This is a genomic window from Nakamurella sp., assembly GCF_044224575.1.
Taxonomy (GTDB): domain Bacteria; phylum Actinomycetota; class Actinomycetes; order Mycobacteriales; family Nakamurellaceae; genus Nakamurella.
Genome location: NZ_JBGAKE010000029.1, coordinates 1 through 56,566, shown reverse-complemented (window position 1 = coordinate 56,566; position 56,566 = coordinate 1). Strand labels below are relative to the sequence as shown.

Below are 56,566 nucleotides of genomic sequence, written 5' to 3'. Positions count from 1 at the left end.
CGGGCCAGCGCGCCGGTGGCATCGGTGTCGGTCCGCTCGCTCGCGTCAATGTCGGGCGGGAGGTCGGGTGGGACGTCCGGCGCCGGGTCCTCGTTGCCGAGAGTGCGAATGGTGGATCCCCCCTTTGGGACTCATCAGCCCTCCGGGGGTCACCCGGACCGCCGGCTCGCCACAGCCGGTGAGCATTCGGGAGGCAAAGGCTCGAAAGCTCACCATCGATGGACACGTCAATCACGCATTGTTGATTCCACCTCGAAACTGGCTTTGAGTATAGTCTGATCGGGTGTAATGGGCGCTGATCGGTCCGCGTTGCGCGGGCTTGCCGTGGATGACGGGCTCGAACTGATCGAAGGAGACGCGCGTGCGAGTGCTCACCGTGGTGGACGCCCTGAAGCTCGGCGGGGCCGAAACCCTGATCGCGCAACTCGGCCGGGTCAGCGCCGATGCCGGTATCGAGCTGTCGGTGCTCAGCCTGCACGGCCGGTCCCCGGAGCGGTCCAAACTGGAGCCGCTGCTGCGGGAATCCGGGGTCGAGCCCGAGTACCTGGACGTCCGCCGGACCCTCGATGTGTCCGGATTCCGCCGGCTGGTCGGCTATCTCAAACAGACGAAGCCCGATATCGTGCACGCCCATCTGGAGATGGCGATGACGATGGCCATTCCGGCGGCCCGGCGGGCCGGCATCCCGGCCGTCGGCACCTTCCATCACGTGCACCGCCCCCTGTCCGGCCGGGCATCCGGCCGGGAGCGGCTCGCCGTGGAGATCGCCACCCGCAGCGCAGCGGCGATCTTCGTCTCGCAGGCGTCGCTGGTCTCGTTCGCCGATCGCTACCGGCGCTCGAAGCCCGTGCCGGCGTCCTGGACGGTGGTGCACAACGGGATCGACCTGGACTACTTCACCCCCGCCCCGGACGGTGGCGTCACGGCGTTGCCGGCCGGTCTCGGCGCCGGCCTCGATCCCACCGGAAACGGTCCGGTGGTCACCATTCTCGCCGCCCTGCGGGACTTCAAGGGGATCACCCATGCGATCGACGCCTGGCCCGCGGTGCTGGCCGAGCAGCCCACCGCGCGGTTGCTGCTGGTCGGTTCGGGCGAGCAGGAGCCGGCGCTGCGCGCGCAGGTGGCCCGGCTGGGGCTGACCGGGTCGGTGGTGTTCGCCGGGATGCGGTCGGACGTTCCCGAGGTGCTGCGCGGATCGGATCTGGTGGTGCTGCCGTCGATCTACGGGGAGAACCTGCCGACCGTGCTGATGGAGGCGGGGGGCTGCGGGCGGCCCGTGGTCGCCAGTGACGTCGGCGGCATCAGCGACATCGTCGCCGACGGCGAGACCGGCCTGCTGGTCCCGCCCGGCGACTCCCCCGGGATCGCGGCCGCGATCCTGCGGCTGCTGGCCGACCCCGACCTGCGGGAGCGGATGGGCCAGGCGGGTCGCCGCCGGATGGAGCGCCTGTTCGACGCGCGGCTGTGGGCCCGCTCGCTGCACGTGGTCTACCAGAAGGCCATCGACACCAGCGGCCGCGTCGCGGTGACGGCATGACCGCGGCCGGCCATCGGCCCACGGTCGTGGTGGTCGCCGAGGCGCGCCCGATGCGCGGCGGCATCGCCACCTTCGCCGAGACCATCACGGCCGACCCCATTCTGGCCAAGGACTTCGACGTCCAGCTGCTGAACACGGCGCGAGTGGCCACCCGGGAGGGCGGCCGGTTCAACCTGGCCAACGTGCGATACGCGCTGGCCGACGCCTGGCGGGTGTTCGTCGCGTCCCGCACGGCCGACATCGTGCACCTGCAACTGGTGGCCGACCCGGGCCTGCCGGCCCTGCGCGCGGCCGCGCTGAATCTGGCCGCCGCCGCCGGCCGGGCCAAGCTCATCGCCCACGTGCACTCGGCGGTCGGCAATGCCGGCCGTCCCGAGTTCGCCGCCTACGGCCGGACCGACCGCTGGGCCCTGCGCACCCTCGGCCTGGCCGACCTGGTGTGCACCGTGTCCACCGTCGGGACCGCGACGATGCGATCCCTGGCCCCCGGCACCTGGGTCGAGACCGTCGACAACGCGGTCAATCTCGACGACTTCCCGGCCGGCGACGCCGGCGGCGAACCGCCCACCGTGCTGTTCGTCGGGGTGATCTGCCGGCGCAAAGGGCTGCTCGAACTGGCCCGGGCCGCCCGCGCGCTGCGCGAACGCGGCACCCGCGACTGGCAGCTCGTCGTGGTCGGCGGGCAGGGGCCGACGCCGCAGACCGAGTACGACGAGATCGTCGCGGAGTTCGACGCAGCCGGGCTGCGGGCGTCCATGGTCGGCCCGGAGTACGGCGACCAGATCAAGTCCCGCCTGGCCCAGGCCGACATCTTCGTGCTGCCATCGTTCCTCGAGGGTCAGCCGATCGCCATCATCGAGGCCATGGCGTCCGGCCTGCCGGTCGTCGGCACCTCGATCGGCGCGGTGCCCGACCTGATCCGGGACGGCATCGAGGGGCGGATCGTCGAGCCGGGCGACGACGCGGCCCTGGCCGACGCGCTGGGCGAGGTGATCGCCGACGGCGCGACCCGCCGGCGGATGTCCCGGGCGTCCCGGCAGCGGGCCGAGCAGGGGCACGGGCTGGACCGGCTGTCCGCGCGGCTCGGTGCCCTGTACCGCGCGGTGCTGGCCGGGGAGCGAACCACCACCGACGAGTCCGTGCCGATCGGCCGACCATGACCGGCCGCGGCCGGTTCGCCCGGCGCGAAGTGCGGATCAGCGTGCTGGCCGGGGTGGTCGCCGCCCTGCTCGTCGTGGTCGCCGGCGCCGGACTGGCCGTGCTGTCGAAGCCGAAATGGACCGCCGAATCCGTCCTGGTGGTGCTGCCCAGCGCCGCCCTGGACACCTCCGACTCGGCGGCCTACTACGAAACGCTCAGCCGGGGACAGATTGTCGCCACCTTCGCCGAGGTGGCCGACAACCTGCGCTTCCAGGACCAGGCCGAGCAGAACCTGCAACTGTCCGACGCCCAGCGGGCCGGAGTGACCACCACGGTGAGCGTGGTGCCGGACACCTCGGTGATCCTGGTCCGGACGACCGCAGGGTCGGCCGCCGTCGCCGAGCAGGTGGCCGACGCCACCACCACGCTGGCCACCACGTATCTGGCCGGGCTGTCCGAGCCCTACCGGACGGACCTGGTGCACGGTGCCGAAGGCACCGCAACCGCGACGGGAACGTCACCGCTCGTGCTGCTGGCGTTGTCCGTCGTCGTCGCCCTGATCGTCGGGGTGGGCGTCCAGCAGGCGGTCTACCACCTGATGGTGACCATGCGATCGTCGAAGGAGCGTAAGGCCCGGCAATCCGATCCGGCCGACGCAACCGACCGCGCCGACCCGGTCGACGCCGTCGACCCGGCCCTCCCAGCCTTACCGACCGACCCGACCGACCCGGCCGGCGCGGCCGACCCGACCGACTCGGCCGGCGCGGCCGCCGCGGCCGGCGCGGAGCACCCGGTTGACGCGGACGTGCCCGCCGGCAACGGATCCCCCGGAGATGACCGGAATGATGCCCGGCCGGGCGGCCGGGCCCAGGAAAGCATGGTGGGCCCGCATGGCCGTTGATTCGGCACCACTGACCCCGCTGGTTCCGCCGGCCCCGGCGGAGTTCGCCCGCCCGCTCGGCGACTCCCCCGCCGGTGACCCGCCCCTGACGATCGTGCTGGTCGAATTCCTCCCCACCGGCGGGATGTTCCAGTTCACCTTTCAGTTCGGTGAGGCCCTGGCCCGGCAGGGGCACCGGGTGCTCCTGTTCACCGGGCCCGACCCGGAACTGCGCTCGGCCACCCCGGGATTCGAGGTCGTGGAGATCTTCCCGACCTGGGATCCGAACGTGGAGCTGGGCGGCTCCGGGCTCCGGCGCAAGGCCAGGCGGGTGGGCCGGGCGTTGCGGCTGGTCGAGTCCTGGCGCCAGGCGATCGCGACGATCCGGCGGATGCGGCCCGACGTCGCCCAGTTCGGCGAGTTGCGCTACCCGCTGGACAGCGCGCTGTTCCTGCTCCTCGCGCGGCGCTGCCCGGGGACCGCGCTCGTCGACGTGGCGCACAACCCGCTGCCCTACGACGTCAACGGCGCGTCGGGGTCGGTCGAGAAGGGCGGCCGGCTGACCCGGTGGCTGCTGGATCGGGCCTACCGGGCCTGCGATCTCGTCCTCGTCTTGGGTGACGGGCCCCGGGCGACCCTGGAGTCGGCCTTCCCGGGACTGCGCCGGGTCGCCGTCTGCGGGCATGGGGACTACTCCTCGGTGCTGGCCGCCGACCGGACGCCGGCCCCGTCGGCCGCGCCGCCGCACGCGCTGTTCTTCGGGGCGTGGACCAAGTACAAGAACCTGCCGTTGCTGCTCGACGCCTTCGCCCTGGTTCGCCGGGAGCTGCCAGCGGCGCGGCTGACGATCGCCGGACCGGTGATGCCGGATGTGGATCTGCCCGCGATCACCCGGCGGGCCACCGACATCGGCCATGTCGATCTGCATCCCGGCTACGTGCCGATGGACGAGGTGGCCGACCTGTTCGCCGCGCACCGCGTCGTCGTGTTCACCTATGCGACGGTGAACATCAGCGGCAGCGTGCATATGGCCTACACCTTCGGGCGGCCGGTGGTGGCCACCGATGTGGGCTCGATGAGCGACGCGGTGCAGGACGGGGTGACCGGTCTGCTCACCGCTCCCGAGCCGGCGGCGGTCGCCGGCGCTTTGGTCCAGGTCCTGGGTGACCCGGACGCCGCCGACCGGATGGGCGCGCAGGCGGCGCGGCGGGTCGACGACGCGGCGTCCTGGACGACGGTCGTCGACAGGGCCGTCCCGGCCTACCGGGACGCGGTGATCGGCCACCGCGGCTGAGCCCTCCCCGGGCCGTCAGCCGTCAGCCGTCCCAGGTCTGCAGCACCCGCAGCCGGTCCCATGGGATGTGCGGCATGCCGTAGTAGTCCCAGGCGAGTCCGGCCTGCGTGTACACCGCGCCCGGGTTGGCCGGTGTCGCGTCGGGGGCCACCTCGAAGCCGACGGCCAGCGAGGTGTCGGCCCGATCGATCAGGTACCCGCCGTAGACCTGCAACGCCTGCGCCACTGCCACCTCGCCCGGCGTGATGTCCGGGATGGCGGTGACGTCGATCGTCGGGTCGAGTTGCAGCCGGGCGCCCTCGGGAATGCAGTCGGGCCGGGTGGATTCGCCGTCGGTCTTCACCGCGGGCGGCCGGGACGACCCGGCGCATGCGGTGTCACTCTCCAGCACCAGGGCGTGCGGGATGGCGCCGGCCTGGATCTCGGCGACCCGGATGATGCCGCCCAGCCGCGAGGCACCGGCCCCGGTGGTGCCGCCCTCCCATCCGGACCCGGACAGCGAGGTGATCGTCCCCCACCCGGTGGTCCAGCCGGTGCCATCCGGGGCGGCCTGGAAGTACTCGTCGGCCGTGTCCGCCGCGCGTTCGACGACGACCATCGCGCCGTCGCGGCCGACGCCGGGCTCGGCGTTCGCGGGGATCGGCCGGGGGCTCTCGTCGGCCAGCGGGCACGGGCCCCACTGGGTGATCGTGCACTGGACGGACTTTCGCGGGGTGTCCGGCGTCGCGTCGTAGATCGGGATGCCGAACTCGACCAGGTTGGCGTGGCCGAGCCCGGCGCGGCTGACCCGGGCGATCATGGCCGCGCTGTCGGGGTCAACGGCCGGCGCGGCGACCACCGGCACGTTGAACGGGCTGGTGGACGCGAACGGGCGATCGGCCAGGACGGTGGCGGGGTCCGTCCCGGCGGCCGACCCCACCGGCGACGAGACCGCCGTCGACCCCGCAGCGTCGGCCGATGTGGACGCCGGCGACTCGACCGGGGCGGATCCGGCCGTGCCGCCCAGCGCGGAGGCGAGCGTCCCGCTCGGCGCGGACCCGGCCGACTCGGGCACCTGCTCCGGTGTCGCCGAGCACGCGACCGTGGCCGACGCGGCCACCGCCACCGCCAGCATCCGAACGGACCACCGTCGCATCAGACACCCCCCGGTGGGCGGCGTCCCGGAGACGCCACCCGATCACACACAGTACCGTACGACTACTCAATGTAGTGGGGTTTTCCACCGGGTCGTACCGGTTGGTCAGCGGTCCCAGGCCTGCAGCACCCGCAGCCGGTTCCACGGGATGTGCGGCATGCCGTCGTAGTCCCAGCCGAACCCGGCACTGGTGTACACGGAGCCCGGACCGGTTGCGCTCGCGTCGGGCGCCACTTCGAAACTGACGGCCAGCGACGTGCCCGCGCGATCGATCAGGTAGGCGCCGTAGACCTGCAACGCCCGGGCCACGGCCCGCTCACCGGGGGTGATCCCGGGGATGGCGGCGACGTCGATGGCCGGGTCGAGTTGCAGCCGGGCGCCCTCCGGAATGCAGTCGGACCGGGTGGAGTCGCCGTCGGTTTTCAGCGCCGGCGGCCGGAACGTGGTCGCGCACACGGTGTCGGTCTGCACCACCAAGGCGTGCGGGATGACGCCGGCCTGGATCTCGGCGACCCGGACGACCCCGGCCAGCCGGGAGGCACCGGCCCCGGTGCTGCCACCGCCCCAGCCCGAGCCGGACATCGAGTTGATCGCGCCCCAGCTGGTGGTCCACCCCGTGCTTGCCGGAGCGGCTTGCCAGTACTCGTCGATCGTGCCGGTCGTCCGGTCGACGACCACCATCGCGCCGTCGCTACCGGCGCTGGGCTTGGCGTCGACGGGGATCGGACGCGGTCCCCCGCCGAACGGGCACGGGCCCCAGTCCGTGATCGTGCACCGGACCGATTGCCGAGGGGTGGATGGGGTCGCCTCGTACACCGGGATGCCGAACTCGACGAGGTTGGCGTAGCCGAGCCCGGCCCGGGCGGCCCGGGCGACCATCGCGGGGCTGTTCGGGTCGATCATCGGTGCGCCGACGACGGGCACGTTCAACGGGCTCGTGTCGGCGAACGGGCGGGACACCGTCGCGGCGACGGTGGCCGGCGTCGTCGACGCCTGGGCCGTGGTCGGGCCGGGTCCGGCCACCGCCAGCACGACGGTCACCGCAATGCCGACCAGCCTCACCATGAGCCGCCCCTGTTCCCCCGGGCTGCAGCCACGTTCGGCCCAGCCATGTGACCCAGAGTATCTGATCGGTGACAATTCAGGCAGTGTTCTGGGTGACGGACGTTGCTCGGTCGGCCGCCCCGCTCGGTCAACCGAGCCGTCCCGATCGGTCAGCCGTCCCGATCGGTCAGCCGTCCCGATCGGTCAGCCGTCCCGATCGGTCAGCCGTCCCGATCGGTCAGGAACGCCGCGGCCATCCGCTTCGGCGCCTTCACCAGCCAGGCCTCGGTGATCAGTTCCTCCAGTTCGTCCCCGCGGATCGCGTCGAGCCGCACCAGCACCGCCGCGTAGCCGTCGAAATGCGGTGTCGTGAAGTACACGTCGGGTCGGTCGGCGATCAGCGCGTGCTTGACGCCCTCATCGCCGACCGCCGCGCCGAGGATCTCGCCGTCCGGCGCCGCGTCGCCCAGGGCCGCGTGATCGGCCGCGCGCAGGGGTCGCTCCCAGACCATCAGCTTGCCCTTGACCTTCCACGCCATCGTGCCGTGGCTGGTGCCCTCCGCCGTCTCCGGCAGCTCGGCCACCAGCCGCCGCACGTCGTCCCAGGTCGCCATGCGGCCGACGCTAGACCCCGGGTCCGGCGCACACCGGATTCCCCGCGGAACTTCAGCCGGGCCCAGGCCGGTCACGCTTCCGCAGCCCCGGCAGGGCGTCGCGGCCTGGGCGCGCCCGGCGCGCACCGGATTCCCCGCGGAACTTCAGCCGGGCCCAGGCCGGTCACGCTTCCGCAGCCCCGGCAGGGCGTCGCGGCCTGGGCGGGCCCGGCGCGCACCGGATTCCCCGCGGAACTTCAGCCGGGCCCAGGCCGGTCACGCTTCCGCAGCCCGGCAGGTCGCCGCGGCCTGGGCGCGCCCGGCGCGCACCGGATTCCCCGCGGAACTTCAGCCGGGCCCAGGCCGGTCACGCTTCCGCAGCCCGGGCGGCACGGCGCAGCCGGGCGGCCCGACGCGGCCGTCACTACATCCGACCGCCGGCCAGCACCTTGCGCTGCACCTGCTTCTCGGCAACGAACGAGACGAACGGGATCGTCCCGGCGACCAGCACCCACAGCGTGCCCAGCGGCGACCAGCGGTCCTTGTAGGCCAGGTCGAAGGCGATGATGACGTACCCGACGAACAGCGCGCCGTGGATCGGCCCCCAGATCGCGACGAACTGCGGCAGGTCGAAGAAGTACTTCAGTACCATCGTGGCGCACAGGAGCAACAGACCCCAGCCGACGACGAACGCGGCGATCTTGTACCGCTTGAACGCGGCCATGACCTTGGCCGACTTCGGCTTCGCGGGCTTCGGCCCGGCCGCCGGGGCGGTCACCGGGGTCGGGGTGTCGGTGATGTCACCGGCGGGGTCGACGGGCACGGCGGCGGTCCTCCTCGGCCAGGGCGGCCAGCGCCTGGTTGTAAGCAGTCAGTTCGGGATCGTCGGGATCTTCCTCGTCCACGGTAGCGACGCTGAGCACGATGCCCTCGCTCGGCCGTTGCCGATCGCGGCGTTCGGCCGCCCCGGACTCGTCACCCGACGACGCGGGCCCGTCGGCGGCGGGGTCGCCGGCCGGGCCGGCGACCGGGTCGGGGTCGATCTCGCCGAGCAGTTCGGCCAGGTCACGACCGGCCTGTTCCTCGTCCTCGGCCTGCTTGATCGTCTCCAGCTTCAGGAACCGGATCCACATGTAGATGAACGCGGCCGCGAACGCGGGCCACAGCAGGGAATACCCGAGGTTCTGGGCCGTGCCGTCGGATTCGTGCGCCCTCCCCCACTGCCACCAGCCCAGGCGCAGGCAGGTCAAGGCGGCCGCGAGCACCAACACATGCCCGGCGATCCAGCCGGGCCGCAGGTAACGACGGTCCACCCCCTGACGGTACCGCTCGCGCCGCCCTGCCCGGCGCGACCGCCGGGCTCAGCCGCCGGCGAATTCCGGGCCCACGGGCGGTGGCCAGGCCAGCAGCTGCAGGATCGCGCGGGTCCGCGGACCGGTCACCGACCGCAGATTGTCGACCCGGTCGACGTCGCGACGCAGGCCGCTTCGGCCCGGCAGGTCCAGGGGCACCGCACCCCCCGCGACGTGCGCGAGGAACGAATCGGCGCCGTACCGCGGGTCCAGCAGCTCGGACGACTGCGCGGCCAGCATGGTCGTGCCGGTGCCCGCCCGGTCGGCGACCACACTGCGCGGATGGGCCGCGGCCCGGGTGAGCGCGTCGGCCAATTCGACGGAGGTCAGCGACGGCAGGTCCGCCGGCACCACCGCGACCGGTCCGACCCCGTCCCGATCGAGCGCGGCGAGTCCGTCCCGGATGGCGGCGTTGAGTTCGTTCGTCCGGGTGACGAACAGGTCGACCCCGGGCACCCGGGCCAACGTCGTGCCGTCACGCGGATCCTCGAGCACCACGAGTGTCCGGCCGACCGGGGCGGCCCCGACGATCGCCGACACCGTGTCCTCGGCCATGATCAACGCCAACGTGCGCCGCACTGCCGGATCGAGCCGGATCCGGCTCTTGGCCCGCACCGACGCCTTCACCGGCACGATGACCGTCCACGGGCGGGACGAGGGCAGACTCACCGAGCCATTGTCACCGGCGCCGAGGCCGAGGGGCGCCCGGGTCAGCTGTCCCGGACCCGTCGCCGTTCCACCTCGACGTCGAAGTCGGCGTCCGGGTACGTCAGGTTCAGCGACTCGAACGCCTCCAGCAGCAACGCGGCGACCGCCCAGTTCCGGTACCACTTGGCGTCCGACGGGATGACGTACCAGGGCGCCGCGTCGGTGTTGCAGCGGCCGATCGCGGCCGAGTACGCCTGCTGGTAGGCGTCCCAGTAACCGCGCTCGTCGACGTCACCGGGGTTGTACTTCCAGTACTTGGTCGGGTCGTCCAACCGGGCCAGCAGCCGCTCGGTCTGCTCGGACTTGGACACGTGCAGAAAGCATTTGACGACCGCCGTGTGGCCGTCGACCAGCCGCCTCTCGAAGTCGTTGATCTGCGCATACCGGGTCGACCACACGCTCTCGGGCACCAGGTCGTGCACCCGGACGACCAGGACGTCCTCGTACTGCGAACGGTTGAACACGCCGAGCCGGCCCGGCTGGGGCGTCGCCCGTTCGATCCGCCAGAGGAAGTCGTGCGCCAACTCCTCCGCGGTCGGCTTCTTGAACGAGACCAGGCTGACGCCGCCCGGGTCGACCAGGCCCACCACGTGGTTGATCACCCCGTCCTTGCCGGCGGTGTCCATGCCCTGCAGCACCAGCAGCACGCTGCGCGGGTCGCCGGCGGTGCCCTGCGCGAAGAGCATCTCCTGCTGGACGGCGAGCCGTTCCCCGATCTCGACCAGCGCCTTCTCGGCATCGTCCCGGGACTGTGGACCGATCGGCATGCCGTCGGTGCTGATCGTCGCGACGTCCACGTCGACGCCGGGCCCGGTCGGGGCGCGGAACGCCTGGCCGGGCGATGCGCCGGCGGACTTCTTGTTCTTGGCCACGCCCCACCGTCCCACGGACGCGCCGGGCCAACCATCCACATGTCCGAATTCCATCCACAATCGGCGGATCGGCGTCGACGGACCGGTCGCCGCGAATCCAGGCTGTCGGCATGGCCACCACCGAACCCGACGACGGCGTCGCCCCACCCGAGCTCTTCCTGATCGAAGGCGGTCGCGACCGGGCCGAGGAGGTGGCCCCCACCGGCGAACTGGACGCGCACCGGTCGCGTGCGCTGGCGGCGGTCGCCGACCTGCCCGACGACGGGGTGCTGAGCCACGTCTCGGCGGCCTGCCTGTTGGCCCTGCCCATCTGGGACGTGCCCCTGCTGACCGGGCCGGTGCAGGCGACCAGACCCGGGCCGGGCACCCGGATCGACCGGGTGACGCTGACGGTGCGACCCGCCCGGCTGACCCCGGACGAGACCATGCTGCTCGACGGGGTCCCGGTCACCACGGTCGCCCGGACCCTGGTGGACCTGGGTCGTTGGGCCGGCCGATCGACCACGGTGGTCTGCGCGGACGCGGCCCTGCGGGACGGTCTGGTGTCCCGGGCCGAGCTGCAGGCGGCGCTCGATCGGGCCTTCGGCACGGCCGGCATCGGGCAGGCCCGGACCGCGATCGGTTTCGCCGACGGCCGGTCGCCCGACGTCGCCGCGTCGCGGGCCCGAGTCGCCGCCCGGTGGCCCGAGCCGGTCGCGCCGCCCCGGGGATCGGACCGGCGGCATCCCCAGGACGGGCCCGACGAACCGTACTGGCCGTCCCGCGCAGCTGAGCGATACCGCGAGACCGGGCGGTACGGCGAGGGGCCGGACGGGCCCGGTCGAGGGTGGGCCGGGCCGTGGGGCGACCCCGACGAGTGGCCGATTCCCCCCGAGGACGAATGGCCCGGTCCGTCGTCGCCCGGTCCGGGCGACCAGGACCGCGGACCGTACGGGATCCCGCGGTGACCCGCCCGGTTCGCGCGAACCGGCGCGGGCCCGACCGGCCGTCGATACGCTGACCTCGGGCGCCGACGGCGCCGGTCATCGAAGGGCCCAGGGAAAGAGCACAGCGCAATGACGGACGTCGACGGCACCGATCCGCAGACCTTCCTGGACCTGGACGAGCGGTGGTGCGCGCACAACTACCACCCGCTGCCGGTGGTGATCGCCTCCGCCGAGGGCGCCTGGGTCACCGACGTCGCCGGCCGCCGCTACCTGGACATGCTGGCCGGGTACTCGGCGCTGAACTTCGGGCACCGGCACCCGGACCTGATCGCCGCCGCCGTCGAGCAGATGGGCCGGGTCACGCTGACCTCCCGGGCGTTCCACCACGACCAGCTCGGCCCGTTCTGCGCCGAGCTGGCCGCGCTGACCGGCACCGAGATGGTGCTGCCGATGAACTCCGGCGCCGAGGCGGTGGAGTCGGCGATCAAGGTCGCCCGCAAGTGGGCGTACGAGGTCAAGGGCGTCCCGGAGAACCGCGCGCAGATCGTCACCGCCGGCGGCAACTTCCACGGCCGGACGTTGACCATCGTCTCCTTCTCCGACGACCCGGATGCGCGTGACCACTACGGCCCCTACACGCCGGGTTTCCTGACGGTGAAGTATGGCGACCTGTCGGCGATCGCCGAGGCGATCACCCCCGACACCGCCGCGGTGCTGCTGGAGCCGATCCAGGGTGAGGCCGGCGTGGTCGTGCCGCCGGAGGGCTACCTGGCCGGGGTCCGCGCCCTGTGCGACGAGCACAACGTGCTGCTGATCGCCGACGAGATCCAGTCCGGGCTGGGCCGCACCGGGTCGACCCTGGCGCTCGACCAGGAGGGCGTGCGGGCCGACCTGTACACGCTCGGCAAGGCGCTGGGCGGCGGGATCATGCCGGTGTCCGCGGTGGTCGGCCGGCGCGACGTGCTCGGCGTGCTGCGGCCCGGCCAGCACGGCTCGACGTTCGGCGGGAATCCGCTCGCCTGCGCGATCGGCCGGGCCGTCGTCGCGCTGCTCCGGACCGGCGAGATGCAGGCCCGTTCCGCCGATCTCGGCGCTCACCTGCACGCCCGGCTCGGCGAGTTGGTCGGTCGCGGGCTGGCCGAGGTCCGCGGCCGGGGCCTGTGGGCCGGGGCGGAACTCGCCCCGCACATCGGCCTGGGCCGGCCGGTCAGCGAGGAGCTCGCCCGCCGCGGAATCCTGGTCAAGGAGACCCACGACACCACCCTGCGCTTCGCCCCGCCGATCGTGATCACCCGCGACGAGATCGACCACGCCGTCGACACCCTCGCCGCCGTGCTCCCCTGAACCCGGCGCCTGACCCCGGCGCCCGGCGCCCGGCGAGTGTGCAGAAGGTGCCCCATCAACCCGGCGGAAGGGGCACCTTCCGCACACTCGACGGCTTGGCGGGGGCACGACGCCAGCCGCCCGCGGTGAGCGCCTGTTCGATCCGGGCCAGACACGCCCCGCGGTCCGCGGAGAACGCGCGTCCGGTCAACCGGACCACCCGCCACCCGTGCGCTGCGAACAGGTCGAGCCGGCCGACGTCCCGGTCGTACTGCCGGGTATCGGTCCGGTGGTGGTCGCCGTCGTACTCGACGATCACCCGGTACCGCCGGTACACCATGTCCCCGCGCCCGATGAATGTGCCATCCGCCGCGCGCACGTCGATGTTGATCTCCGGTTCGGGCAGCCCGGCCTCGACGATCGCCAGCCGCACCAGCGTTTCCGGGCGGGATTCGGCGCCCTGACGAACCAGGCCGACCGCCCGCCGGGCCTTGACCGTGCCGCGGCCGCACGCCCGATCGACCCGATCCACCAGGTCGGCCAGGGCAAGGTAGGGCCGTTCGTCCACGGGATCGGGGAATCGCGGGCCCAGGATCAGCGCATCGCCGACCGCCACCAGGTCCGGCAGGGCCAGGACCGCCGCGAGTTGGCAGAACAGGGTGGCCGGGTCGACCAGCCGAAACCCGTTCCGCTGCACGGTGCTGATCAGGTGGTGGCTCAGCCGATGGCCGACCACGTCGGGCAGGCGCGGCGACATCGCCGGCTCCATCACCGCCACGTGCACCGGGCCCGCCCCGGCCGACCATCCCGGCAGCGGCAGCGGCCAGAGCCGAGCCGCCGTCAGGTGGGAGAAGAACGCGCCGTCCGGCACCGCCAGTTCCACCGCCGAACAGCGCTCGCGAAGGGCCGCGTCGGCGTTGGCCCAGACCGATTCGGCAGTCCGGTCCTCCGGCCTGACCGCTCTCCGCACGCCGCGCGCCGGTCGGTCCAGATCCTGCCGGCGCATGCGCTTCTTGCTCAGGCCCAGGGCCCGGCCCTGGGCGAGGGTGAACGGGATCGCCTTCAGGTCGGGCGGAAGGTCGTCCGGTGGGCGCGGCACCCGATCAGCGTGACCGACTCCGGTCCGCGTGCCCGGACTTATCCACATCCGCCCCCGCCGCCGGCGCCGAGTGCGCAGAAAGTGCCCCTTGAACGCGGCGGAAGGGGCACTTTCTGCACACTCGCGGGGTCAGGCGGGGGCGGGGTCAGGCGGGGTCAGGCGGACGCGGCGTCGGGCGGGGCTCGGGGGCGGGGTCAGGCGGGCGCGGGGTCAGGCGGGGGGCGGGGTCAGGCGGGCGCGGCGTCGCGGGCCAGGGCGAGGATGCGGGAGGTGGCGCGCTTGTACTTCTTGCGGTACCCGCCGGCGAGCATGTCCGGGGTGAAGATCTCGTCCAGCGGGGTGCCGGATGCGCGGACCGGGATGGAGCGGTCGTAGAGCCGGTCGATCAGCACCACCCAGCGCAGCGCGGCCGACTGGTGCTCCAGCGGCGCCACCCCGGACAGCTGCACCGACGTCACGCCGTCCAGCAACCGGCCGTACCGGGACGGGTGCAGCGCGCCGAGCCGGGTGGTCAGCGCGGCGAACGAGTCGAGGCTGGCCCCCGGCGCCTGCGCGGCGTCGACCAGGTCGGCCTCGGGCAGCGGCGGCGGCGCCGGGGCCAGCCCGGAGTGCCGGTAGTCGGGCCCGTCCACCCGCAGGGTCTGGAACCGGGACGACAGCGCGTGGATCTCCCGGCGGAAGTCCTCGGCGGCGAATCGCCCCTCCCCCAGCTTGTCCGGCAGCGTGTTCGACGTCGCGACCAGCGACACCCCGGCGTCGCACAGCTGCCCGAGCAACCGGGTCATCAGCATGGTGTCGCCCGGGTCGTCCAGCTCGAACTCGTCGACCGCGACGAGCTTGTGCCCGGACAGCCGGCGCACCGTCTCGGCGTACCCAAGCGCCCCGACCAGGTGCGTGTACTCCACGAAGGTGCCGTACGCCTTCGGCCCGGGGACGGCGTGCCACAGCGAGGCGAGCAGGTGCGTCTTGCCGACCCCGAACCCACCGTCCAGGTAGTAGCCGCCGGCGGCGGCCGGGGCGGACCGGCGGAACAACCCGCGCTTGGGCGGGGTGCCGACCTGCTCGGCGAAGGCGGACAGCGCGACCACCGCGGCCTGCTGGCTGGGTTCGTCGGGCGCGGGCCGGTAGGTGGCGAACCGCACGTCGCGAAACCTCGGTGGCGGCACCAGCCCGTCGATCAGTTCGTCCGCGTCCACCACGGGGTCACGGTCGAGAAGTTGGATGGGCATGACGGAGCAGCGTATCGGGACCGCACGCGCCGTCTGGTACGGATGGGTTGTGCGCGCAGACACACCCGGGGTCGAGCGATTGCCCGACGGACCCGGTCGGGACGACGAACTCGCCGCCCTTTACGCCTGGCCGGACGCCCCGGGTCCGACCGTCCGCGCCAACATGATCACCAGCCTGGACGGCGGCGCCGCGCTGGACGGCCGTTCGGGCGGCCTGGGCAACGAGGCGGACCAGCACCTGTTCGCCGTGTTGCGCGACCTGGCCGACGTCATCCTGGTCGGCTCCGGCACCGTTCGCGCCGAGCAGTACGCCGGCGTCGAGCTCGACGGCGACCGCCGGGCCCGCCGCCGGCGGTGGGGCCGGCCGGCGTCCCCGCCGCCCATCGCGGTGGTCACCGGGCGCGGCCTGGACGCCGACCTGCCGCTGTTCACCGACTTCGAGACGAAGCCGATCGTCATCACCCCGCGGGCGGCGGCGGGCCGTGTCCCGCCGGCCGCGGAACCGCTGATCGCCGGCGAGGAGCGGGTCGACCTGGCCGCCGCCGTCCGGACGCTGGCCGACCGGGGATTCCGGCGGATCCACTGCGAGGGCGGCCCGGCCCTGCTCGGACAGCTGGTCACCGACGACCTGCTCGACGAATGCTGCCTGACCATCGCCCCCCTGCTGCTCGGGTCGGACTCGACCCGGCTGCTGCCGACCGTCCTGGCCGAACCGGCCGGCTGGGTGCCGGACGGTGTCCGTATCGGCGGCGCGCACCTGTTCACCCGCTACCACCGGTCCGGCCGATGAGCGGCACGACGACCCGGCGCGCGGTCGCCGGCGGGCTGGCGGCGCTGACCCTGCTCGCCGGCTGCACCCTGGGTCCTTCCCAGCGGCCGGACCTCGCGGTCTACGGAAGCGGGCCGGCCACCCCGGCCACCACCGCACCGCCCGGGAGCAGCGCGGTCGGGCCGGGTGGCCCGGGCCAGCGGGCTCAACCGATCCGGTGGGAACGCTGCTCGGACGTGGCCGACACCGATCCGGCGACCGGGCAGCAGTTCGACGTCGACTGCGCGACGGTGCTCACCGACGGGCGGGCGGTCGGCGGGTCCGGGCGGCGCAGCATCGAGGTCGCCCGGGCCCGCGCGGCCGGGGTCGCCGACGACGCCCCGGTCCTGCTGGTCCTGCAGGACTCACCCGGGGCGCACGGCCGCAGCGACGTCGCCGCCGTTGCCGCCGGTCTCTCCGCGGCCGTTCGCCAACACTTCGCCGTGGTCACCGTCGACCTGGTCGGCAGTGGGGACTCCGACCCGATCGATTGCGTCTCCGGAAGCGACCTGAGCACCGTGACCAACCTGGGCGCCGACCCGGCCGAGCCGAAGGCGGCCGCGGCGCTGTCCGACGTCACCCGCTCGATCACCTTCGCCTGCACCGACGCCGGCGGCCCGGACCTGCCGCTGGTCAACAGCACCGAGGCGGCGGACGACCTGGACCACCTGCGGGCCGCTCTGGGCACCGACCGGATGGCCCTGCTGGGCCGCGGATTCGGCGCGACGCTGGGCGCGGTGTACGCCGACCGGTACCCGGGGCGGGTGCAGTCGGCCGTGCTCGATGCGCCGTCGAACCCGCTCGACTCCGCCGATTCCCGGGCCACCGCGGTGGCCGTGGCCGCCGAGAAGTCGTTGGACGGTTTCGCCGCCGCCTGCCCGACGTTCACCGGCGGGTGCCCCCTCGGTGACAACCCTCGGGCCGCGGTCGAGCAGCTCGTCGAGCGCCTCGACGCGAGCACCAATCCGGGCACCCGGCGGACCACCGGGGGCACGGTCCTGCTCGCCCTGCTGCTGCGGTTGGGCGACCCGGACAGTTGGCCGCAACTGGCCACGGCGCTGGCGAGTGCCGGCCAGGGCACCACCGGACCGCTGACCGACCTGGTCGAAAGTTCGTTGGCGCAGGACCCCGCCGCCCGCGACTCGACCGGCTGGTTCGAGCCGACCCTCATCTACGCGTGCAACGACGACGCGGTCCGGCTGACCGGCGACTCGCTGACGACCGCCGTCGAGGGCGCCCGCACGCAGGCCCCGCTGTTCGGCCCCTACACCGTCGGCCTGGCCGGACTCTGCGGGTCCTGGCCGGCCCCGGAGAGCGCGCTCGGCGGGGTGAAGGCCAACGGCGCCGCACCGATCCTGGTCGTCGGCGCCGTCGCCGACCCGGTCGCGCCCTACCCGGCCGTGCGGGCCCTGGCCGGCCAGCTCTCGTCGTCGACGCTGCTGAGCTGGCAGTCGGGCCGGCACGGCAGCTATCCGGCGAGCGCCTGCGTCGGCGCAGCGGTCGACGACTACCTGATCAGGCAACAACTCCCGCCGGTCGGCACCCTCTGCCCGCCCTGAGGCAGCCCGCCGCAGACCGCCCGCCCGGCGTGGTGGCGGTGCACTGTCGGTGCCCGGTCGTAGGGTCGCGGGCATGACGGGGTCCATGACGACGGCCGGGCCGGCCGCCTTCCGCCGGGCGGTGTCCCGGCTGGCTCTCGCCCGGCTGCGCAGGGAGATCGAAGTCGGCCCACTCCCCGCGCCGGCCCGGCTCGCGCCGTACAGCCACGCGGTGTCGGCGGCGGTCTATCCAGCCGGGTCGGAGGAGGAGACGGCCTCCGGGCGGTTGGTCCTGCTGTTCGATCCGGACGGGGTGCCGGCCTGGGGCGGGGAACTGAGAATCGTGGCGTTCGCCACATGTGAGCTGGACGCCGAGATCGCCCAGGATCCGCTGCTTCCCGAGGTCGCCTGGAGCTGGCTGACCGAGTCGTTGGAGGCCAGCGGCGCCGGCTACAGCGCGCTCGGCGGCACGGTGACGGCGACCTGTTCCACGCGGTTCGGCGACATCGCCGGTCCCCAGCGCGCGGATGACCTGGAGATGCGGGCATCCTGGACGGCAGATGAGCACACCGACCTGCATCTGCAGGCGTTCGCCGGTTTCTTGGCGGCGGCCGCGGGTCTTCCGCCCGAAGGCGTGACGCTCCTTCAAAGGGCGGATGCTTTCGCAGCGCGAACGGACAGATACGATTCGTAACCATTACTCGTAATGGGTGCTTGACCACGGACGGCGGAAGGGTCGACACTATGTGTGACAACGGAACGACAGGGCCTCCCGGAGTCGGGTCGATCCTTTGACTCGACGGTTGCCGGCGGAACCCGGACAATTGGCACGTCGCGCGTTGGCGCGGCCGGGTGGGGAGGATGTCCGGTGAGTGACTTTTCGGTGGCCTACGGGCCGGTATCGACCGTGGTGGGGGCAGTGGACCGAAGTACCCAGGTGGAGCAGGGCATCCTGCTGCCGACCCAACGCACCCCGGGCGCCCAGGTGCCGCGGTCCGCGCTGCGGACCTCGACCGTCTTGCTGGTCGACCCCGATCGGGCCACCCGCGAGCCGCTGAAGGCGAGCCTGGTGGAGATCGGTATCGGCCGGGTCGTCGAAGCGCCGTCGATCGCCGCGGCCGAGGAGGTCGTCCAGCGGCAGATCGTCGGCGAACTCGCCCTCGTGAGCCTGCAGCTCGGCGCGGAGGCCATCCGGCTGGTGCAGCTCCTGCGGGAGGCCGGGTGGTCACGCACCATCGCACTCGCCCCGACGGCCGACATCGGCCCGGTCATCGACGCGGTCGGATCCGGCGTCAGCGGGGTGCTGATCGGGCGGCGGGCCAACCCCGCCGCGGCCTCGATCCCGGCGACCATCCACGACCTGTCCAGCCGCGAGATCGAGGTCATCCGGCTGGTGGCCGACGGCCGCTCCAACAAGTGGATCGGGGAGCAACTGTCGCTGTCCGCGCTCACCGTGAAGAGCCACCTCGCTCGCATCGGCCGCAAGCTCGGCACGGGTGATCGAGCACACATGGTTGCCCTGGCCATGCGGGCCGGGGTCATCGCCTGACCCCGTCCGGACTGTTGATCCCGTTCCTGCCGCACCGGCGCGGTAAATTCCGCTGATGGCCCCCACCACGGACGTTGACGGCGACGGCGTCGTCGCCGCGTCCTCGGTACCCGGGGCGCAGCCACCGAGCCCGACCGGATCGACCGGCCGGCCCGACGCGGCCGCCCAGCCGGACACGACCGCCCAGCCGGACACGACCGCCCAGCCGGACGCGATCGCCGAACCGGAATCGACCGCCGTCCCGCTGCTCGTGCCCAGCGACCCCGTCGTCGCCCCGGTGACCGGTCTCGGCGACCTGTTGGCGTGGGCGCGGCAGCTCGCCGCGGGACCGGCCGAACCGGTGGCGATCGACGCGGAGCGCGCCTCGGGCTTCCGGTACGGCGGCCGCGCCTATCTGGTCCAGCTGCGCCGGCGCGACACCGGCACGGCCCTGCTCGACCCGATCGCGCTGGGCGACCTGCAGGTGCTCGACCAGCCACTGGCCCGGTCCGAATGGGTCCTGCACGCGGCGACCCAGGACCTGCCCTGCCTGGCCGAAGCGGGCATCCGCCCGCGCCGGCTGTTCGACACCGAACTCGCCGGCCGGCTGGCCGGGTTCCCCCGGGTCGGCCTGGCCCCCCTGGTGGAACGCATGCTCGGCCTGCAGCTGCGCAAGGGGCACGGCGCCGCCGACTGGTCCACCCGGCCACTGCCGCACGACTGGCTGGTCTACGCCGCGCTGGACGTCGAGGTGCTGGTCGAGCTGCGGGACGCGATGGAGGCCGAGCTGACCCGGCAGGGCAAGCTCGAGTGGGCCCAGCAGGAGTTCGCCGCGCTCGTCGCCGCGCCGGCGCCCACCCCGCGGCCCGACCCCTGGCGCCGCACCTCCGGCGTGCACAAGATCACCGATCGGCGCGCGCTGGCCATCGTGCGCGAACTGTGGCTCGCCCGGGATTCGCTCGCCCGGCGCCGAGACGTGGCGCCGCACCGGGTGCTTCCCGATTCCGCGATCATCGCCGCCGCGGCCGCCCGGCCGACCACGATCACCACCCTGGTCGCGTTGCCCGTGTTCTCCGGACGGATGCAGCGACGCAACGCCGACGCGTGGCTGACCGCGGTGACCCGAGCACTCGCGCTGCCCGCCGAGGAGCTGCCGCCGTCCCGCTTCTTGGGCGACGGACCGCCCGCGCCGGCCAAATGGGCCTCGCGGGATGCGGTGGCCGCCGCTCGGCTGCAATCGGCCAAGGCCGGCCTGGTCGAGCTGTCGGAGCGGGTGCACACCCCGGTGGAGAACCTGATGTCCCCGGACCTGGTCCGTCGGGTGCTGTGGACCCCGCCCGACAGCGACGGCGCCGGGTTGGACGCCGCGCTGTCCCAGGTCCTGGCCGACCGCGGCGCCCGGCCGTGGCAGATCGAGCTGACCGAGCCGGTGCTGCGCAAGGCCATCGTGGACGCCTCACGAGCGTAAGTTACCCACGGGTAACTTTATGGGTAGGATGGGTGTGACGGGCCGGCAGGGGATGCCGCCGATGGTGGCCGCCGGTTCGTGAATCCATCAGTTCCGACCCGGGAAGAGTGATCCATGGCCGTGTCATCTCCGGAATCGACAACGCAGGTTCGCCCGGTGCCGCCGGGCCCGCGCACCCTGCGCGACGTGGTGTTCGTCGAGGGCGTGCGCACCCCGTTCGGCAAGGCCGGTGACAAGGGCCAGTACGCGCAGACCCGGGCCGACGACATGGTCGTCAAGGTGATCCGGGAACTGCTGCGCCGCCAGCCCGGCCTGCCGCCGGAGCGGATCGACGAGGTAGCCGTCGCGGCGGCCACCCAGACCGGTGACCAGGGCCTGACGATCGGCCGGACCAGCGCCATCCTGGCCGGCCTGCCCACGAGCGTGCCCGGCTTCGCGATCGACCGGATGTGCGCCGGCGCGATGACTGCAGTCACCACCGTCGCGTCCGGCATCGCCGTCGGCGCCTATGACGTCGCCATCGCCGGCGGCGTCGAGCACATGGGTCATCACCCGATGGCCCAGGGCGCCGACCCGAACCCGCGGTTCCTGGCCGACAAGCTGGTCGACCCGTCCGCGTTGAACATGGGCTCCACCGCCGAGAACCTGCACGACCGTTTCCCGGAGCTGACCAAGCAGCGCGCCGACGCGTTCGCGGTGGCCAGCCAGGAGAAGTACGCCAAGGCCCTGGCCAACGGTCAGATCACCGGCGACCTGGTGCCCGTCGCGACCCGCTCCGAACAGGGCTGGGGGCTGGCCACGGCCGACGAGTTGCCGCGCCCGGGAACGACTCTCGAGGCCCTGGATCACCTGCGCACGCCGTTCCGGCCGCACGGCCGGGTCAGCGCCGGGAACTCCTCCGGCTTGACCGACGGCGCGACCGGCTGCCTGCTGGTCGCTGCCGATGTCGCCGACGAGCTGGGCCTGCCGGTGCGGATGCGCATGGTGTCCTACGCGTTTGCCGGCGTCGAGCCCGAGACCATGGGCGTCGGGCCCATCCCGGCGACCAAGAAGGCCCTGGCCAAGGCCGGTCTGACGATCGACGACATCGGCCTGGTCGAGATCAACGAGGCGTTCGCCGTGCAGGTGCTCGCGTTCACCGATCACTTCGGACTCGCCGACGACGACCCGCGGATCAATCAGTACGGCGGCGCGATCGCCATGGGCCACCCGCTGGCCTCGTCCGGCGTGCGGCTGATGACCCAGCTCGCCCGGCAATTCGCCGAGCACCCCGAGGTCCGCTACGGCCTGACCACCATGTGCGTCGGCCTGGGTATGGGTGGCACGGTCATCTGGGAGAACCCGCACCACGACCACACGAACGGCAGCCAGACCACCGGGAGCGACCAGTGAGCACCGCCGAGAACACCATCGATCTCACCGCTTTCGCCGCCGACGAGGTCGTCACGCACGCCTTCGTGAAGGTGGTCGAGGTGCCGACCCCGGGCGCGCCGGGCCGCACCCGGATCGCGTTGATCACCATCGACAACGGCCGCGACCACACCCGGCCCAGCACGCTCGGCCCGGCCGGGCTGGCCGAACTGGACGCCGCGATCACCGTGGCCGTCGACGCCGCGCCGGACGCGATCGCGGTCACCGGCAAGCCGTTCATCTTCGCCGCCGGCGCCGACCTGTCGCAGATCGGCCGGGCGACCGACCGGTCCATCGCGCTGGCCGTCGCCGAGCTCGGCCAGCGGGTCTACCGGCGCCTGGGCACCTCCGGGATCCCGTCGTTCGCCTTCGTCAACGGGCTGGCCCTGGGCGGCGGCACCGAACTCGCCCTGCACTGCGACTACCGCACCATGGCGTCCAACGCCGGCTTCATCGCCCTGCCCGAGGTCTTCCTGGGCCTGCTGCCCGGCTGGGGCGGCACCCAGCTGCTCCCCCGGCTGGTCGGCCCGGAGAACGCGGTCACGGTGATCATCGAGAACCCGCTCAACCAGAACCGGATGCTCAAGCCGCGGCCGGCCGCCGACCTCGGCCTGGTCGACGTCGTGCTGGACGCCGCCGATTACCTGGAGCAGTCACTGGTCTGGGCGGCCGGCGTCGTCGCCGGCTCGATCACCGTGCCCCGCACCGAGTTCGCCGGCGCCTCCGACGCGGAATGGGCGGCCGCACTGGAGCGCGGCAAGATCATCGCCGACATGCGCACGCACGGCGCCGCGCCGGCCCCCTACCGGGCGCTGGAGTTGATCGAGCTGTCGCGGACGGCCGACCTGGAGCAGGGCCTGCGGGCCGAACGCGAGGGGCTGGCCGACCTGGTGATGAGCCAGGAGTTCCGGGCCGGCGGCGGCTACGCGTTCAACCTGGTGCAGAAACGGGCCCGCCGACCGGTCGGCGCGCCCGACCCGACGCTGGCCCGCCCGGTGACCAAGGTCGGCGTCATCGGCGCCGGCCTGATGGCCGGTCAGATCGCCCTGCTGTTCGCCCGGAACCTGCACGTACCGGTGGTGCTGACCGACGTCGACCAGGCCCGGTTGGACAAGGGACTCGCCGGCGTGGCCCGGGAGATCGCCGCACTGGCGGCCAAGAAGCGCATCTCGACCGACGAGGCGAACCGGCTGACCGCGCTCATCACCGGGTCGCTGGACTACGCCGCGTTCGCCGACGCCGACTTCGTCATCGAGGCGGTGTTCGAGGAGCTGGACGTCAAGCGCCAGGTGTTCGCCCAGCTGGAGAAGCACGTCAGCACGGAGGCAGTGCTGGCCACCAACACCTCGTCGTTGTCGGTGACCGCAATGGCGCGGGACCTGGAGCACCCGGAGCGGGTGGTCGGCTTCCACTTCTTCACCCCGGTGGCCGTGCTGCCGATGCTGGAGATCGTGAAGGCCGCCGACACCGACGATTCCGCCCTGGCGACCGCCTTCGCGGTGGCCAAGGGTCTGCGGAAGGGACCGGTGCTGACCGCCGACGCGGCCGGCTTCCTGGTCAACCGGTTGCTGCTGCGCAGCATGGGCGAGGTGCTGGCGGCGATCGACGAGGGCACCCCCGCCGACGTGGCCGACGCCGCCCTGGCCCCGCTGGGCATGCCGATGTCGCCGCTGATGCTGCTGCAGCTGTCCGGTCCGGCGGTGGCCGCGCACGTGCAGGAGAGCCTGCACGCCGCATTCGGCGACCGGTTCCCGGTGTCGCAGAGCCTGCGGCGGATCGCCGATGCGGGCCACCGCACCCTGCTGAGCTGGGACGGCGAAGGTCGTCAGGTGCTCGACCCGACGGTGGCCGCGCTGCTCGTGCAGGGCGACCGGCCGTCGACCTCCGAGCAGGTGCGCGACCGCGTGCTGCTGGCGCTGGCCCAGGAGGCCCGGCTGATCCTGGACGAGGGCGTGGTGGCCGAGGCCGCCGACATCGACCTCGGGCTGATCACCGGCGCCGGCTGGCCGTTCTGGCTCGGCGGGATCACCCCGTACCTGGATCGGGAGGGCTATTCGGAGCGGGCCACCGGCCGCCGGTTCGCCCCGCCCGGCGTGGCCACCCTGCCGGCCTGACCCCGCCGGCCCAACCCGGCCTGCCCGCACCCTGCCGTCGAACAACCCCTCGTCCGGATCCGATCCCGGCGGGGGGTTGTTCGCATTCGGTTCGGATCTTCGTCACATCGGCGCAATGCTCCTGTCGCTTCGCCGGTACTGGCCGGATACCCCCTTGCAATTTCTCACTCTTTTGGCCTAGCATCGACCCTAAGATCGTGAACAAGGCCACAGTGGGTGATCCCGAATCGCCCTCTCACGTCGTTCACAATGAAGACGCGACCACAGTCGTTCGCGGTCAGCGAGCACACGACCTACCAGCGAACAGAAGGTGATTGTCATGAACGTCTCCGCCATCGCGACCCACGTCTCGGACTCCGGCATGGTCGGCAACCCGAAGCGCACCCGCGGCCTCGACGCCGCCCTGCTGGCCCAGCCGGCCACCGAGCCGGAGGCCACGCTCGTCGGCAACCCGCGGCGGATCCGCGGGCTGTCGATCGAGGACTTCAAGGCCGCCTGAGCACTGCACTCCGGGACCGCCCGCTCGGCATCGGCCGACGGGCGGTTCCGTCGTTCCGGGCCCGGTCCGTCGGCCGCGGTCGGGTCGGGTCGGTCGCGGTCTCGTCAGCGACTCACTCGGCGGTGACGGCGATCGGCTCGCCGCCGGTGATCCTCAGCAGTTCGGCGTAGCTGGTCGGAAAGACGGCGTGCGGGATGCCACCGGCTGCCCACACGACATCGAACGGCGCCAACGCGACGTCGACGAAGGTGCGCACGGGGCGCGGATGTCCCACCGGCGCCACCCCGCCGATCGGCTGGCCCGTCGCCGACCGGACCTGGTCCGGCGACGCCCGGCCCAGCCGGCCTACCCCCAGCAGCGCGGCCACGTGCACGGTATCGACCTTGTGCCCGCCACTGGTGAGGATCAGCACCGGCTCGGCCGCGTCCGGGGTGGGGCCGGCAAGAAAGATCAGGCTGTTGGCGATGGCGGCCGGCTCGCAGTCCAACGCGGCGGCGGCGTCCTTCGCCGTGCGGACCGCGTCCGCCAGGATCCGCACCTGACCCTGGGCCCCGGCCGCGGCCAGCGCGTCGGCCACGTTCTGCGCGTTCGGGTGCATTCTGACGCTCCGTTCCGATCGGTCTCCGGCCCGCACCCTACGGCCTGTCCGGGACCCCGCACGCTCGGTCCGGGAACGCACCGAGCACGCTTGGTCGGCTAACCTCGCGGCCGGATGGTTCACCGGTTCGCGAAGGGGCTGCCATGGCCAACACCGCCGATCTGCTGCTGGACGGTTACCAACGGATCGCCGAGACGACCCGGGCGGTCCTGGACGGCCTGCCGCCGGCCCTGCTGACCTACCGCGTCGACCCGTCGGCGAACACCATCTCCTGGCTGATCTGGCACCTGACCCGGATCGAGGACGACCACCTGTCCGGCGCGTTCGGCACCGAGCAGGTCTGGATGGCCGACGGGTGGGCGGCCCGGTTCGCGTTGCCGTTCCCCGACGACGTGCACGGGTACGGCCAGACGCCGGCCGACGTCGCGCTGGTCCAGCCGTCGGCGGGCGATCTGCTCGGCTATTTCGAGGCGACCCACGCCCGGTCCGTCGAGCTGCTCGGCGGCGTCACCGACGCCGACCTGGACCGCGTCGTCGACGAGCGCTGGGATCCGCCGGTCACGCTCGCCGTCCGGCTGGTCAGCGTGCTGGCCGACGGGTTGGAGCACGCCGGTCAGGCAGCCTACGTCCGCGGCGTTGCCGAGCGGCTGACCCGGGACTGACCGCGGTGCGGCTGCTGGTCAGCTTCGTCGGTGGTACCGGGCACTTTCTGCCGCTGGCGCCGCCGGCCCGGGCGGCCGCCGCGGCGGGCGACCGGGTGCTGGTCACCGGCCAGTCGGCCATGCTGCCGGTGGTCGCCGCGGCCGGCTTCACCGTGGTGGACAGCGGCGGGCGGACGCTGGCCGATCCGGCCGCCCGCCGACCGCTGGCCCCGGTGGATCGGGCCGCCGAGGCCGCCGTGATCAACGACGTCTTCGCCGGCCGGATCGCCCGCGGCCGGGCGACCCGGCTGATCGAGATCGGCCGCACCTGGCGGCCCGACGTCATCCTGCACGACGAGGTCGATTTCGGTGCCGCGATCGCCGCCGATGTGCTGGGGCTGCCCCGGGTCGAGCTGGTCGTGCTCCCGGCGGGCGGGACCGTCGACCGCGACCGGCTGGCGAGCAGCGTGGCCCGCACCAGCGCCGAATTCGGGCTGCCGGCCGGACCGCGGGCGGCCACCCTGACCCTCGAACCCGCTCCCCCGGGATTTCGCGACCCGACCGATCCGCTGATCGGGACCGTCCGTCGCATTCGCCCCGCCGCGCTCGATGTCCCGCTCGGCGATCCGGACCCCGCGACCGCGCGCGTGCTCGGCCGGCTCGACCAGTTCCCGGACCGGCCCGTCGTCTGGTTGACCCTCGGCACGATCTTCCACCAGGAGTCCGGCGATCTGTTCGGTCGGATGACGGCCGGGCTGAGCCGGCTCGATGCCTCGGTGATGGTCACCGTCGGCCGGGAGCTCGATCCCGCCGAGCTCGGCCCCACCCCGCCGAACGTGTGGGTCGAACGCTATGTCCCGCAACAGTTCCTCCTTCCCCGCTGCGACCTGGTGGCCTGCCACGCGGGGTCCGGGAGCGTGCTCGGCGCACTGGCGTTCGGGGTGCCGATGCTCCTGGTGCCGATGGGGGCGGATCAGCCGGCCAACGCCGACCGGTGCGCCGCATTGGGCGTCGCGACGGTGCTGGACCCGCTACGGCTCACCCCGGAGCAGGTGGCCAGGGCGGCCCGGACAGCGCTGCAGGACCCGCGATTCCGGGCGGCCGCGCAGCCCTGGCGGGCGGCCTGCGCCGCGCTGCCGACGGCGGCCGACGCAGTGCCCTGGATCCATCAGCTGAGCCGCCACTCATCCGGCCTTTGACGTTGACCTTTCGTTCACCCATGTGCGTGGTGGCTCACACCTTCGCCTGACCGAGAAACGGACGAAGCGACATGTACGCCGGTGACGCGCCACTCGACCGGAGCGTTTCCGGTCTACCGGGCGGTCTCGGTGTCCAGGAAGGCCCGGCCGCGCGCCGACAGCTCGTACCCCACGACCAGGCTGTGCGTGAGCCCGAGCTCCTTGAGCTTGCGCACGTCCAGCTTGAACGGCTTGGTCTCCCGGCCGAGGGAGGCGGCCAGGTCGGGCGCCCGCACCGCCGGGTTGGCCTCGATCAGCCGCAGGATGGCCCGGGTCCACGGCCCGGTCCGCCGGCCCCGGTCCATCCGGTCCAGGGTTGCGGCGATCTGCGCGATCTCGGCCGCGGACGGCATCGCGGCCCGCAGCGCCACCCGCTCGTCCGGCCGGTCGAACGCCACCCCGATCCGGTACAGGTCGGCGCCGCGACCCCGTTGGTTCGCCGCCCGGAGTGCGGCCAGCGAGGCCATCCCGGCGCCCCGGGCGTCGGCCTCGGTCAGCGACTCGTCGTCGATCCGGTCCACCGAGGTGAACCGGATGACGCCGGCACCGGTCCGCTGGGTGCCGCCGACCCGAACCCGCGGGGCGTCCCAGCGCCGGAACACGGCCGTGACGGAGCCGTCCCGGATGCCCTGTGCCACCGAGATGGTCAGCAACACGGCGCGTCTCCCTTCACTCCGCGGCCCATCAGTCCGCGGCCGCCGGCGCCGGATCGGCCGGCGGCAGCCGGACCCGCACCCGCAATCCTCCGTCCGGCACGGGCGCCGCGTCGACCGTCCCGTGGTGGGCGGCGACGACCGCCCGGACGATGGACAGGCCCAGACCGGTGCCCCGCTGGCCGGTCCGCGGCCGCTGCCCCTGCCGGAACGGCTCGAACAACTCGGTGACGGTCGCCGCGTCGATCACCGGGCCGGACGAGGCGATCTCCAGGATCGAGTCCCCGTGCCCGTCGTCGGCGCGGCCGGTCGTCACCGTGATCCACCCGCCGGGCACGTTGTGCCGCACCGCGTTCTCCACCAGATTGCCGATCAGCCGGCCCAGCAGCGCCGGGTCGCCGGACACCGGCGCGGGGCCGCCGGAGACCGTCACGGATAGACCGCGCTCGCCGATCGCCGCCTCGTTGACCTGCAGGGTCGGCCCGACCAGCTCGGCCAGGTCCACCTCCTGCCGCACCGACACCCCGCGGGCCTGGGTCCGGGCCAGCACCAGCAACGAGGTGAGCAGCCGGTTGGCCCCGTCGGTGGCCTCCAGCACCACGGTGCCCATCTCCCGCAGCTGGGCGGCGTCCGCGGCGGGGTCGGCGAGGGTGACCTCGACCTCGGTCCGGATCACCGACAGCGGGGTGCGCAGCTCGTGCGAGGCGTTCGCGACGAACCGGCGTTCCGCGTCGAACGCGGCCTGCAGCCGGTCCAGCATGTCGTCGAACGTGTCGCTCAGGTCGGCCACCTCGTCCCGCGGCCCGGTCAGCCGGATCCGGCTGTCCAGGGAGGATTCGGACAGCACCCGGGCCGTCCGGGTGAGCGTGAACAGCGGGCGCAACGTCCGGCCGATCAGCAGCCAGGACAGCATCGCGCCGGCCAGCACCTGGATCGGGAAGGCGATCAGGCCGGCGATCAGCACCGTCTGCCGGCCCTGCCCGGCGATCGCGGAGGCCGCCGCGGAGGCCTCGACCAGCCGGCCGTCCACCTCCACGAAGGTGCCCGGCGGGAACTGCGGCAACGCCGCCACCACCCGGCCCACCACCAGGTACGACAGGGCCAGCAGGAGTGCGCCGAACAGGGCCAGCAAGGCGGTCGAGAGCAGCGTGAGCCGCAGCCGCAGGCTCTGCCGCGCTTCGATCGGTCCCCGACTGCGGGCCGGACCTCTCGAGTCGTCCTCCTCGGTCATGCTGACGCTCCCCCGGGGCTCCTCGCAGGCTCGAACGGGTTCGCTCGGCAAGCCTCGCTCATTGCTGCCCTTCGTCAGCCGGCGCCCACGCGATACCCGGAGCCCACCACCGTCTCGATGATCCCGGGGTCACCGAGCTTGCGGCGCAGCGTCATCATGGTGACCCGCACCGTGGTGGTGAACGGGTCGGCGTTCTCGTCCCAGACCCGTTCCAGCAACTCCTCGCTGGACACCACCGTCCCGCCTGCGGCCAGCAGTACCTCGAGCACGCCGAACTCCTTGCGGGTGAGTTCCAGCGGTCGACCTGACCGGGCGACGGTGCGCTTGGCCGGGTCGAGTTCCAGGTCACCGGCCCGGAGCACGGGGGGTGCGGCGGGCGACGAGCGTCGACCCAGCGCCCGGATCCGGGCCACCAGCTCGGGAAACGCGAACGGCTTGGTCAGGTAGTCGTCGGCGCCCAGCGACAGGCCGTCGACCCGATCCTCGACGCCGGCCGATGCGGTGAGCATCAGCACCCGGGTGGTATCCGAGGCGGCAACGATCTCGGACAGCACGTCGTCGCCGTGCATCTCCGGCAGGTCGCGATCCAGCACGACCACGTCGTACCGGGTCAGCATCGCCTTCTGGTGCCCCTCGACACCGTCGTAGGCGACGTCGACCGCCATCCCCTCGGCCCGCAGGCCGCGGGCGATCGCATCCGCCAGCCGCCGGGCGTCCTCAACGACCAGGACCCGCATGCTCTCCCCTGTGTTACTCGGTCACTGCTGACCGGCCGGTTCACCGGTTCGGGCCGGCTCGCTGCTGCGCCGGGCGATCAGTTCGGTGATGCCGCGGGCCACGGCCTGGCCGGTCAATCCGAGTTCGGCCAGCAGCTCGCCCCGGGAGGCCGGCTCCAGGAACTCTTGCGGCAGCGCGAGCACGTGCACGCCGATGCCGGTGCCGGAGAGGCGGTCGGCGACCGCGGCGCCCACGCCACCGGACCGGCCGCCGTCCTCGACGGTGACCACCAGTCGATGCGCGGCGGCCAGGGTCGCGATCTCGGCGGGGACGGGCAACGCCCACCGCGGATCGACGACGGTGACGCCGATGCCCTGGGCGGCGAGCAGCCGGGCGGCGTCCACGGCCATCGCGCCGAACGCGCCGACGGCGACCAGCAGGACGTCCCGGTCCGGCGCCCCGGCGCTCTCCGCCGGCTCGGCCAGGACGTCGACGCCCGATCCGGGACCGGATCCGGGGTCGGCGACGACCCGGCGGACCGCCGGAACGGTGGCCGGGACCGCACCCTTGGGGAAGCGCAGCACGGTCGGCCCGTCGGTGACGTCGAGCGCCTCGTGCAGTTCCTCGGTCAGGGTGAGCGCGTCCCGGGGGGCGGCCATCCGCAGGCCCGGCACGATCGCCGCGAGCGACATGTCCCACATGCCGTGGTGACTGGGTCCGTCTTCACCGGTGACGCCGGCCCGGTCGAGCACGACGGTGACGCCGAGCCGGTGCAGCGCGCAGTCCATGAGGAGCTGGTCGAACGCCCGGTTCAGGAAGGTGGAGTACACCGCGACGACCGGGTGCATGCCCCCCATGGCCAGTCCGGCCGCCGAGGTCAGGGCGTGCTGCTCGGCGATGCCGACGTCGAAGATCCGGTCGGGGAAAGCGGTGCCGAACGCGGTGAGACCGGTCGGGCCGCACATGGCCGCGGTGATCGCGACGACGTCGGGTCGTTCCGCGCCGGCCACCACCATCTCCCGGCCGAAGACGTGCGTCCAGGTCGTGGTGGTCGCGGCGACCGGCTTGCCGGTGGCCGGGTCGAACGCGGGCGGCGAGTGCATCTGCTCGGCCTCGTCGTTCTCCGCCGGGTGATACCCCTGACCCTTGCGGGTGACGCAGTGCACGACCACCGGACCACCGAAGGCCCGCGCCCCGCGCAGCGCCTGCACCACGGCTTCGACGTCGTGCCCGTCCACCGGTCCGACGTACTTCAGGCCCAGGTCGGCGAACATCGTCTGCGGCACGAACCAGTCCTTGACCGCGGACTTGGCTGCGTGCAGCGCGGCGTACAGCGGCCGCCCGACGAGCGGGGTCCGGGGCAGCGTGTGCTTGACCCGGCCGAGCATCCGTTCGTAGCCGGGCCGTAGCCGCAGGGCGGCCATCCGCTGGGCCATGCCGCCGGTGGTCGGCGCGTACGAGCGACCGTTGTCGTTGAGCACGATGACGATCGGCCGGTCGGCGCCGGCGATGTTGTTCAGGGCCTCCCAGGCCATCCCGCCGGTGAGTGCGCCGTCGCCGATCACCGCGACCACGGTGCGGTCCTTCTCCCCACTCAGGGCGATGGCCTTGGCCATCCCATCGGCGTAGGACAGCGAGGTGGAGGCGTGCGAGTTCTCGATCCAGTCGTGCTCGGATTCGGCCCGGCTCGGGTACCCGGACAGGCCGCCCCGGGTGCGCAGCCGCTCGAACCGATCGGCCCGGCCGGTGACGATCTTGTGCACGTACGCCTGATGGCCGGTGTCGAACAGGATCGGGTCGGCCGGTGAGTCGAACACCAGGTGCAGGGCGATGGTCAGCTCGACGATGCCCAGGTTCGGTCCGAGGTGGCCGCCCCGCTTGGCGGTCTGGGTGACCAGCAGCTCGCGGATCTCCCCGGCGAGCGCGGTCAGCTCGGCCGGCGTCATCGCCCGCAGCCGGGCCGGCGACAGGTCGCGCAGCCGCTCGGACGGCAGCCCGTCGGGCGGCCGCTCATCCGGAACGGACGTGCCGGCGCGCCCCTGTTGTGTCACCGACGCCTCCTTGCCGCTGTGCCGAACTTCCCCGACCGTACCGCCAGGTACCGACGTCCCACGCACGGCACGGTTGTCGTGCACCGCCGAACGTGATCAGTTCGTGGCCGGTCCGGCGGGTCGTCGTTCTGACGCCGTGGACCCCGAGCGGTACATTCCCCGAGGTGGACGCGACATCACCCGATCCGGTGCGCCTGCCCGTCACGCTGCGCCACCACGGCGGCCCGCCGTGGGTGATCGCTCACCGCGGCGCCAGCGCCCGGCGTCCCGAGAACACCCTGTCCGCGTTCCTGGCCGCCTGGCATGCCGGGGTGGTCTGGGTGGAGGCGGACACCCAGCCGACCGCGGACGGCGTGCCGGTGCTGTTGCACGACCGCGACCTGGACCGCACCACGACCGGGCGGGGACCGGTCCGGGCGGCCCGTCGGGGTGACGTCGCCCGGCTGACCGTCCGGGGCTGGCCGGGCGAGTGGGTCCCCCGGCTGGCCGAACTGTTGGCGATGCTGACGCCGACCCGGGCGCTGCTGCTGGAGCTGAAGGGTTACCACACCAGCGCCCAGGTCCGTACCGTGCTGGGCGAGATCGACGAGGCCGGCGTGACGGATCGGGTGCTGCTCCAGTCGTTCGAGGTGGAGGTGCTCCGCGAGCTGCACCGGGCCGACCCGGACCGGCCCTTCGGCCTGCTGGTCACCGAACTGGACGCCGACCCGGTGGCCCGCTGCCGCGACCTCGGCGCCGGTTACTACCACCCGTCCGCCGGGGCCCTGCTGCGCCGGCCCGACGTCGTCCCCGCCCTGCACGCCGCCGGCATCGGCGTCGCCTGCTGGACCGCCGACGATCCGGGCCAGTGGGCGGCCCTGACCGGAGCCGGCGTGGACGGCATCATCACGAACCGCCCGACCGAGCTCGCCACCTGGCAGCGGCGCCGCTGACCCGCCGGGCCGGGCGAGCACCTCCCGGCCCCGCCATGGCGGCAGACCTGGACTTCGGGCGCATCGAGGAGTAAGAGTCCGGCATGGTGTCGACGGGGGCCGACCGCAGGACCCCCGGACTCGTCTCCCACCCCGCCAGGCTTGCGGTTCGTTGCCGGCCGGCGGGAGGCGCGGAGCCGAGTGAACGCCGACCTGGGTCGGCCGACGGTCCGGAGCTGCGGCGCGACGCGGATTCGTCGGGCGGCTGACCCGTGGACGGCCGGCGCTCGGCGTGCGGGGTCGCACTGCTCGGCGGGCTCCTGATGACCGGTTCCGCAGTCGCTGCTCGACCGAGCCAGGCTCTCTGGCCGATCGTGACCGACGGCGCGACCGGCGTCGTCGTCATCGGGCTGGGCCTGTCCTTGGCCCTGCTCAGGCCACGCCGGCAGATCGGGTTGGTGCTGACCGCGGCCGGTGCGGCGTGGTTCCTCGGTGGTCTCACCGTCGTTCCCGGGGACATCGGGGCCGCCGCCGCAGCCCTGACCTTTCTGCATCGCGGGGTCATGGCGCACGCGATCATCGCCCTGCCGACCGGCCGGCTTGCGACACCCGCGGCGAGGGCAGCGGTACTGGTGGGCTATGTGATCTGCCTGATTCCGCCGCTGTGGACGAACGTGATGGCCACGACAGTGGTCTGCGCCGCCTTTGCGATCGGCGTCGTGGCATCCGCTGCGCGAGCGCCCGGGCGGGCCCGCCGATCCGCCGCATTCGGTGCCTGGGCGTCGGCGACACTCGCCGCCGGGATCATCCTTGGTGCGCTGGTCCGGGCCATCGCACCGACACCGGCCGCCACCGCAGTTGCGCTGACCGGGTACGAAGGCACGTTCGTGCTGAGCGCGGTTCTGATCACGGCCGCGGCCCTGGTGCGGGACAACGTGGCGGCGGACACCGTCATCGAGGCTGCGGATGCACCTGGGCGCACGATGCAGGACGCCCTCGGATGGGCGGTGGGCGATCCCGCCCTGCGCCTGGGCCGGATGGAGCCGGACGGAGGGTTCGCCGATCCCGACGGCCGGAGCTTCGCCGCCGCCCCCGGGCGTCAGCATCGAGTCGTGCGGGACGGCGACCGCGCCATTGCCATGGTCGATGTCGCCGCGGGGGTGCTCGCCGACTCCGAACTGGCCGACACCCTCGACAGCGCCGTCCGGATCAATGCCCGGAACGCGGATCTACGGGCGGAGGTGGCGCAGCAGGTGGCGAATGTGGCGGCCTCTCGCCGCCGGATCGTCTCAGCCGCCGATGACGAGCAGCGACGACTACAGGATCGGCTGGCCTGCGGCCCGGGCGCCCGGTTGACTCGGATCGGAACCTCGTTGGACGAGGCCTCCATCGTGACCGGGGCGGACGACCGGCGAGCCATCGAGGAGCTGGCGACCGGGCTCTCCTCGGTCAGGGATCTGGTCATCCGGCTTCAAACCGGACTCTACCCTCGCCGGCTCGCGGAGTCGGGCCTGACGCGGGCACTGGAGGAGGTGGTCGCTTCCTTCCCGATCCCCGTCGATCTCGTCGTCGACGAATCGGTGGACGGGCTGCCCGAAGGCCTGACGCTCACCGCGTACTACGTCACTCTCGAAGGCTTGGCGAACGCTGCCAAGCACGCACATGCCACGCAGATCCAGGTGACCGCGCGACATCGTGACCAGCTGACGATCGCCGTGCGGGACAACGGCATCGGCGGAGCCGATCCCCGGGCCCGCCTCGGCGGACTTCGGGATCGGGTCGCGGTGTCGGGCGGCTCGATCCTGCTCGAGAGCCCCTCGGGACACGGAACGACGCTCACCGTGGCTCTGCCGACGACGGCGGGACCGTCGTCATGAACGGCTTCGATCGACCGTCGATCCGTTCGGCGTTCACGCTCCTGGCGGGATCGGCCATCGTCGTCGGATCGATGGTGGTCGTGACGGGATCGGCCGGCGCCTTCGCCTTCGCCGGCCGAGTACCGATCATCGGGCCGGTGGCCGTCGGCGCCGGCATCTGCATGTTGATCTGCGCCTTCGTGGTCGTGGCGCTGCAGCCGCGATGGCCATCGGGCCCTTTCCTGGCCGTCCTCGCCGCCCTGTGGTTCGCGCCGGTGTGGGTCGGCTGGCAGCCCGCGCCGGCCGCGCTCGGCTCCATCGCCGCGGCCGTATCGCTGTTCGTGCCGGCGTTGACCGCTCACCTCGTTGCCGGATTTCCGGACGGAATGCTCAACGGGCACCGCGAGCTTGTCCCCCTGGCGTATGCGGGGGCGACGATCGCTGCCGGGTTGCGAACGCTCGCCTACGACCCGTTCGGCGATCGGCAGTGCTGGGCCGACTGTCGACCGAATCCGTTCGCAGTTGCGCCGACGGATCTGGCCGGCCCCGGCGCAACGGCAATCGCGGCCGGAACCGGTGCCGTCGTCCTGGCCGGCATCGTGGTTCAGCGCCGGTCGAAGTCCGTTCCCGCCGGCCGGCCGGGTGTCCTCGCGACGGTGGCCGCCGCGACGGTCGCCGGTGGCCTCGCCGTCGAGGTGGTCGGGTTGCCGGTCTCCCGCGGCAACCCCACGGAGCCGCTGCCCGCCGTCGCGCTCGCCCTGGTGTCGGCCGGATTGGTCTTGGTGGCCGCAGCCCATGTCGCCGGGGCCACGACCAGGGCATCTCGGGTCGCCCGACTCCGCGCGGTCGCGACCGGCGTCCATGCCGACACGATCGACTCGATCCTCGCCGAGGCGCTGCGCGACCCCGACCTGCTGGTCGGATACCGCGTCGGCGAACGCCTCGTCGACGCGAACGGTCATGCCATCCGACCGGAGGCGAGCAGGACGCCGCAGCGGATCACCAGGGTCGAGCGGCGGGGACAGGAGGTTGCGCTGATCTTTCATCACGCCGACTCGGGCGATCTTGGGTCGCAGATCGGCCCCGCTCTGCGGGTGGCGCTGGAGAACGAGTGCCTACGAGTCGACCTGGACGATCGTCTTCGTGAGCTGCGGGCGTCCCGCGCCCGGATCGTCGCGGTGGGCGACGCCCGCCGACGATCGCTCGAACGCGACCTCCACGACGGCGCGCAGCAGGAACTCATCGCCCTCATCTGGCGAATGCAGTCGACCGCCGATGACCTCCGTCAGGGCGGCAACCCGGCGGCCGCCGCCATCGTCGATCACGCCGTGCATGACGCCCGCGCGGCCCTGGGCGAGCTTCGCGACGTCGCCCACGGGATTCACCCGGCCGTCCTCGCGAACGAGGGCGTCGGTGGGGCCCTGCGGACCCACGCACTCACCACACCGGTGGCGGTCCAGGTGCTGGGGACGATGCCGCGTCTCGCCGATGAAGCGGAATCGGCGATGTACTTCTTCGCCACCGCCGCGCTCGACGCGCTGACGCGCGCCGGGGTGGCGAGCGTGGACATCCATCTCACGGTGTCCGATGGGCGGGCAGTCACCGTCCTCGATCCGCATCCGGACCAGCAATTGATCCTTCCGCCGATCGTCGCGGATCGCATCGGCGCGCTCGGTGGCGTCGTCGCGGCGGACGGCCTGAGCGCAAGCCTCTCGGTGACCGAGGGCGGTGGGCCCGGCGCGGACGTCGATCGGGTCGGGATCGACGATCCCTAGACTTGGACCATGCGCGTGGTGGTCGCCGACGACTCGGTCCTGATGCGCAGGGGCATCGTTGAGACAATCCGCGCGGCCGGGCGGGAGGTCGTCGCCGAGGCCGGTGACGCCCGTGCCCTCTGGGCGGCCGTCGAATTCGAGCGACCGGATGTCGCCGTGATCGACATCCGGATGCCGCCCAGCCACACGACCGAGGGACTGGATGCGGCGCGGCGGATACGCGCCGACCGCCCCGAAGTGGCTGTGCTCGTCCTCTCGCAGTACGTCGAGTCCGCCTACGCACTTCGACTCGTGCAGGACAACCCCGGTTCGGTCGGCTACCTGATCAAGGACCGCATTCTGGACGCCCGGGTGCTCATCGATGCGTTGGACCGCGTCGCGGACGGTCAGACGCTCGTGGATCCGACGATCGTGGCCCAATTGCTCGGAAAGCTGCGCCGAGACAATCCCCTCGATCGCTTGAGCGACCGGGAACTGGAGGTGCTGGCATTGCTCGCCGAGGGTTTGTCGAACCGCGCGATCGCCACCCGCCTCACCGTGACCGAGCGAACCGTGGAAGCGCATGTCCGGAGCGTGTTCGACAAGCTCGACTTCGCCAATACCCCGGAGCATCACCGGCGTGTCCTGGCGGTCCTGGCCTACCTCAGGGGCTGACCGCTCGGTACCGGGGCAACGATGGTCAGCCGATGCGGACCCACTCGTGCGTGGTCATGACGAACGCGTCCTCCGCGATCAGCGAGGCGGTCGGCAACACGCGTAGGTTGCCGCCGGGAAGGACATCGAAGGTGAACTCCATGCTGCCGCCGTGGTCCCAGATCAGGGTCAGCCGCTGCCCCTGGACGGTGAACCGGCCTCCCCCGTAGTCCGCCTCCTGCTTCGCGTCGCGGACGTGATGCGACCATCGGCCGTCCGCAAGCGTCATGGTGAACACATGCGGCAACGGGTATCGCGGGTCCTCGCGCTGCCCGGCCGCATCGGCGTCGGCGGCGGTCAGCTCCCAACGGTAGACGCCATCGATAGCGTCGGCCGCGGCATCCGGTGACGCCTGGACTGCCGATGCCGACACCGCGACACCGGTACAACCCGCCGGAACCGCCAGCTCGGTCGAGGCCGTCGCCGCTTTGATCGCATCGATGTCCGCGAGGAAGCCGGCCGTGATCGGATCTTCGCGGAGCCGCTGGTAGACCGGCTCGACGGCGGCGCGGAACGCCGCCAGATCGCTCGCCGATGCGAGACCGGCCCGCCCGCCGCCCGCGCAGAAGGCCGCCAGGTTCGCAACGTCGGCCGGCAGCTTGTGGACGGAGTTGTGCGCGGCTTCCGCAGCCGCCTGCTCGATCCAGGCCCGCTGACGGTCGGTCAGCTTGCCCAGGCGCTCGGCACTCCCGACGAGCGCGATCGTCTCGGGCCAGAGGACAACGTTGGCGGCGACGTACGGGGCCTCCACGTTGGTTCCATTGAGCATGACCGTCGAGAACTGCTTCTCGAATCCCGAGAACGACCCATCCGTCACGCTCCCGGAATTGGTCGGCTGCGCGCCGAGGGCGCGGACCGTCTCGCTGCTGAGCGCGGATTCGAAGGCCTGGAATGAGATTCCCTCGAAAGACGATGGATTCGTGAGCGGCCCGTCGACCGAGAACGGCCGGCGAAGTCCGCCGGCGAGGATGGCCAGGGTTTCCACGCCGTCGATGTGGACGGCGTCGATCATCCGGGCCGGAAGATCGGAATCGATGATCGCCTGCTGGAGCTCGTTGCTGTCGACCAGGAGCGGCGCCGTCAGTGCCTGCAGCGCGGTCTCGCCCGTCAGATCGAAGGCTCGGGTCCCCACCCATGCCAGGTCGACCGCGCCGTTCGCGACATCGTCGATCGTGCCCTTCTCGGAGCCGGGCGCGCCGCGCCACTCATTGACAAGCTCGATGGCGATGGTTCCGCCGGAAGCGCGTTCGACGGCGTCCAGGAAGGAGTCGACCTGGGGCACATAGGTGAGGTGCGAGTACGGGTTGGCAAACGTGAGGGTGATGGCGTCCGCATCCCCGCCGGCCTTGTCGGTCGCGGCCGCACAACCGCCGCAGGCGAGCCCGACGACCAGGACAACTGCAGCTCCGATCTGGGTTTTCACGCTTGCTCCCCTCGTCCGCCGTCGAACTTACGGACGTGGGCGGCGAGGGACATCCGTGCTCGCGCCGAAGCTCGATCCGTGCTGGCCACAAGCGGGCGCGAACCCGGCCGGGAGAGCAACCGGTGGAGGACCCGGTGCCGGTCGCCGGGCCCAGTCGCAGCGGGAATCATCCCGCAGCGAGTCAATGCGGACGGCCAGCCGCGCCGGGGTGGCCGAGCGTCAGGCGCACGCGGTGCGCGCGACCCGGGCCTGGTGCTGGTCGCAGGCCACGCTGAACGCGCAGGTCATCGATTCGGCGGCGGTCAGCCGCTCGACCGCGACAGTGAGCGAGACATGCTCCGGCACGTCGATCGCCAGCATCGGCGGTTCCAGCCCGCTGCTGACCTGCGCGCCCAGCGCGATCAGGTCCCGCACGACCGGGGCAAGCTCGTCGTCGGAGGCAGCCATCACATGCACGGTCGAGTGGCCGCCGCGGCTGAGGATGACGCCGCCGACATAGCCGATGCCGTCGTGGTGCACCCGGACGATGTCGCCGCGGGAGAGGTTGGTGATGAACCAGGGCACACCGACGATCTCGGCCAGATCGTGCGCCAGGAGCTCCGCTTCGATGTTCTCGGCCGGGTACGGCGGCCACTCCTCGTCGTCGATGAGCGGGAACAGCACGTCGATGCGTACCGGTTCGAGACTGGGCGTGATCATTGCCGCTTCGATCGTCGCCGAACGGGTGGCGATCGCGTCGACTGGACGGACATCAGCTGACATAGACATACAAAACTCCTCGACGACGCACACGGCAAGTATTTGCAATGCGGAGAAGAGCACCGATCGGCGGCCACGGATACATACGGACCCGGCCGGCATCCGGTTCTTCGAGGACCGCGGGACGGGCCACCAGCCGCCGACTCGCACCACCTGCAGGTTCTGAATCGATCCTGAACCTGCCGATCGCCCGAGGCGGCGCGCGAGGTCGGCCTGAGTCGGCGCGAGTCGGCGCGAGTCGGCGCGTGGGGCCGGTCGCGTGAGGAGCGTGCGGCCGATCAAGGTCGGCCCGAGTCGGGGTCGGACGAGCCGGCGGGTCGAGGTCCGCCTACGACGATGCGGGGACGAACCGCGCGACGCACTCCACGTGGTGGGTCTGCGGGAACGTGTCGAACGCCCGCAACCCGGCCAGCCGGTAGCCGCCGGCAAGCAGCGCCGCGGTATCCCGGGCCAGGGCGGCCGGGTCGCAGGCCACGTACACGATGACGTCCGGCCGGCGGGCCGCGATATCGGCGCAGACCCCCGGCCCGGCGCCGCTGCGCGGCGGGTCGAGCACCACGGCAGCCACATCCGGGTCCAGCTCGGGCAGCACGGTCCGCACGTCGGCGGCCCGCACACCGACCCCGGGGTGTCCGGCCAGATTGTCGGCGGCGAGCGCGGCGGCGCGTTCGTCGGATTCGACGCACACCACCGCACCGTCCGGGCCGACCGCGTCGGCGAGCACCGCGGTGAACAGTCCGACCCCGCCGTAGAGGTCCCAGACAACCCGACCGGCCAGGTCGATGCCGGTCAGCGCCTCGGCGACGGCGTCGGCCAGCACGTCGGCGGCGGCCCGGTGCGGCTGCCAGAACCCGTCGGCGGCGACGACGAAATCCTGCCCGGCGGCGTGCTCGGTGAGCACCGGGCTCTCCGGCGCGCCGCGCCCGGGCCAGGTCGGGGTGACGGCACCGTCGGCGGCCCGGGCCAGCAGCACCTCGGGCAGCGCGGACGCTGCCGCGCGCCGGCCGCCGCGGCGCTCCGGCCCCTTGGCTCGGGACGCCCGCGGCGGCCGGGGGGCCGCCCTGCGCACCCAGGGCGGCACGTCCAGCACGTCCACCGCGGCGGTGATCTCCGGCGTCGCGATCAGGCAGGGCTGCCGCTCGCTGATCGGCACCACCCGGTGCGACCGGACGGCGCGCGGACCGATCCGACCGTCCGGGTCGAGGGCCCACCGCACCCGCGACCGCCACCCGAACTCCCCGCCCGGCAGCGCCTCCACCTCGACCGGAATGTCGAGCCCGGCCAACCGGCGCAACTGTTCGGCGACAACCGCGCCCTTGAGTTCGCGCTGCAACGCCGGCGCGGCGTGCTGGAAGTCGCAGCCACCGCAACCGCCGGGGCCGAAGTGCGAGCAGGGCGCGTCGACCCGGCGCGGGTCGGCCGACCGGACGGCGATCGCCTCGCCCCGGCAGAACGAGCCCGGCCGGGCCTCGGTGATCCGCACCAGCGCACGCTCCCCCGGCAGCGCCAGCCGGACGAAGATCACCCGGCCGTCGTGCCGGGCCACGCAGTGCCCGCCGTGGGCGACCGGTCCGATGTCCAGTTCGATCTCGACCCCGGGGGCCAGCTCGTCGGCGGTCGGCGCGGCTGCGGGCGGATGCTCGCGCCCGCCGTGGCTATTCATCGCTGTACCGGATCCCGAAGGCGCCGGTGTCCGACGCCCCGTCCGGCGGGATCAGCGACCCGGGCTTGCGACCGCGGATGGACGGGGTGCGCTCGGCCCGCAGCCGGATCCGCTCGTCCAGCGCCTCGGACGACGACAGCTGCCAGGGCACCGAGGTGACCATCACGCCGGGGGTGAACAGCAGCCGGCCCTTGAGCCGCAGCGCCGACTGGTTGTGCAGGATGTGCTCCCACCAGTGGCCGACCACGTACTCGGGGATGAACACGGTGACCACGTCGCGGGGCGAGTTCTTCCGGGCGCGCCGCACGTAGTCCAGCACCGGCTTGGTGATCTCCCGGAACGGGGAGTCGATGACCTTCAACGCCACCGGGATCTGCCGGTCCTCCCATTCGCGGGCCAGGTCGGCGGTGTCCTCCGGGTCGACGTTGACGGTGACCGCCTCGAGGGTGTCCGGCCGGGTGGCCCGGGCGAAGGCCAACGCCCGCATGGTCGGCAGGTGCAGCTTGGACACCAGCACGATGGCGTGCACCCGGCTGGGCAGCACCATGTCGTCCTCGTCGGCGGCGATCTCCCGGGCGACCCGCTCGTAGTGCCGCTTGATGGCCCGCATGGTGACAAAGATGATCCCCATCGCCAGGATGGCGATCCACGCACCGGCCACGAACTTGGTGATCAGCACGATGACCAGGACCACGCCGGTGAAGCAGAACCCGATGGCGTTGATGGTCTGCGAACGGCGGTACCGGCGGCGGACCGCCCCGTCCTGCTCGACCCGCAGCAGCTTGTTCCAGTGCTTGATCATGCCCAGCTGGGAGAACGTGAACGAGACGAACACGCCCACGATGTAGAGCTGGATCAGGGCCGTGACGTCGGCCTGGAACGCGATGATCAGGATCAGCGCGATGACGGCCAGGAACACGATGCCGTTGGAGAACGCGAGCCGGTCGCCGCGGGTGTGCAGCTGCCGGGGCAGGAACCGGTCCTGGGCCAGGATCGAGCCCAGCACCGGGAAACCGTTGAATGCGGTGTTGCAGGCGAGCACCAGGATCAGACCGGTGGTGAACGAGACGACGTAGAACCCGACCGGGAAACCGGCGAACACGGTTTCGGCGATCTGCGCGATCAGGGTCTTCTGGTAGTACCCGTCGGGCGCGCCGACCAGCTGGGTGGCCGGGTCGTCCGCGTATTGCACCCCGGTGGACAAGGTCAGCAGGACCAGGCCGATCAACATGCTCACCGACAGCGCCGCCATCAGCGCCAGCGTCGTCGCGGCGTTGCGCGACTTCGGTTTCCGGAAGGCCGGCACACCGTTGGAGATGGCCTCGACCCCGGTCAGCGCGGCGGATCCGGAGGAAAAGCTGCGGGCGAACAGGAAGATCAGCGGCAGGCCGGTCAACGCATGCTCGGCCTGCATGTGGAACCCGGCACTCTGCGCCTGGACCCCGGTGCCCAGGAGGTACTGCACCAGCCCGGTCAGCATCATCGCCGCGATCGAGATGATGAAGGCGTACACCGGGACGGCGAAGGCCGAGCCGGATTCCCGGATGCCGCGCAGGTTCGCCGCACAGACCAACGCGATGACGCCCATCGAGAACCAGACCGGGTGCTCACCGACGATCGGGATCGCCGACCCGATGTTGGCCACCCCGGCCGCGGTGGAGACCGCAACCGTCAGGATGTAGTCGACCAGCAGCGCACTGGCCACGATCAGGCCCGCCGTGGGCCCGAGGTTCTTGGTGACGACCTCGTAGTCGCCGCCGCCACTGGGGTAGGCGTGCACGTTCTGCCGGTACGAGGCGACGACCACGATCATCACCAGGGCCACCAGCGCGGCCACCCACGGGGCGTAGGCGTAGGCCGCCAGTCCGGCCACGGACAGCACCGCGAAGATCTCCTGCGGGGCGTAGGCCACGCTGGACAGGGCGTCGGAGGCGAAGACGGGCAGCGCGATCCGCTTGGGCAGCAGCGTGTGCGCCAGCTTGTCGCTACGGAACGGCCGGCCGACCAGCAGGCGCTTGGTGGCGGTGGTCAGCTTGGACACAACGCCAAAGCGTAGGTCGCCCGCGGGCCGGGTTCGACACGGCGGTCCCGACCGGGCCGTTTCGGCCCTGCGAACGGGGGTTGACCGGGCCGGTCATCCGGTCGTTGTAGGTTGCTCGGTGACACCAGGCACCACGAAGGGGCAACGGCGTGCACATCGTGATCATGGGGTGCGGCCGGGTCGGGTCGTCGCTGGCCCGGCAGCTCGGCCGCGCCGGGCACTCGGTCGCCGTCATCGACCGGGATCCGTCGTCGTTCCGCCGGCTCGGCACCGAATTCCACGGCCAGCAGGTCACCGGCATGGGCTTCGACCGCGACGTCATGCTGGCCGCCCGCATCATGGAGGCGCACGCGTTCGCCGCGGTGTCCTCCGGGGACAACTCCAACATCATCGCCGCCCGCGTCGCCCGCGAGCAGTTCAACGTGGAGACGGTGGTCGCGCGGATTTACGACGCCAAGCGGGCCCAGGTCTACGAGCGGCTCGGCATCCCGACGGTGGCCACCGTGCCGTGGACCACCGACCGGCTGCTGCGCATGATCATCCCGGAGGGGTTGATCAGCGAGTGGCGGGATCCGTCCGGCACGGTCACCATCGTCAACCTGCCGTACCACCGGCACTGGATCGGTCGGCCACTGTCCGAATTGGAGGCCGCGGTGGGCGTGCACGCCGCGTTCGTCGTGCGGTTCGGCCGGGGGCTGCTGCCGTCGTCCGAGACGGTGGTGCAGGATGGCGATCTCGTCTACGCCTCGGTGCTGTCCCGGGACATCCACGACGTGGCCGACAAGGCCGCGATCTCGCCGGTGGACGGTCTGTGATGCGCATCGCCATCGCCGGGACCGGGTCGGTGGGTCGTTCCATCGCCGGTGAGGTTTCCGGCGACCTCCCAGAGAGAGCACACTGATGCGCATCGCCATCGCCGGGGCCGGGTCGGTGGGTCGTTCCATCGCCGGTGAGCTTGTCGAGAACGGCCATCAGGTCATGCTCATCGACCGGGACCCGGAGGCGATCAAGCCGGGCCGGATCGAGGCCGCCGAATGGGTGCTCGCGGACGCCTGCGAGGTGGCCCTGCTGGAGGACGCCGGCCTGCAGACCTGCGACGTGGTGATCGCCTGCACCGGGGACGACAAGGTGAACCTGGTGGTCGCCCTGCTGGCCAAGACCGAGTTCGCCGTTGGCCGGGTGGTCGGCCGGGTGAACGACCCGCGCAACGAATGGCTGTTCACGGACGCGTGGGGGGTGGACGTCGCCGTGTCCACCCCGCGCATCCTGGCCGCGCTGGTCGAGGAGGCGGTCTCGGTCGGCGACCTGGTCCGCCTGTTCACCCTGCGGCAGGGCCAGGTGAACCTGGTCGAGGTCACCCTGCCGCCGACCACGAGCATCGCCGGGCGGCCGGTGCGCGACCTGAAACTGCCCCGGGACGCCGCCCTGGTGACGATCCTGCGCGGCGGCCGGGTGATCGTGCCGCAGCCGGACGAGCCCCTCGAACCCGGGGACGAGCTGCTGTTCGTGGCGTCCACCGAGGTGGAGAGCGAAGTCCGCGAGGCCCTTCGGTAGGCAGCAACGCGGCGCTCAGGAGGGTCGGCCGTCGCCTCCGGAGCCGGGCCGGCCCGACTGCCGCAGGTGGGTGATGCGTTCCCGCCACGTCAGCCCCTCCGGCCAGGTGCCCCGGGCCACGATGAGCACGCTGGCCGCGATGGCGACGATGAACAGCGGGTAGCCCATGATCAGCCGGAACGCGGCCAGCCAGCCGACCTGATCGGTGTCGTACAGGTAGTTCTGCACCAGGTACCGCAGGCCGAACACCACGACCCAGACGAACGTCGCCCAGTCGTACTTGCGGACCAGGGCCCGGTCCTTGCGCCAGGCCACCCCGCGCCCGTTGATCGCCTCCCAGATGACGCCGATCAGCGGCCACCGGACGACGATCGACAGCAGCAGGGCCCCGCCGTACAGCAGGTAGCTCCAGATGCCCAGCAGGAAGTAGCCCTTGGCCGAATCGGTGCGGTACGCGATGTATGCGGCGATCCCCACCCCGAACAGGCCGCCGACGGCCTGGGTGACCGGGCGCTTGCGGGCGATCCGCAGACCCGCGATCACGACGGCCGCGGCGACTGCGGCGCCGATGCCCCAGCCGAGCCCGCCGATCATGTTGGCGACGATGAAGACCACGACGGGCAGACCGGAATCGACCATGCCCATGACGCCGCCCATCTGGTCCCAGATGGTCGGCATCGGTGTGCGGTCCGGTTCGGATGGTGCGGTCGGCGGTTCGACCGATGGCGACACCTCGGCCGCCGGACGGTACGGGTCGGAGTCGGACTGCGTCACGCCGACTTCTCCCCCGACCGGCTCGCGGGGCGGGTGGCCCGCCGTGCACTCACGCGTGTGCCGGGAGCAGGTCGTAGTCGGGGTTGTAGATCACCTTGCGACCGTCCCGGATGGCGACCCGGCCCCGCACCTTCACGGTCCGCCCGGGCTCGATGCCGGGGATGGACCGGCGGCCCAGCCAGATCAGCTGGACCCCCTCGGTGCCGTCGTAGAGCTCGGCCACCAGCGTCGCCAGCGAATCGGTCGGGCGCAGGTCGACGTACCGCAGCCGGCCCTGCAGGATGACCCGCTCGCCCTGACAGCAGATCTGTGCCCGGACCGCTCCGGAGGCATCCGCCTCGCCACTGAGCCGGTCTGCATCGACCTCGTCGTCGTCCCGGCTGAGCTTCTTCAACCAGGTGGAGAAGGTTCCGCCCATGGCCGTCCCTCCTGTCCGTCGCCGATGGTGTCGTCCGTCCCGCCGGCGGGTACCACGACCACCTCGCCGGTATCGAGGGTAACCCCGGTGCGGGGACCCGCGCCCCGGGCGAGCACCGCCCGCACGTCCGGCGGCCGATACCCGGGGCCCTTGAGCACCTTGCCGTCCGCGCGTCGCACCGGCCGGCCGTCGGCACCCAGCTTGGTCATGTTCGACGCGTGCACCTCGTCCAGCACGGCATCCAGGTCGATGCCGTACACGTGCGCGGTGCCGTAGGCGACGTACACGATGTCGGCGAGGGCGTCGGCGACGCCGACCACGTCCCCGGCGCGGGCGGCTTCGGCCAGCTCACGGACCTCCTCGTCGATCAGGGCCTGCCGCAGACTCACCTGATCCGGGCCGATCGCGGCCGTCGGTTCGTGCCGGATCGGCAGCCCGTACGCCCGGTGGAAGTCCCCCACCTGTCCGCGGGCCCGGCTCGACCCGGAACGTCCGTCGAGCTCGGTGTCGTCGATCACCGGCTCCATGTCAGATCCTCCTGCCGATCGGCACCACGGCACGCGGCACGATCAGACGCAGTCCACGCACACCAACCGACCACCGTTGTCGGCGGCGAGCCGGCTGCGGTGCTGGACCAGGAAGCACACCGAACAGGTGAACTCGTCGGCCTGCTTCGGGATGACCTTGACGGTCAGTTCCTCACCCGAGAGATCGGCCCCCGGCAGCTCGAAGCTCTCCGCGGTGTCGCCCTCGTCGACGTCCACCACCGAGGACTGGGCCTCGTTGCGTCGAGCCTTCAGTTCTTCCAGCGAATCTTCGGATGGTTCGTCGGACTCGTTCCGTCGTGGAGCGTCATAGTCGGTAGCCATTTTCTCTTTCCTTACCCCAGGAGTAACCCCGGGTTGCACTTGCTCCGTTCACTGCGACCCAGGTAACGCATTCGAGGCCCGTTTTGTGCCCACTGCGGCCACGATCACGTCCCCGTCACGGCACCTCGCGTCCTTGACACACCCGCGACATCACCGCCCGCCGGAGGATCACCATTGACCCCGGGCGTTCCGATCGGCGCGCGCAGAGTAGCCGATACCCGCCGTCCGGTCGAGCGCGGGCCTGGTCACATCTCGGCGTGGCTTTACCCTGGTTCCATGCCGCGGCGGACATGATGGCGCCAGTCGCTGCCCGGACGACGGGTCAGCCCGGCGTGCGCACACCCGATTCGCGGCGTGCACCACCGGTCACGGTCATCGGGGCCCGTCGGCAGTCATGGACAGGAAGGTCACTTCAGCGGTGAGTCTCGCATCCGCACCGGATCGGTACCGTCGGCGTCGGTACTGGCCGATTCTGATCGTGCTCATCGTGCTGCTCGTTCTCGGCCTGATCGTGTGGTTCCCGAGCCTGCGGTCCAGTGCCGCGGACAGCGGCGCGTGCAATGCGCCCGGGCCCGCGCCGGTACGGACGGCGCCGACGACCCGCAGCAGCGCGGCCGGGTCGGGGACCGACACGGCCCCGGCCACCGGCGATGGCACGCCGGCCGCGACCACGACCGAGGGGGCCCCGGCGGCGACCCCGACCGAGACGACGCCGCAGATCGTCACGTCGCTGGGCGCCTACGCCGACCACGAGAGCCTGGCCAACGTCCGGCCGGCGAACCCGTCGACGATCCTGCTGACCGTGTTCAACTCCAGCACCGTCCGCGGGCAGGCCAAGGCCGTCGCGGACGAGCTGCGGGCGGCCGGCTTCGAGTCCATGCTGGCCAGTGGGAACGATCCGCTCTATCCGGCCTCGGACCTGGGATGTGTGGCCCAGATCCGATTCGGCCCGGCCGGCGCCGCGGCCGCCCGGACCGTGCTGCTCGTCACCCCCTGTGCGCAACTCGTCGTCGATTCCCGGGTCGACGACTCGGTCGACCTCGCGCTCGGCGGCCGGTACATCTACGACTCAGTCGGCCAGGACGTCAAGGATCAGCTCAAGGCAATCAAGGACGCGGCGACGCCACCTGCCGTGATCGAAGGTCAGACCGCAGCGGCCCGGCCGCTGCCGCCGATCCCCGCGCTGCCGACGGCCGCCTGCTCCACCTGACGGGGCCGACCCACTCCGTCCCCGCGGCACGCCGCGGCGGAAGATCGGGATCGGGCTGCCGGTACGGAATCGAATCAGTACGATTTGCGCACCAGGCCGTCCGGCGCCCCCGTCGGGCGGCAATACGGTCGACCCCGATCAGCGAGGAGCTCGCGTGTCCACCACAGCGCCCGACACGGCATTCGGCATCGACATCGGTGGCACCGGCATCAAGGGCGGCGTGGTCGACCTGCGCGGCGGTGTGCTGATCGGCGATCGGTTCCGGCTGCCCACCCCGCAGCCGGCCACCCCGGGCGCGGTCGCCGCGATCGCCGGCCAGGTGGCCGCCCACTTCGACTACAGCGGCCCGTTCGGCGTTGACTTCCCCGGCGTGGTCCTCGACGGGGTGGTGCAGACCGCCGCCAACGTGGACAAGAGCTGGATCGGCACCTCGCTCAAGGACGCGATGACGCCGCAACTCCCCGGCCCGGTCACCGTCCTCAACGACGCCGACGCCGCCGGGCTGGCCGAGGCCCGCTACGGCGCCGGCCGCGGCCGACGGGGCCTGGTCATCGTCGTCACCTTCGGAACCGGAATCGGCATCGCCCTGGTCAACGACGGCAAACTGGTCCCGAACGCCGAACTGGGTCACATCGAGCTGGACGGCCACGACGCGGAGACCAAGGCGGCCGCCTCGGCCCGGGAGCGGGACGGGCTGAGCTGGGAACAGTGGGCCAAGCGCGCGTCCAAGTACCTGCGCGTCCTGGAGAACCTGCTCTGGCCGGAGCTGTTCATCCTCGGCGGTGGCATCTCCAAGAAGCCGGAGAAGTGGGTACCGCTGCTGCGCAACCGGACGCCGACGGTGGTGGCCCAGCTGATCAACAATGCCGGCATCGTCGGCGCGGCGCTGGCGGCCAGCGAGGCCGAGCGCGATTCGGTGGAATCGCCCGCCGAATCGACCCAGTCCCTCGTCCTGGACTGACCAGACCGGGTTCGGTGCCCGCTTCGGGCTCGTTTTGGTTCGCTTTCGGTCCGCGCCGGGATGGGTCGCAGTTACACTGGAGCGGTCGCTTTCCGGCAGGACCACGGTCTCGAGTTCGGATCCGCCGCGTCGGTCAGCTCTGCTGCACATCGGCGTGGGCGGGTTGCGAACCGCCAGTTCTATGCGGCTCGTTGACGCGAAAGGGCATCAGTGGCAGGCGCAGCAATCTCTCCCAGTTCGACCCGACCCCGGCACACGACCCCCGGGGGTGCTCCCGAACCGGTCGCCAAATCGGTGCCGGATCCTCAGGATCAAGCCATCGACACCAACGGTCCGGAGGCCCCGGAGGACGAGTTGATCGGCGGCGTGGACGTCGAATTGATCGACGTCGACGAGGCCGGTGACGAGGCCCCCGCGGCCGCGGGCGACGTCCTGGTGGTGGGCGTCGTCGAGGTCGTCGAGCTCGACGACGAGGACGACGAGGAGGAAACCGCCGCACCGGCGGTGACCAAGGCCAAGCCGGCCGGCAAGGACGGCGCGCCGGACAAGCCCGGCGAATCCGAGGACTTCACCTGGGACGACGAGGAGGAGTCCGAGGCGCTCAAGCAGGCCCGCAAGGACGCCGAACTGACCGCCTCCGCGGATTCCGTCCGGGCCTACCTCAAGCAGATCGGCAAGGTTGCGCTGCTCAACGCCGAGGAGGAGGTCGACCTCGCCAAGCGGATCGAGGCGGGCCTGTACTCCGCGGAGCGAATGCGCCAGTTCGAGGAGGCGGGGGAACGCCTGCCCAACCAGATGCGGCGTGACCTGCGCTGGATCAAGCGGGACGGCGAGCGCGCCAAGAACCACCTGCTCGAGGCGAACCTGCGGTTGGTCGTCTCCCTGGCCAAGCGGTACACCGGCCGCGGCATGGCGTTCCTGGACCTGATCCAGGAGGGCAACCTCGGACTCATCCGGGCCGTCGAGAAGTTCGACTACACCAAGGGTTACAAGTTCTCCACCTACGCCACCTGGTGGATCCGGCAGGCCATCACCCGCGCCATGGCCGACCAGGCCCGCACCATCCGCATCCCGGTGCACATGGTCGAGGTGATCAACAAGCTCGGCCGCATCCAGCGCGAGCTGCTCCAGGACCTGGGCCGCGAGCCCACCCCCGAGGAGCTCGCCAAGGAAATGGACATCACCCCGGACAAGGTGCTGGAGATCCAGCAGTACGCCCGGGAGCCCATCTCGCTCGACCAGACCATCGGCGACGAGGGCGACTCGCAGCTCGGCGACTTCATCGAGGACTCCGAGGCCGTCGTCGCGGTCGACGCCGTGTCGTTCACGCTGCTGCAGGATCAGCTGCAGGCCGTCCTGCAGACCCTGTCCGAACGGGAGGCCGGCGTGGTCCGGCTGCGCTTCGGCCTGACCGACGGCCAGCCGCGCACCCTCGACGAGATCGGGCAGGTCTACGGGGTCACCCGCGAGCGCATCCGGCAGATCGAGTCCAAGACCATGTCCAAGCTGCGGCACCCGTCGCGCTCCCAGGTGCTGCGCGACTACCTGGAGTAGACCGCCCGTGGCTCTCACGGAGTTTGTGCAGGTCACAGGCCCTGTGGGAGCCTTGGACGGGACGAGCGTAGCACCGTACAGCGCTCCCACTCAAGATATCGGTTACGATTGGTTCCATGCCGCCTGCGGAACCGCCCGATCTGGCTACCCTGCTGCCCTCCTGGCAACTGGCGCTGCGTGCTGAGCGGAAGTCCCCGCAGACGGTCAAGAGCTACTCCGACGGCGTCCGTCGCTTCCTCGCCTGGGCCGAGGAGACTGGCACCCCGGCCGTGCTGGACAAGCCGACCGTGAATGCCTTCGTCGTCGACTTGATCGATCAAGGCGCTGAGGGCGCCACCGTCCGGTCCCGGCAGCTCGGCGTCCGCCGGTTCTCCGCATGGCTGGCCGAGGAGGGCGAGATCCCGGCCGACCCGCTCCTAGGGATCAAGCCGCCCAAGCTCGACCAGAAGACCATCCACCCGCTGGACGAGGATCAGATCAGGGCGCTGATCAAGGCGTGCCAGGGCACCGACTACCGGGACCGGCGGGATGAGGCGCTGGTCCGGTTCCTGGTGGAGACCGGCACCCGGGCCGGTGAGGTGGTGGCGCTTCAGGTCGCCGACGTCGACCTGAACAAGGGCATCGCTGTCGTCCGCCGGGGGAAGGGTGCCAAGGGTCGACTGGTGCCGTTCGGCTCGCAGACCGCCCGGTCGATCGACCGGTACATCCGGGTCCGCCGGACGCATCGGCTGGCCGACTCCCCCGCGCTCTGGCTCGGCGACCGCAACCGCGGCGGCCTGTCGTACTACGGCCTGCACTGGGCGCTCAAGGGCCGCGCGGCCACCGCTGGGATCGAGGGATTCCACCCGCACCGGTTACGCCATACGATGGCCGACCGGTGGCTCTCGGCGGGCGGCTCCGAGGGTGGTCTGATGAGCGTCGCGGGGTGGTCGCAGCCGGACATGCTGATGCGGTACACCCGAGCACGAGCATCCGAACGGGCTGCCGCGGAGGCGCGCTCACTCAATCTGGGGGACATCTGATGGACGGACCGTGGCAGCGCATCGCACGCATCCGCTGCCCGCACGACCACCTGGTCGGCGCCGAGGTGTGGACGAACGGCCCGACGGTCGTCGAGCGTCGTGCCGGCTCGCCGGCACCCGACGCGTTCGGCGAGAGCGCGCAGAGCTGGTGCATGGACGCTGGGCACGGGTGGGAGATCACGCCGCGGGACCGGGCGCGCATCGCGGCGGCCCGTGACGACTACGCGGCGCACCGGGCCAGGTGGTCGACGGCGGCCGGCCTCGCGCGGTTCACGCCGTGGGCCGGGGACGACATCAACGTCCACGCGAAGCGAACACTTGATCGAACAGCGCTAATGCCGTAGGATTAGAGGACAAGTTCGACTCCATGCCTACGCGGACACCCGGTGCAAGACGGCGGTGTCACCTCGGGGTGCCAGGCGGCTCCGGCAGATGAACGACCCTTGGAAGGTCCTGCCGCCATGCCCGCACCACCGTCTGAGCGTTCCCTCGCGGCCTCAATCGCCGCGCACGAGTCCTGGGCGCACACGCCCGACCGTTCCGCCCGTACAGCGCCCGCCAGGGCCGCCCTCGATGCCAAGTTCGAGGCCCTGGCCGACCCCGATGGCGTCCTACTGCCACACGAGCGCGCCCGCCGGGCCGAGCATCTCCGCCGGGCACACTTCCAGCGGCTCGCCCTCGCTTCGGCACGCTCGCGGAGGCGTGCCCGGGAGCTGACCGACGAGGCCGCGCGCGCCGAAGCGGCCATCGCTGAGTTGGGCGAGTCCGATGTCGTCGCCTGAACCGAGCCCGGCCCGGGTCGACAATGCCCAGTACGTGGGCATGCTCAGGCGCGTGGGGCTGTCCGAGGACCAGGCCATCGCGGTTCTGCTCCACGAGGGCCGCATCGACCCGTACGGAGCGACCAGGGCACGCCAGCAGTACGCGGCGGCACCGGAAGCGCCATCGTTCGGTCCGGGAAAGTGAAAGGGCCCCGATTCCCTGATCGGAAACCGGGGCCCTCTCCGCTGGGGATGAAACCCTGCTCATCGGACTTTCGCCCGGCACCACTGGCATACGCCGAACCACGCCACCCACTCCCCATAATCCTACCCGAAAGGAGCGCGTGACACAATGACACATGGCACGGTGGCGCGTTCTCGACGGGCACCACGGAAAACGGCGGGCGACTTCATTGTCGACCGAATCGACGCGGCGGCCCGTGAGCGAATCGGCCGGTCGCCTGGTGCATCGGCCATTCTGAAACGCGCCGTTTATCAGGCCTACGCGCGTTTCAGCGACCACCACGGCCTCACCTGGGTATCGGACCGCAACCTGGCCGCCCGGGTCGGATGCTCGCGGCCCGAGGTCCAGGCGGCCCGCGGTGCGCTGATCGACGACGGACTGATCGAGCCGACCGACGATGTTCCGGCCGCCGCGCGGGGGCGCGGGAAGGCCTGGAGGCTGCCGAAAATCGCCGCACAACGGCCGACCGACGGCAGGGTTGTTGGCACGGCTGACGGCAGGGTTGTTGGCAGGGTTGTTGGCAGGGTAAATGTGCCCTTGACCTGCGACGATTCTGCGCAAGGGGAAGGGGAAGGGGAAGACGTAGTCTTCCCCGACCCGTACCCTGCGCGTTCCGCTACGGCTTCCGCTGGCGCTACAGCCTCCGCGGAACGCTCCGGGTGGACACCCTCGTCGACGCCAAGCGTGCCAGCCGAGTTCGGATTCACGCCGCCAGGCTCAAATGCGGTGGCGCACACCTGGCCGAGCGGATGGAAGACCTGGGTTGACCATGGACGGTGGATGTTCGTTCAGAACAAGGAGCCGGTCACGGCCGAGCTGGCAACGACCGCGGCGGCAGTGTTCGACTCGATTGCCGCGCGCTTCCCGAGCCTGAAGATCAGCGATGGCGGCCGGCCATTGTCCCGCGGATTCCGCTTGCCTGACGACGTCGACCCGATTTCGGTCCGCGACGTGATCAGTGAGGCGCTGAACCCTGCTCCGCGTGTTCTGATGGAAGGCTCGTCGGAAACGATCGCACTCCGAATGGGAGACATCGTCAGGCACGAGAAGTTCGACGTCGGAGAAGTGATCGACTTTTCGCAGCGCGGCGCCGTGCGGATCGACTGCGACGAGGACGGCATCCACACCGTCAACGCCGAACGCCTCGTGTTCGTGGATCGCCCGTGACGAAATCGCCCACGGGATCACATCAGCGGCGGCCCGAAATGCCGCCAGCGACAGAATCAGGGCCGTCTACGGCCCACGCACCGCGTTGCCGACAACCCGGCTTCGTCGAGCGTCCGGCATTCCGCATCTGCACCGAGTGTGGATGCGTCCAGCGCAAACCCGGAAGGACCCGCGCATGACCCACAAACCAGCCTGGCCCACCCACCTCGCCACCGCTGTGGCCGCGCTCGCAAACGATCAGCGCGCCACCCTCGCGGCCTGCGCCCGACTGAACGCGGCGTGCCGCGAGGGCGAACGGGAAGGCGCCTTCTGGCTCAGTGTCGCCCGGCTGCTGGAATCGGCCGACGTCGACTCAGCGGCGGCCGTTCGACCAGCGGCGGCCAACATGAGCGTCGACACGCGGCACGCACTGGCGAACGCGCTGCACGCCGCCCGGAACCTCCTGGCCATCGCCAGTCCTGCCGTCGCGGACTTCTGGGACGAGATTCTGTTCACCGTGCGATTCGCCGGCCAGCGGGTCGCCGCGTGACCGCCCGCGAGAAGCGGCCGGTGCCGGAAGACCAGGCGAGGCGACGCCGAACCGGCCGGCCGGCCCGCGAGGACACACCCGCGGTGGCCGAGACACCGGCCGAGCCCCAGAAGCTTCCGCCCTGGGTGCCAGTGCATCCGACCGTGCCCGACTGGAAGGACATGGACTGGTGACGGATCAGATGACCCTCGCTCGGGCGGTGGCCCGACTCGACGACATCGAACGCACCGGCTTCGCCAACGGAGCACGCATCAACGCGGAGTCTCACGGACCCCGTGGCCGGCGATTCTGGCTCAGCCTGGCCGACATGCTGGACGACCCGAGTTCGGCCGCTGACGACGCGCTCAGAGCCGCGGCGGCCGACATGAACGAGCGGGCCCGCGAGGTCAGCGCGCGACTGTTCACGCAGCAACGGAACGTGGCGGTCGAGGAAGGCCGACACATAATGGCCGAGGTATTGAATGAAGTATTCTGCCTACTTTTCGAGGTAAGTAGCGAGCAACGTGCAGCATTCGAGGCGGTGCGCAATTCGTTCCATCCGCCTTGCGAAAAGCCGGGGTAATGTGGAAAGATAGAAGAGTCACGGGAACGATGCTTCGGGGATGCTGCATCGGGGAACGTGGGGGCTGGCGCCGATGCGCCTGGCGGGTCGAAAGGTCCGCGAGGCGCATCGCCGGCCGAAGGCATGAAGGTTCGGCAGCACGCAATGCACCGACCAGGATTGCCCAGCAGTGCGCGAGGGTCGCGTCCGGCAGGAAGAAAGCCACCGGACAGATGCGAGTCCCCGTGAGCGCCGAGAGGTTGCAGCGGCCCGGCAGGTAGAAAACCACCGGTAGACGCGCAATTCATGCGGCGAAATCGAAACTCTTACTTTGTGCTGCTCGAAGAATTCGAGTATTCAGCGCAGAGTGATTCAGTGCACCACATTCGCAGAACGGAAACACACAATGAGCTGGGTACTTCTCGACCACCTGAGCGAGCAGATGAAGGGCCTTTCCACGCGGTCCCGGGCCATCCTGGACAAGGCCGACGCGACAAAGCGCGAGCTGACCCCCGCGGAGGCCACCGAATTCGACTCGATCACGAACGAGATGCGGGAAGTCGCGGCCCGCCGCGACGAGATTCTCGCCGAGATGCGTCAGCATCAGGAGATTGCCTCCGCGATGGAGCGCGCCGGCCTGCCCCTCAACGTCGGCAACGACCCGAGCCGCACCGGCCACCACAGCGCCCGGACCAGCCAGCGAGCGACCGAATGGTCCAGGGAAGACGGCCGCAGCGCCGTCGTGGCGCCCGAGCAGCGGTTCGGTGACCACCCGGTGGTCGCGGAGTACGCGCAGCGCCACGCGGCGGCCGAGAAGCCGATCACCGAGGCTCACGGCGGGCTCGGACCGTACCTGCGGGCCCTGTCGACCACCGGCGCCTCCGCGGTCATCCCGACCTATTGGGCCAACGACATCATCGACCGGGCTCGGAACGCCGCCGCGGTGCTCCAGGCCGGTGCGCAGATCGTCCCCATGGAGTCCAAGGTGCTCCAGATCGGCCGACTGACCGGCGACCCGACCGCCCGGTTCCGCACCGAAGGCTCGACCATCACCCCGGCCGATCCGACCCTGGACAACGTCACCCTGACCGCCACCACGCTGTCGGCGCTCGTCGTCGCCAACATGGAATGGTTCCAGGACGCCGAGAACTCGTCCAGCATCGTCGCCGACGCCATCGGGAAGGCGATCGGCCTCGAGCTGGACCTGGTCGCCCTGTTCGGCGGGATGACCACCGGCGCCGAGGTGGGCGCCACCGGCCTGAACCGCACCCTCGGGTCACCAAACCCGACCGGTGGCGTCCTGGCGTCCCTGCTGGCGTCTGCGTCGTCCAGCGTGCTCGGTGGCGCGACCAACGGGACGGTGCAGACCACCGGGTCCTACTGGTCCGAGATTGTCCAGACCGTGACGCAGCCGACCTTGTACAACGAGACGCCGAACGCGGTGGTCTGGCCGGCCCAGCTCGCGCAGAAGTACGCGAACGCCTACGACACCACCGGCCAGCCCCTGCGGCGGCCTTCCGTCCTGGATGGCGTCCAGACCCTGGTGAGCAACCAGATTCCGACCAACCTGACGCAGGGCACCGCCACCACCCAGATGACCGACGTGTTCGCCGGCGACTTCACCAAGCTGCTGATCGGGCAGCGGATGGGCATCACCATCCAGACGCTCACGGAAAGATATGCGGAAAATGGCCAGGTGGCCTTCGTCGCTCACTGGCGCGGCGACGTCGCCCTCGCTCGGCCGCGGGCGTTCTCGGCCTGGCGCTTCCTGAAGAACACCTGATCGCGGTGGCAGCCGTCACGGCATCGACGACCGCCCAGGCCTTGCCGCCTGGGTGGGTCGACGTTCAGAACCTCGGCGCGGTTGACGTGTACTTCGACTACGACCCGGGCGTCAGCAGCTCGACGGGCATCAAGATCACGCCGAATGGGGTTTACACCCGGCCGTGGTCGAACCTGTTCGGCATGCTGGGCTACGTCCGCGCTGCGAGCGGCACGGCCGACTTGCGGGTCACGGTGGCGGGCTGATGACGTCGTTGCTTTCCTGACCAAATGAATGAATTGAATTGTGGGTTAAGCTCACCGTCGGGAATCCTTTCGCCCGAAATAGAAACGGAATGCAAAGGCCGGCCATGATGGGGCTGACACGCACCGAGTCGGACCTGCCAACAATTCAATTCGCCCGAGGAAATGCACCGCATTGCAGTGCGGGTGC

The 56,566-nt window shown here is 71.7% G+C and carries 56 protein-coding genes; 34 read left to right on the top strand and 22 right to left on the bottom strand.

Annotated features, from left to right (window positions below; all coding sequences use genetic code 11):
* Positions 1 to 361: 361 nt before the first annotated feature.
* From ACILSK_RS23045 to ACILSK_RS23030, 4 genes are read left to right on the top strand one after another with little or no spacing between them, the layout of a single operon-like run.
* A complete protein-coding gene (locus tag ACILSK_RS23045; protein ID WP_395729535.1) occupies positions 362 to 1,537 on the top strand; it encodes a glycosyltransferase family 4 protein in 1,176 nt (391 codons plus the stop codon).
* Positions 1,534 to 2,697, top strand: a complete 1,164-nt coding sequence (locus ACILSK_RS23040) for a glycosyltransferase family 4 protein (protein ID WP_395729534.1) — start codon at positions 1,534 to 1,536, stop codon at positions 2,695 to 2,697. Before ACILSK_RS23045 ends, ACILSK_RS23040 begins: the two co-directional genes overlap by 4 nt.
* Positions 2,694 to 3,578 (top strand): hypothetical protein, encoded by an 885-nt coding sequence (locus tag ACILSK_RS23035; RefSeq protein WP_395729533.1) that lies wholly within the window; start codon positions 2,694 to 2,696, stop codon positions 3,576 to 3,578. Before ACILSK_RS23040 ends, ACILSK_RS23035 begins: the two co-directional genes overlap by 4 nt.
* Positions 3,568 to 4,851 (top strand): glycosyltransferase family 4 protein, encoded by a 1,284-nt coding sequence (locus tag ACILSK_RS23030; RefSeq protein WP_395729532.1) that lies wholly within the window; start codon positions 3,568 to 3,570, stop codon positions 4,849 to 4,851. Before ACILSK_RS23035 ends, ACILSK_RS23030 begins: the two co-directional genes overlap by 11 nt.
* 22 nt (positions 4,852 to 4,873) lie before the next feature.
* On the opposite strand, the gene ACILSK_RS23025 is transcribed toward ACILSK_RS23030, so the two are convergent.
* From ACILSK_RS23025 to ACILSK_RS22995, 7 genes are all read right to left on the bottom strand, one after another.
* Positions 4,874 to 5,986 (bottom strand): hypothetical protein, encoded by a 1,113-nt coding sequence (locus ACILSK_RS23025; protein WP_395729531.1) that lies wholly within the window; start codon positions 5,984 to 5,986, stop codon positions 4,874 to 4,876.
* 105 nt (positions 5,987 to 6,091) lie between these two features.
* Entirely contained in the window at positions 6,092 to 7,051 is a 960-nt protein-coding gene (locus ACILSK_RS23020; protein WP_395729530.1) for a hypothetical protein, read from the bottom strand.
* A 200-nt stretch (positions 7,052 to 7,251) separates the two neighbouring features.
* Positions 7,252 to 7,644, bottom strand: a complete 393-nt coding sequence (locus ACILSK_RS23015; RefSeq protein ID WP_395729529.1) for an MmcQ/YjbR family DNA-binding protein — start codon at positions 7,642 to 7,644, stop codon at positions 7,252 to 7,254.
* 403 nt (positions 7,645 to 8,047) lie between these two features.
* Positions 8,048 to 8,446 carry a DUF3817 domain-containing protein gene (locus ACILSK_RS23010; RefSeq protein WP_395729528.1) on the bottom strand — a complete coding sequence of 133 codons (399 nt, stop codon included), beginning with the start codon at positions 8,444 to 8,446 and terminating at the stop codon, positions 8,048 to 8,050.
* Entirely contained in the window at positions 8,424 to 8,936 is a 513-nt protein-coding gene (locus ACILSK_RS23005) for a hypothetical protein (RefSeq protein ID WP_395729527.1), read from the bottom strand. Before ACILSK_RS23005 ends, ACILSK_RS23010 begins: the two co-directional genes overlap by 23 nt.
* A gap of 48 nt (positions 8,937 to 8,984) precedes the next feature.
* The gene (gene cofC, locus ACILSK_RS23000) at positions 8,985 to 9,644 is read right to left on the bottom strand and encodes a 2-phospho-L-lactate guanylyltransferase (RefSeq protein WP_395729526.1); all 660 of its coding nucleotides are present in this window, start codon (positions 9,642 to 9,644) and stop codon (positions 8,985 to 8,987) included.
* Positions 9,645 to 9,685: 41 nt separating this feature from the next.
* A complete protein-coding gene (locus ACILSK_RS22995) occupies positions 9,686 to 10,555 on the bottom strand; it encodes a polyphosphate kinase 2 family protein (protein WP_395729525.1) in 870 nt (289 codons plus the stop codon).
* 110 nt (positions 10,556 to 10,665) lie between these two features.
* On the opposite strand from ACILSK_RS22995, the gene ACILSK_RS22990 reads away from it, so the two are divergent.
* Both ACILSK_RS22990 and rocD read left to right on the top strand, forming a co-directional pair.
* Positions 10,666 to 11,502, top strand: a complete 837-nt coding sequence (locus ACILSK_RS22990; protein WP_395729524.1) for a hypothetical protein — start codon at positions 10,666 to 10,668, stop codon at positions 11,500 to 11,502.
* A 108-nt stretch (positions 11,503 to 11,610) separates the two neighbouring features.
* Positions 11,611 to 12,825 (top strand): ornithine--oxo-acid transaminase, encoded by a 1,215-nt coding sequence (gene rocD, locus ACILSK_RS22985; RefSeq protein WP_395729523.1) that lies wholly within the window; start codon positions 11,611 to 11,613, stop codon positions 12,823 to 12,825.
* A gap of 55 nt (positions 12,826 to 12,880) precedes the next feature.
* Here the strand turns inward: rocD and ACILSK_RS22980 are convergent, their stop codons facing one another.
* Together ACILSK_RS22980 and zapE are read right to left on the bottom strand one after the other, a co-directional pair.
* Complete coding sequence (locus ACILSK_RS22980) at positions 12,881 to 13,903, bottom strand: endonuclease domain-containing protein (RefSeq protein ID WP_395729522.1); 1,023 nt, start codon at positions 13,901 to 13,903, stop codon at positions 12,881 to 12,883.
* A 227-nt stretch (positions 13,904 to 14,130) separates the two neighbouring features.
* The gene (gene zapE / locus ACILSK_RS22975) at positions 14,131 to 15,132 is read right to left on the bottom strand and encodes a cell division protein ZapE (protein ID WP_395729521.1); all 1,002 of its coding nucleotides are present in this window, start codon (positions 15,130 to 15,132) and stop codon (positions 14,131 to 14,133) included.
* Between the two features lie 49 nt (positions 15,133 to 15,181).
* On the opposite strand from zapE, the gene ACILSK_RS22970 reads away from it, so the two are divergent.
* The 8 genes from ACILSK_RS22970 (at position 15,182) to ACILSK_RS22935 (ending at position 24,497) form a co-directional block, all read left to right on the top strand.
* Positions 15,182 to 15,922, top strand: a complete 741-nt coding sequence (locus tag ACILSK_RS22970; protein ID WP_395729520.1) for a pyrimidine reductase family protein — start codon at positions 15,182 to 15,184, stop codon at positions 15,920 to 15,922.
* The gene (locus ACILSK_RS22965; RefSeq protein WP_395729519.1) at positions 15,919 to 17,499 is read left to right on the top strand and encodes an alpha/beta hydrolase; all 1,581 of its coding nucleotides are present in this window, start codon (positions 15,919 to 15,921) and stop codon (positions 17,497 to 17,499) included. The genes ACILSK_RS22970 and ACILSK_RS22965 overlap by 4 nt, the downstream gene beginning before the upstream one ends.
* Positions 17,500 to 17,572: 73 nt before the next feature.
* The gene (locus ACILSK_RS22960) at positions 17,573 to 18,172 is read left to right on the top strand and encodes a DUF3000 domain-containing protein (protein WP_395729518.1); all 600 of its coding nucleotides are present in this window, start codon (positions 17,573 to 17,575) and stop codon (positions 18,170 to 18,172) included.
* Positions 18,173 to 18,346: 174 nt separating this feature from the next.
* Positions 18,347 to 19,027, top strand: a complete 681-nt coding sequence (locus tag ACILSK_RS22955) for a LuxR C-terminal-related transcriptional regulator (RefSeq protein WP_395729517.1) — start codon at positions 18,347 to 18,349, stop codon at positions 19,025 to 19,027.
* Between the two features lie 55 nt (positions 19,028 to 19,082).
* Positions 19,083 to 20,474, top strand: coding sequence for an HRDC domain-containing protein (locus ACILSK_RS22950; RefSeq protein WP_395729516.1), 1,392 nt, complete (start codon positions 19,083 to 19,085; stop codon positions 20,472 to 20,474).
* Between the two features lie 114 nt (positions 20,475 to 20,588).
* Positions 20,589 to 21,866, top strand: a complete 1,278-nt coding sequence (locus tag ACILSK_RS22945) for a thiolase family protein (protein WP_395729515.1) — start codon at positions 20,589 to 20,591, stop codon at positions 21,864 to 21,866.
* Entirely contained in the window at positions 21,863 to 23,998 is a 2,136-nt protein-coding gene (locus tag ACILSK_RS22940) for a 3-hydroxyacyl-CoA dehydrogenase NAD-binding domain-containing protein (protein WP_395729514.1), read from the top strand. The genes ACILSK_RS22945 and ACILSK_RS22940 overlap by 4 nt, the downstream gene beginning before the upstream one ends.
* A 319-nt stretch (positions 23,999 to 24,317) precedes the next feature.
* On the top strand, positions 24,318 to 24,497 hold the full coding sequence (locus ACILSK_RS22935; protein ID WP_395729513.1) for a hypothetical protein: 180 nt from the start codon (positions 24,318 to 24,320) through the stop codon (positions 24,495 to 24,497).
* Positions 24,498 to 24,609: 112 nt separating this feature from the next.
* Here ACILSK_RS22935 and ACILSK_RS22930 read toward each other — a convergent pair whose 3' ends face one another.
* Positions 24,610 to 25,095, bottom strand: coding sequence for a YbaK/EbsC family protein (locus ACILSK_RS22930; RefSeq protein ID WP_395729512.1), 486 nt, complete (start codon positions 25,093 to 25,095; stop codon positions 24,610 to 24,612).
* 143 nt (positions 25,096 to 25,238) lie between these two features.
* Between ACILSK_RS22930 and ACILSK_RS22925 the strand changes: the two genes are divergently transcribed.
* Both ACILSK_RS22925 and ACILSK_RS22920 read left to right on the top strand, forming a co-directional pair.
* Positions 25,239 to 25,757: a mycothiol transferase gene (locus ACILSK_RS22925; protein ID WP_395729511.1), complete on the top strand. Its 519-nt coding sequence runs from the start codon at positions 25,239 to 25,241 to the stop codon at positions 25,755 to 25,757.
* Positions 25,758 to 25,762: 5 nt separating this feature from the next.
* Positions 25,763 to 26,935 carry a glycosyltransferase gene (locus tag ACILSK_RS22920; RefSeq protein WP_395729510.1) on the top strand — a complete coding sequence of 391 codons (1,173 nt, stop codon included), beginning with the start codon at positions 25,763 to 25,765 and terminating at the stop codon, positions 26,933 to 26,935.
* 113 nt (positions 26,936 to 27,048) lie between these two features.
* Here the strand turns inward: ACILSK_RS22920 and ACILSK_RS22915 are convergent, their stop codons facing one another.
* The 4 genes from ACILSK_RS22915 to dxs all read right to left on the bottom strand — a co-directional run bounded on the left by ACILSK_RS22915 (position 27,049) and on the right by dxs (position 31,626).
* Positions 27,049 to 27,630, bottom strand: coding sequence for a hypothetical protein (locus tag ACILSK_RS22915; RefSeq protein WP_395729509.1), 582 nt, complete (start codon positions 27,628 to 27,630; stop codon positions 27,049 to 27,051).
* 28 nt (positions 27,631 to 27,658) lie between these two features.
* Positions 27,659 to 28,858 carry a sensor histidine kinase gene (locus ACILSK_RS22910; protein WP_395729508.1) on the bottom strand — a complete coding sequence of 400 codons (1,200 nt, stop codon included), beginning with the start codon at positions 28,856 to 28,858 and terminating at the stop codon, positions 27,659 to 27,661.
* Between the two features lie 74 nt (positions 28,859 to 28,932).
* Complete coding sequence (locus ACILSK_RS22905; RefSeq protein WP_395729507.1) at positions 28,933 to 29,595, bottom strand: response regulator transcription factor; 663 nt, start codon at positions 29,593 to 29,595, stop codon at positions 28,933 to 28,935.
* Between the two features lie 21 nt (positions 29,596 to 29,616).
* Positions 29,617 to 31,626 (bottom strand): 1-deoxy-D-xylulose-5-phosphate synthase, encoded by a 2,010-nt coding sequence (dxs, locus tag ACILSK_RS22900; RefSeq protein WP_395729506.1) that lies wholly within the window; start codon positions 31,624 to 31,626, stop codon positions 29,617 to 29,619.
* A 164-nt stretch (positions 31,627 to 31,790) separates the two neighbouring features.
* Here dxs and ACILSK_RS22895 point away from each other — a divergent pair, with 164 nt between their 5' ends.
* From ACILSK_RS22895 to ACILSK_RS22880, 4 genes are all read left to right on the top strand, one after another.
* Positions 31,791 to 32,558 (top strand): glycerophosphodiester phosphodiesterase, encoded by a 768-nt coding sequence (locus ACILSK_RS22895; protein WP_395729505.1) that lies wholly within the window; start codon positions 31,791 to 31,793, stop codon positions 32,556 to 32,558.
* Between the two features lie 353 nt (positions 32,559 to 32,911).
* On the top strand, positions 32,912 to 34,414 hold the full coding sequence (locus ACILSK_RS22890) for a sensor histidine kinase (RefSeq protein WP_395729504.1): 1,503 nt from the start codon (positions 32,912 to 32,914) through the stop codon (positions 34,412 to 34,414).
* Positions 34,411 to 36,168: a histidine kinase gene (locus tag ACILSK_RS22885; RefSeq protein WP_395729503.1), complete on the top strand. Its 1,758-nt coding sequence runs from the start codon at positions 34,411 to 34,413 to the stop codon at positions 36,166 to 36,168. Before ACILSK_RS22890 ends, ACILSK_RS22885 begins: the two co-directional genes overlap by 4 nt.
* A 9-nt stretch (positions 36,169 to 36,177) precedes the next feature.
* Positions 36,178 to 36,822, top strand: coding sequence for a response regulator (locus tag ACILSK_RS22880; protein ID WP_395729502.1), 645 nt, complete (start codon positions 36,178 to 36,180; stop codon positions 36,820 to 36,822).
* A 25-nt stretch (positions 36,823 to 36,847) separates the two neighbouring features.
* On the opposite strand, the gene ACILSK_RS22875 is transcribed toward ACILSK_RS22880, so the two are convergent.
* From ACILSK_RS22875 to ACILSK_RS22860, 4 genes are all read right to left on the bottom strand, one after another.
* Positions 36,848 to 38,143 (bottom strand): hypothetical protein, encoded by a 1,296-nt coding sequence (locus tag ACILSK_RS22875; RefSeq protein WP_395729501.1) that lies wholly within the window; start codon positions 38,141 to 38,143, stop codon positions 36,848 to 36,850.
* A gap of 360 nt (positions 38,144 to 38,503) precedes the next feature.
* Positions 38,504 to 38,983, bottom strand: coding sequence for a DUF4265 domain-containing protein (locus ACILSK_RS22870; RefSeq protein ID WP_395729500.1), 480 nt, complete (start codon positions 38,981 to 38,983; stop codon positions 38,504 to 38,506).
* A 388-nt stretch (positions 38,984 to 39,371) separates the two neighbouring features.
* The gene (locus tag ACILSK_RS22865; protein ID WP_395729499.1) at positions 39,372 to 40,706 is read right to left on the bottom strand and encodes a class I SAM-dependent RNA methyltransferase; all 1,335 of its coding nucleotides are present in this window, start codon (positions 40,704 to 40,706) and stop codon (positions 39,372 to 39,374) included.
* Entirely contained in the window at positions 40,699 to 42,747 is a 2,049-nt protein-coding gene (locus tag ACILSK_RS22860) for an APC family permease (RefSeq protein ID WP_395729498.1), read from the bottom strand. The genes ACILSK_RS22865 and ACILSK_RS22860 overlap by 8 nt, the downstream gene beginning before the upstream one ends.
* A gap of 149 nt (positions 42,748 to 42,896) precedes the next feature.
* Between ACILSK_RS22860 and ACILSK_RS22855 the strand changes: the two genes are divergently transcribed.
* Positions 42,897 to 43,562, top strand: coding sequence for a potassium channel family protein (locus ACILSK_RS22855; RefSeq protein ID WP_395729497.1), 666 nt, complete (start codon positions 42,897 to 42,899; stop codon positions 43,560 to 43,562).
* A gap of 85 nt (positions 43,563 to 43,647) precedes the next feature.
* Complete coding sequence (locus tag ACILSK_RS22850) at positions 43,648 to 44,301, top strand: potassium channel family protein (RefSeq protein ID WP_395729496.1); 654 nt, start codon at positions 43,648 to 43,650, stop codon at positions 44,299 to 44,301.
* A gap of 15 nt (positions 44,302 to 44,316) precedes the next feature.
* On the opposite strand, the gene ACILSK_RS22845 is transcribed toward ACILSK_RS22850, so the two are convergent.
* Genes ACILSK_RS22845 through ACILSK_RS22830 form a run of 4 tightly spaced genes read right to left on the bottom strand, consistent with a single transcriptional unit; the run spans position 44,317 to position 46,362 of the window.
* Positions 44,317 to 45,075, bottom strand: coding sequence for a DUF3159 domain-containing protein (locus ACILSK_RS22845; RefSeq protein WP_395729495.1), 759 nt, complete (start codon positions 45,073 to 45,075; stop codon positions 44,317 to 44,319).
* A 49-nt stretch (positions 45,076 to 45,124) separates the two neighbouring features.
* Positions 45,125 to 45,493 (bottom strand): OB-fold nucleic acid binding domain-containing protein, encoded by a 369-nt coding sequence (locus ACILSK_RS22840; protein WP_395729494.1) that lies wholly within the window; start codon positions 45,491 to 45,493, stop codon positions 45,125 to 45,127.
* Positions 45,466 to 46,020: a nucleotide pyrophosphohydrolase gene (locus ACILSK_RS22835; RefSeq protein ID WP_395729493.1), complete on the bottom strand. Its 555-nt coding sequence runs from the start codon at positions 46,018 to 46,020 to the stop codon at positions 45,466 to 45,468. Before ACILSK_RS22835 ends, ACILSK_RS22840 begins: the two co-directional genes overlap by 28 nt.
* Before the next feature lie 42 nt (positions 46,021 to 46,062).
* The gene (locus ACILSK_RS22830) at positions 46,063 to 46,362 is read right to left on the bottom strand and encodes a DUF4193 domain-containing protein (RefSeq protein WP_395729492.1); all 300 of its coding nucleotides are present in this window, start codon (positions 46,360 to 46,362) and stop codon (positions 46,063 to 46,065) included.
* A 418-nt stretch (positions 46,363 to 46,780) separates the two neighbouring features.
* On the opposite strand from ACILSK_RS22830, the gene ACILSK_RS22825 reads away from it, so the two are divergent.
* The 12 genes from ACILSK_RS22825 to ACILSK_RS22770 all read left to right on the top strand — a co-directional run bounded on the left by ACILSK_RS22825 (position 46,781) and on the right by ACILSK_RS22770 (position 56,379).
* Positions 46,781 to 47,572 carry a LytR C-terminal domain-containing protein gene (locus ACILSK_RS22825; RefSeq protein ID WP_395729491.1) on the top strand — a complete coding sequence of 264 codons (792 nt, stop codon included), beginning with the start codon at positions 46,781 to 46,783 and terminating at the stop codon, positions 47,570 to 47,572.
* A gap of 154 nt (positions 47,573 to 47,726) precedes the next feature.
* Positions 47,727 to 48,533 (top strand): polyphosphate--glucose phosphotransferase, encoded by an 807-nt coding sequence (gene ppgK / locus ACILSK_RS22820; protein ID WP_395729490.1) that lies wholly within the window; start codon positions 47,727 to 47,729, stop codon positions 48,531 to 48,533.
* Positions 48,534 to 48,743: 210 nt separating this feature from the next.
* Positions 48,744 to 50,087 carry an RNA polymerase sigma factor gene (locus ACILSK_RS22815; RefSeq protein ID WP_395729489.1) on the top strand — a complete coding sequence of 448 codons (1,344 nt, stop codon included), beginning with the start codon at positions 48,744 to 48,746 and terminating at the stop codon, positions 50,085 to 50,087.
* 116 nt (positions 50,088 to 50,203) lie between these two features.
* Positions 50,204 to 51,109, top strand: coding sequence for a tyrosine-type recombinase/integrase (locus ACILSK_RS22810; protein ID WP_395729488.1), 906 nt, complete (start codon positions 50,204 to 50,206; stop codon positions 51,107 to 51,109).
* Positions 51,109 to 51,453, top strand: a complete 345-nt coding sequence (locus ACILSK_RS22805) for a hypothetical protein (RefSeq protein WP_395729487.1) — start codon at positions 51,109 to 51,111, stop codon at positions 51,451 to 51,453. The genes ACILSK_RS22810 and ACILSK_RS22805 overlap by 1 nt, the downstream gene beginning before the upstream one ends.
* 117 nt (positions 51,454 to 51,570) lie before the next feature.
* Positions 51,571 to 51,891 (top strand): hypothetical protein, encoded by a 321-nt coding sequence (locus tag ACILSK_RS22800; protein ID WP_395729486.1) that lies wholly within the window; start codon positions 51,571 to 51,573, stop codon positions 51,889 to 51,891.
* A gap of 52 nt (positions 51,892 to 51,943) precedes the next feature.
* Entirely contained in the window at positions 51,944 to 52,075 is a 132-nt protein-coding gene (locus ACILSK_RS22795) for a hypothetical protein (RefSeq protein WP_395729485.1), read from the top strand.
* 147 nt (positions 52,076 to 52,222) lie between these two features.
* Positions 52,223 to 53,281, top strand: a complete 1,059-nt coding sequence (locus tag ACILSK_RS22790; RefSeq protein WP_395729484.1) for a hypothetical protein — start codon at positions 52,223 to 52,225, stop codon at positions 53,279 to 53,281.
* A 175-nt stretch (positions 53,282 to 53,456) separates the two neighbouring features.
* Positions 53,457 to 53,810: a hypothetical protein gene (locus tag ACILSK_RS22785; RefSeq protein WP_395729483.1), complete on the top strand. Its 354-nt coding sequence runs from the start codon at positions 53,457 to 53,459 to the stop codon at positions 53,808 to 53,810.
* A gap of 169 nt (positions 53,811 to 53,979) precedes the next feature.
* Positions 53,980 to 54,372: a hypothetical protein gene (locus tag ACILSK_RS22780; RefSeq protein WP_395729482.1), complete on the top strand. Its 393-nt coding sequence runs from the start codon at positions 53,980 to 53,982 to the stop codon at positions 54,370 to 54,372.
* A gap of 385 nt (positions 54,373 to 54,757) precedes the next feature.
* The gene (locus ACILSK_RS22775) at positions 54,758 to 56,134 is read left to right on the top strand and encodes a phage major capsid protein (RefSeq protein ID WP_395729481.1); all 1,377 of its coding nucleotides are present in this window, start codon (positions 54,758 to 54,760) and stop codon (positions 56,132 to 56,134) included.
* Positions 56,135 to 56,139: 5 nt separating this feature from the next.
* Positions 56,140 to 56,379 carry a hypothetical protein gene (locus ACILSK_RS22770; RefSeq protein ID WP_395729480.1) on the top strand — a complete coding sequence of 80 codons (240 nt, stop codon included), beginning with the start codon at positions 56,140 to 56,142 and terminating at the stop codon, positions 56,377 to 56,379.
* Positions 56,380 to 56,566: the final 187 nt, after the last annotated feature.

Excerpts from the sequence above, each read along its gene's own strand:
- ACILSK_RS22775 (WP_395729481.1), top strand. The coding sequence starts at position 54,758 with ATGAGCTGGGTACTTCTCGACCACCTGAGCGAGCAGATGAAGGGCCTT.
- ACILSK_RS22790 (WP_395729484.1), top strand. The coding sequence starts at position 52,223 with ATGACACATGGCACGGTGGCGCGTTCTCGACGGGCACCACGGAAAACG.
- ACILSK_RS22870 (WP_395729500.1), bottom strand. The coding sequence starts at position 38,983 with ATGATCACGCCCAGTCTCGAACCGGTACGCATCGACGTGCTGTTCCCG.
- ACILSK_RS22785 (WP_395729483.1), top strand. The coding sequence starts at position 53,457 with ATGACCCACAAACCAGCCTGGCCCACCCACCTCGCCACCGCTGTGGCC.
- ACILSK_RS22945 (WP_395729515.1), top strand. The coding sequence starts at position 20,589 with ATGGCCGTGTCATCTCCGGAATCGACAACGCAGGTTCGCCCGGTGCCG.
- ACILSK_RS23035 (WP_395729533.1), top strand. The coding sequence starts at position 2,694 with ATGACCGGCCGCGGCCGGTTCGCCCGGCGCGAAGTGCGGATCAGCGTG.
- ACILSK_RS23015 (WP_395729529.1), bottom strand. The coding sequence starts at position 7,644 with ATGGCGACCTGGGACGACGTGCGGCGGCTGGTGGCCGAGCTGCCGGAG.
- ACILSK_RS23020 (WP_395729530.1), bottom strand. The coding sequence starts at position 7,051 with ATGGTGAGGCTGGTCGGCATTGCGGTGACCGTCGTGCTGGCGGTGGCC.
- ACILSK_RS22810 (WP_395729488.1), top strand. The coding sequence starts at position 50,204 with ATGCCGCCTGCGGAACCGCCCGATCTGGCTACCCTGCTGCCCTCCTGG.
- ACILSK_RS22910 (WP_395729508.1), bottom strand. The coding sequence starts at position 28,858 with ATGACCGAGGAGGACGACTCGAGAGGTCCGGCCCGCAGTCGGGGACCG.
- ACILSK_RS22850 (WP_395729496.1), top strand. The coding sequence starts at position 43,648 with ATGCGCATCGCCATCGCCGGGGCCGGGTCGGTGGGTCGTTCCATCGCC.
- ACILSK_RS23025 (WP_395729531.1), bottom strand. The coding sequence starts at position 5,986 with ATGCGACGGTGGTCCGTTCGGATGCTGGCGGTGGCGGTGGCCGCGTCG.
- ACILSK_RS22905 (WP_395729507.1), bottom strand. The coding sequence starts at position 29,595 with ATGCGGGTCCTGGTCGTTGAGGACGCCCGGCGGCTGGCGGATGCGATC.
- ACILSK_RS22925 (WP_395729511.1), top strand. The coding sequence starts at position 25,239 with ATGGCCAACACCGCCGATCTGCTGCTGGACGGTTACCAACGGATCGCC.
- ACILSK_RS22830 (WP_395729492.1), bottom strand. The coding sequence starts at position 46,362 with ATGGCTACCGACTATGACGCTCCACGACGGAACGAGTCCGACGAACCA.
- ACILSK_RS22865 (WP_395729499.1), bottom strand. The coding sequence starts at position 40,706 with ATGAATAGCCACGGCGGGCGCGAGCATCCGCCCGCAGCCGCGCCGACC.
- rocD (WP_395729523.1), top strand. The coding sequence starts at position 11,611 with ATGACGGACGTCGACGGCACCGATCCGCAGACCTTCCTGGACCTGGAC.
- ACILSK_RS22950 (WP_395729516.1), top strand. The coding sequence starts at position 19,083 with ATGGCCCCCACCACGGACGTTGACGGCGACGGCGTCGTCGCCGCGTCC.
- ACILSK_RS22880 (WP_395729502.1), top strand. The coding sequence starts at position 36,178 with ATGCGCGTGGTGGTCGCCGACGACTCGGTCCTGATGCGCAGGGGCATC.
- ACILSK_RS22935 (WP_395729513.1), top strand. The coding sequence starts at position 24,318 with ATGAACGTCTCCGCCATCGCGACCCACGTCTCGGACTCCGGCATGGTC.
- ACILSK_RS22990 (WP_395729524.1), top strand. The coding sequence starts at position 10,666 with ATGGCCACCACCGAACCCGACGACGGCGTCGCCCCACCCGAGCTCTTC.
- ACILSK_RS22930 (WP_395729512.1), bottom strand. The coding sequence starts at position 25,095 with ATGCACCCGAACGCGCAGAACGTGGCCGACGCGCTGGCCGCGGCCGGG.
- ACILSK_RS22960 (WP_395729518.1), top strand. The coding sequence starts at position 17,573 with ATGACGGGGTCCATGACGACGGCCGGGCCGGCCGCCTTCCGCCGGGCG.
- ACILSK_RS23030 (WP_395729532.1), top strand. The coding sequence starts at position 3,568 with ATGGCCGTTGATTCGGCACCACTGACCCCGCTGGTTCCGCCGGCCCCG.
- ACILSK_RS22800 (WP_395729486.1), top strand. The coding sequence starts at position 51,571 with ATGCCCGCACCACCGTCTGAGCGTTCCCTCGCGGCCTCAATCGCCGCG.
- ACILSK_RS22840 (WP_395729494.1), bottom strand. The coding sequence starts at position 45,493 with ATGGGCGGAACCTTCTCCACCTGGTTGAAGAAGCTCAGCCGGGACGAC.
- ACILSK_RS22885 (WP_395729503.1), top strand. The coding sequence starts at position 34,411 with ATGAACGGCTTCGATCGACCGTCGATCCGTTCGGCGTTCACGCTCCTG.
- zapE (WP_395729521.1), bottom strand. The coding sequence starts at position 15,132 with ATGCCCATCCAACTTCTCGACCGTGACCCCGTGGTGGACGCGGACGAA.
- ACILSK_RS23040 (WP_395729534.1), top strand. The coding sequence starts at position 1,534 with ATGACCGCGGCCGGCCATCGGCCCACGGTCGTGGTGGTCGCCGAGGCG.
- ACILSK_RS22965 (WP_395729519.1), top strand. The coding sequence starts at position 15,919 with ATGAGCGGCACGACGACCCGGCGCGCGGTCGCCGGCGGGCTGGCGGCG.
- ACILSK_RS22805 (WP_395729487.1), top strand. The coding sequence starts at position 51,109 with ATGGACGGACCGTGGCAGCGCATCGCACGCATCCGCTGCCCGCACGAC.
- ACILSK_RS22835 (WP_395729493.1), bottom strand. The coding sequence starts at position 46,020 with ATGGAGCCGGTGATCGACGACACCGAGCTCGACGGACGTTCCGGGTCG.